This window comes from Qipengyuania sp. GPGPB31, assembly GCF_038396345.1.
In the GTDB taxonomy this organism is placed as follows: Bacteria; Pseudomonadota; Alphaproteobacteria; order Sphingomonadales; family Sphingomonadaceae; genus Qipengyuania; species Qipengyuania citrea.
Genome location: NZ_CP149572.1, coordinates 2,365,991 through 2,422,066, shown reverse-complemented (window position 1 = coordinate 2,422,066; position 56,076 = coordinate 2,365,991). Strand labels below are relative to the sequence as shown.

Genomic DNA, 56,076 nt, shown 5'->3' with positions numbered 1-56,076 from the left:
GAGTCGATGGTGCGCCTTTGTCGCCGCGCCTTCTTTCGACCGGTGGAATTCACTGAGAGCTGCTACGCGGACACCAAGATCGGCATCGTCGGGGACGACATAGCCATCAATGCCGGGAGTTGGCTCGCGCGCCAACAGGACGCGATGACGATTTCGCGTATCGGAAACCACCATGTGCTGTCCGGCATCGTTCTCGTGCTGGGCAATCACCCTGCACTCAGCCAATGTGCCTCTGATTCCGGCAAGGTCCCGGGCGCCGCCAGCCACGATAACGACGCTTGCGTTCGCATCGCTTCTCCAGATCGCCGGGCTGTCTGTGGCCGAAACACTCGGATCGAACGGGAAATTCTAGGCCCCATGACCGAGCTATTCGCCGCGCGGCGGATGGTTTCTTGTCGCCGGTATCGCGCGAATGAAGTCTGGCATATTGATCCTTGTACGCCGGATTGCGTCGCAGGAATTCCTGCGCGAAGTCCGAAAAATCGAAGTCGCCTGTACCAGTATCGTCGGCAGATGATTGAGCCATAGAGCACCTCCTTTCGGCTCGGATGGCTAGCGCCGCGGGATAACAGCGGACATTCCAAGCATGTGGAGGGGCCCTCCCCAGTACTAGGCATGTGAGTGCCCTATATCGGCGCGACCGCAACGCCGGGCGGGTATCATGATGCCTCGAAAATGGAGACACTTGCCCCTTGCAAGCTGCTTTTGTCTTGGGCACATTCGACCCGCGCGGTTTGAAACTCTGGCGCCGACCGCGTGGATATTTCCGCCAGCCATCATGCACGCCGGTCCGCTCAAGGCCCGGCGGCCCAACCGGTCAAGGGACGTCGATACCTCCTGAACGGCGGCACAGTACTGGATCCCGCACTCGGCTTGCAATGACGAGCCGCCGATTGCGGTTGCCTCCCAGTCCATTGCATGAACCAGCTTTCTGCCGACACCCGGCGAGACGATCATCAACTATCGAGCTCCGCGCTGCGAACCCCGGCACCGCAAGCTCGGGTAAGCTCGCCCTGCCCGCTCGACGCCCTGTACCGCCGAGAGAGCGCATGCCTGCTTGCCTATTTTTCGCGCTGCGTCGGTCGTGAGCGAGCCCGCGATCTGGTTCAGGACGTTTTCGTGCGCGCTGCGACCAGCCCGCAACTGACAGATCTCCGGAACCCGGCAGGATTTCTATTCCGGATCGCTCGCAACCTGCTGGTCGATGAAGCCCGCAGACAGAAATGCCGCATCAGGACGGTGCCACTGGTCGAAAACACCGATGCGCCGTGCTGCGCCGAGCAGGAGGACAGAATTGAGGTGGAAGAGACGACCGGGCGCTTCGAGACCGCGTTGGCGCAGTTGCCCGAGAAAACGGCGGGCATCTTCAGGATGAACCGCTTCGAGAAAAAATCCTACCGTCAGATCCACCAAGAGTTGGGCATCGCGCTGCCGACAGTCGATTATCACATGATGAAAGCGCTCGCGCATCTTCGCACGGTTTTCGCTGATCGGGCCTGAATGCGCGCGACAGATTTACCGCACAAAGATCAGGCTTTGCAAATTTAATTTCATTTGAAACTAAGGTGCTCGTGAATGCCTGCGTCATTCCCTGTGGCGACATAATCGCAACAGATCAGGGAGATGACAATGCAATCGACAATCCGGACAATTACGGCGCTCTTGGCAGGAACCGCCCTGGCAGGCTTTTCTTCGCCGCTTCTCGCCCAATCCGCAGGGCCGCCCCAGAGTGAAGTCGATGAAGTGCAGGACGATCATTCGGATGTCGCCAGCGGGGACAACGCGATCGTCGTTACAGGAACGCGGATCCGGGGCGCGCGGATCATTGGCGATACAATTTCGCTCGACCGCGAGGCGATCGTCGAAGCGGGCCAGATCGATCTGGGCGAAGCGATCCGGACACTTCCGCAGAACTTTTCCGGCGGGCAAAATCCAGGTATTGGATCAGGCGCAGGGTTCGCCAACAGCAACGTAAATTCGGCCTCAAGCGCAAATCTGCGCGGTCTCGGACCAGATGCGACGCTGACACTCCTCAACGGCCACCGGCTACCCTATGATTCCGCTTTTGCAGGGGTCGACATTTCATCCATCCCGCTCGCGGCGGTCGACCGGATTGAAATCGTTCCGGACGGAGCCTCGGCCCTCTACGGTTCAGATGCGGTCGCGGGCGTGGTCAATGTAATCCTTCGCCGCGATTTTGAAGGCATCACGACATCCGCGCAGATCGGCGCAAGCACGGATGGCGGCAATTTCCGCCAGCAGGCCGATATAGTGGCGGGCACGCGCTGGAGCGGGGGCGGGTTCTTCGTCGCTTACGATTTTGCAAACAATTCGGCGATCGAGGCTGGCCAGCGCTCCTATGCCAGCTCGCTTGATCCGGAGACCACGCTCTTCCCCTCGCAGCAACGCCATGCCGTTACGCTTTCGGCACATCACGAACTCGCGCCCGGCCTCGAGGCCAGTATCGACGCGCTTTATTCAAGCCGAAGCTCAACGCTCGTGGCCGCATCATCGGCATTTCGATCGGAAGCCGATCCGGAGGTGGAATCCTATACGCTCGCCCCGTCACTGAAATTCGACGTCGCAGGAGACTGGCAGGCAACAGTGCTGGGAGTGTTCGGCCGCGACCGGACGCACTACCGGACCGCCTTCGCGCTGCAGGACGGGTCGTCGAGCGTGACCGAGGGGTGTTTTTGCAATGAGGTTTTCTCACTCGAAGCGGGTCTGGAGGGTCCGCTGTTCACGCTTCCCGGAGGCGAGGCGCGTCTGGCTGTCGGCGCGGGTCTGCGAAACAACACGCTCGATTTCAGCCGCAGCGAAGCGGGAAATTTACTGATCGCTTTCGACAAGACGCAGCGCGCGCGTTTCGCCTATGGCGAACTCTTCCTGCCGGTCGTTTCGCCGCGTAATGCAATCGATGGAGTCGCCGAGCTGACCCTTTCGGCGGCGGCGCGTCACGAAGATTATCCAGGCCTCGATCAACAGACGACGCCGCGCTTTGGTTTGAGCTACGCACCGGTCGAAGGGCTGGCGTTGCGCGGCAGCTGGGCGCGCTCGTTCAAGGCTCCGACCCTCTTTCAGCGTTTCATACCCTATCAGACCATTCTGCTGCCAGCGGCCGTATTCGGCGCCGGAGCGGGGTCCGACACGGTGTTTTTCACAAGCGGCGGCAATCCGGACGTGACATCAGAACGCGCGCGCAGCTGGACCGCCGGTGTGGAGCTGCAGCCGGTCGCCATTCCCGAACTGACGATTTCGGCCACTTGGTACGACATTCGCTATCAAGACCGGGTGGTGCGACCGATTGCGGGCTCGATTGCGGCTGCTTTCCGCGACCCGGGGTTTGCAAACCTGATCGATTTCTCTCCCGATCCGACAACTTTATCCGAGCTCATTGCTGGATCGCTATTCGGTCTCGAAAACTTCTCGGGCTCCCCCTACGATCCCGCCAATGTTGCCGCCTTTGTCGACAACCGGAACAGAAACGTTGCGGTTTGGGCCATCGAAGGCGTGGATGCGAGGATCGCCTGGAACCAGAACCTGGGCGACGAACAGTCACTTTCCTTCGATCTCTCGGGCAGCTTCCTCGATAGCCAGCAACAGGTCACGCCCGATCTGCCCGAGGTTCAGCTAGCCGGAATGGTTTTCAATCCACCACGCTACCGTGCGCGGGGCACGGCGCGCTATCAGTCTGGCGGGTTCGCGGCCAATATCGCCGCCAACTATATCGGCGCGCTGCGCGACCGCCGCTTCGAGGAAGAGCGCCGCCTTTCGCCCAGCGCCACGGTCGATCTCGGCCTGAGCTATAAAATTGTTCGCGGAGAGGGCCGCGAACCAGGCCTCGAAATCTCGCTCACGATCCAGAACCTGTTCGACGACGAACCCGAAACGCTCGGCCAGACCGGGCCGACGGACACACCCTATGATTCAACCAATTATTCGCCGAGCGGGCGGTTCGTCACCTTCGGCATCCGGAGGCACTGGTGACAATCATACTGCTTGTCGCCGCTCTTTCGCAGACGATCGTGCCGACGACATATATCGATCCTGGCGACCAGGACCCGTGTGCTTTGTTCGATGAAACGCCGAGCAGCGCGCAAGCGCAAAGATCGGCATTCACGCTCGACGACCAGGTCCGGATTGCGGACATTGGCAGGGCAGCTCCGACCGGCGCGCCTTCGGCGTTCGAAATCTCACCCGATGGCGAACGGATCGCTTTTGTTGTGAAGCGCGCAAACCCGCAAGCCAATGCGTATTGCCTGAGGCTCGTGGTGACCGCGATGGATGGAAGCGAGACTGAAACCGAAATCGACAGAGGCGGTGAGTTTATCCGGGATGACTTTCCGCTCCGCGATTTTCCGGCGATCATGGGTGGCTGGGACAGGCCCAATGCGCCCCGCTGGTCTCCGGATGGGACGCGCATCGGCTATCTCAAGCGCATCGATGGTTCGACGCAGGTATGGATTGCCGATCCAGCAGGCGGAAATCCAACGCATCGGGCAACGGCCATGCCCGACGATGTCGACCGCTTTGCCTGGACGGCTGACGGCAATGGCCTCATCGTGCAAACACGTCCGGGCATTCGCCAGCAGGCGGAAGCAATTGCGCAAGAGGCTCCGCGAGGCTTTCTGTTTGACGATCGCTTCTCTCCGCAATTTGCCGACCGGCCGATTCCGACTGGTGAGATTGTCCCGGAATATGCCTTCGTGGCCCTCGGCGATGGCAGCGTCCGTCCGGCGACAGCCAGCGAGGCCGAGCTTCTCGTTGCGCACCGGCCTGCCACGCTGCCTGCGCAAGCACGCGAATATGCCGCAGGGCCGGACGGATATGCAGCGTGGCTTGAGCCCAAACATCCCGACCGGCTGATAAGTCGGTCGCGCATCGCAGTGATGCGGCCCGGCGGCAGCCGGATCTCCTGCGATGCGGAGGCGTGCGAAGGTATCCGCCATCTGTGGTGGGCAGCCGAAGGCCGGACATTGCTTGCCCTTCAGGGAACGGGCTGGGCGAACAGCCAGATGGCGATCCTGCGCTGGGATATGGGGGAGGGCCAGCCCCATTCGCTGCTGACAACCGATGACGTTCTGATCGGGTGCGGCCCTTTTGCAAACGAACTGATCTGCGCGCGCGAAGGGGCTGCGAGGCCCCGGCGCATTGTCGCAATCGATATCCGAACGGGCGCCGAGCGGGTGGTCTACGATCCCAACCCAGACCTGGCGAACGCAGTTTTCGGAACCGTGCAGCGGCTCCGGTTTCGCAATGCATATGGTTCGGAAAGCTTCGCTGATCTTGTTCTGCCGCCCGATCACAGACCGGGGCAGCAACACCCATTGGTGGTCGTGCAATACACCAGCGACGGGTTCCTGCGCGGCGGGACCGGCGACGAAGTGCCGATCCACCCGCTGGCGAACCGCGGCTTTGCTGTGCTCAGTTTTGATCGCCCGACCTTCTCGGCTGCAGCGCTCACCGCAACGAGTGAGGAGGAGCTTGTCCGCGCCAACCGCGCCGACTGGATCGACCGCCGCAGAGTGCAGTCGTCGCTGGAGATCGCGCTCGAGCTCGCCATTGAGACAGGCGCGGTCGATGCCGGGAGGATGGGCATCAGCGGATTCAGCGACGGCGGATCAACAGTGCAGTGGGCACTTATCAACTCAGACTTGTTCCAAGTCGCCTCGATGGGATCATGCTGCGAAGATATGTATTCCTATCCGACGGCAGCCGGACCCCGGTTTACAGATTTCGTTCGCGCCATGGGCTACCGCCATTTCGAACCCGGTACCGAAGAATTCTGGAAACCCATGTCGCTCATCCTCAATGTCGACACGGTAGATGTGCCGATCCTCATCCAGACTGGCGACAGCGAATATGAAGGCGGCCTCGATGTGATAGAAACCTATTCTCATCGAGGGCGGGCAATCGAGCTTTACGTGCTGGAAAACGAAACGCATGTGAAATGGCAGCCCGCCCACCGGCAGGCGATCTACGAGCGATCGACCGAATGGTTCGAATTCTGGCTAATGGATCGTATCAACTGCGATCCGGCACGAGCGCAGCAATACCGGCGGTGGAGCGAGATGGAAGGCGCCCCCTCTCCCGAAGAGCTTCAATGTTTCGACGGGCGATCCTTATTGCCATGACCGGACCCAGGTTTCGGCCTCGGCCAGATCGAGAAGCCGATAAATGGTCGACCCATCGAGCGATGTGTCGAGTTCAAATGCGGCCTCAACTCTCGCGCGGTCGAGCAATCCATTCCGTGCGATCAGGCCATCGAGCAACAATTCGCGAATGGCGCTTCGATGGTGGTGGAACGCGAGGCGGATGAAGCTGTCTGGTCCTGATTTGGAGGTGCGTGCCAACAGGCTCTGCGGAAGGTCAGCGGCAAAAGCATCACGCGCGAGCGCACGGTTGCGACCGCCTTTGGCCCACAGCCATGTGGGGATGCTCAGGCACAATTCGAGCAAAGGCTGGCTCATCAGCGGTGAGAAGCGTTCAGGCCCGACGCCAAGCCCGTGAACATGGTGCTGGGCGCGCATGATCAGGGCAAGATGATCGCGTTTCCCCCCATGGCGCCCGACACCGATATCGAGCCAGGGAGTTACGGGGTCCAACGCCTCGTCCGATGCAAGATGATCGGCAAGCAGGCGCCGATCAAAAGACCATTCGCGGCGTGGGCGGCGTACCAAACGCTTTAGCGTCGCCTTGACCATAGTAGGCAAATCGCAGCCGGTAACCCGGCACATGTCCAGAAGGGTTGCGACCGCACCGCGCCCGGGTCCCTCAACACGTAATCGATCGACGACCGGCGCCGCTGAATGAAGAAAGCAGAACAGATTGTCGCCGGCATTGCCGTCGAAGACGATCTGCGCTCCGAGGTCACCTGCGGCATCGGCGAGCAGCGCATCGATGGTCGACAGAAACGATCTCCGGCTCGGACGCGGAAGACTGGCCGAGGCGCTGATTTGGGGATCGAAACGCACAGGATCATAAATCCGCTCAGCGTACTCTGCACCCAGGTGCTTAGCCAGAAGACGGGCATAGTCCCGCTCGTCGCCGCTTCTGTCTGCGGTCGCGAGCGTGACGCAGGAGAACGGCTTTTGCGCCCTCGCAAGCGCGGCGCAGACGAGGGAAGAGTCGACGCCGCCCGACACCGCCACTGTCGTGGGTCCAAGCTCGTCGGCCCATGCGCCCATGACACGGATCGCCACTTTGCGAAGGTGCGATCTCGCTTCATCATAGGAGAGCGATAGTCTGCCCGGCAGGAACTGCTGCGCCCGCCAGACTGGGAATTCTTCGGGATCGCAAGCAGCCGGATAGGTCAAGGCACCGGGCCGAAGCTCGTCGACACCGACGAGACAGGTTTGTCTCGCGCGCAATTCGGAACACATCAAAAAGCGAGCCAGAGAATCCCAAGACATACTCATCCTCTTGCCACAGACCTGCTCGAAGAGTTTCGGATCAGAGGTGAGCACCACATGGGTTGTTGTCACCAGGCGGTAGATCGGAACCAGTCCGGAAGGATCCGGCATCACGGCCAAATCGCTACGGTCCTGATCGGGAAGAATTGCGATATAGGCACCCCAGAAGTTCGCGGCGAGGTTGGCGGCGAGGCATTTCGCAGAGCGAGCACCCACCTCTGGCAACTGAGAAACGCGATGCGCGGTGTCCCGGGAGAAGAGCGTGCCGATCACACATCCGGCAGAGCCAAGGTCCGCGACATGCGTGTCTTGCGCTGTCCAGAGCCGCGGGAGATCGCCGCACAGATCCTGCAGGCTCGGCGTGATCTGCAGCCGAGCAGACGCCGCTGATTTCTGGCGCGGCAATGCGAGTGCAAAGCCCAGTATGGTCATACAACCAGTATTGGCGTGTAGCGCAGCACTTCCTCGGCAGTGTCGTTGAGCACGGCCTCGCCGTGCTGGACCCAGCAATGGGCGCCGAATGGATCGCTTCTGACGCCTATAACGATATGGGCGTGGATGCCGCGCCGGGCCAGCCGCAGAGCTAGCGCAATCGAGCGCGGCAAGCAGCGATCTGCTGCACTGCGCAGGAGCCGGGCGTGTTCAAAGGCGCGAAGCTCAATAGCCCGCTCGGTGTCACTTGTATCACTGGTCACCAGCGGACCTTTCAGGCGTTTCAGCTCCAGCAGGACTTCGCGGAAAGAACGCGCTGCAATTCGGCGCTCGATCCGGCGCTGGGTCCAGATTGCCGCTGAAACGCGGGCCAGCCGGAAGGGGCCCTCATGGATCTCGGGCGAAACAATACGCGGTCTGGTCCATTCGGGTGGGCGCGGGAAAGCGGTTGGTTGATACCAGTCTTGGCCCTTAACCTGGGCGCGAAAAGCCTCCTCGCGAGGCGCTGGCAGCTGAAAGTAGCGATCCTCGGCAATATCGAGAAAAACGAAGCTGCCGCTGCATTCGGCCCAGGCGATATCGCTGCTGCTGAACTCGGTCACGGCAGTAGGATTGCAGCGAAGGGGCGCGGTCCTGCTAGAACGCGCGCCCCCGCGAGGCTCAGTCTTCGGCGAGGCCGGTCGCATAGGACAGTCGGCCGCTGCTCACATCGATATCAAACAGGGCGTTGCCCTTGGTCTCCACCGAGGCCTTTCCGAGGTCAATGACCTCATTCTCATTATGTTCGAAATCCTTCATCACTTACTCCTCTTTCTGGATTCACGACTCATTGTGTCGCAACCCCAAGACTGAAGCTGAGCAAGGAAAACGGCCAACTTATAATGTCATTATAAATCAGCCCGCAAATTGCGGATGTGACCGGGCGATGAAAACGCCCGTTGGCAGGCGCATCGATACCTTTAGCGTGCAGCCTGGACATACGCATCGACACCCGGTCGCGAATAACAGTGGCTCGCGGGTCTTTGATAAATCGTCAAGGTTGGAAGAAAATAGTCAGCAATACTTACTTTTCGGGACTCAAAGCAGTCGGTCGTCTTCCGCCTGATGCAGTACTTTTTGCCCGGCGCCGCGCTTTGGCGAATTCGCCAATGTAGATAATGAAGGCGAGTGGGCATTCCGATTCACAATATGGCCAGCTAGTTGTCGGTAGTCTCGAAGAGATAACGATTCGCGTCATGCTCCGCCTTTCGCACCGATGTCGCGAATCGCCAGTGCCCTCGCAGGATCGGCGGTGGGACGGGTTGGTACGCGTCTGGCGAATATCTAGCCGTCCGAGACGACCTGTTCTCCAGCGTAAAAACGGTGGTCACCCGGTGGTCACCTGCCGTAAAAATCGCTAGTTAGCTTCAAGAACAGTTCTTTTAAACCGTTGAATTGACTACGAAAAATGGAGCGGGCGAGGCGATTCGAACGCCCGACCCCAACCTTGGCAAGGTTGTGCTCTACCCCTGAGCTACGCCCGCTCACTGGCGCTACCGGAACTGGGTGGTCCCGGTGGGGAGGCGGCCAACTAGCAGCGGCCTTTGAGTCTCGCAAGCCGAAAATTGCAGATTTTTTGCGACCCTTGCGAGCGTGCCGGCGCTCCTTCACATTGCCGCGCGAATGCCCACATGGGGCATACCGGAATTTTCAGATGAAAGGTGGACTTACGTGGCGAGCATGGGGCTGAGCATTGACGAACAGAAAGCGGTCGAGCGCTTCAAGACCGACGTCGTCGAACCGTCGATGTCGAAGCTCGTCATCCTCGATTTCCACGCCGAGTGGTGCGGCCCCTGCAAGGCGCTGGCACCGATGCTCGAAAAGGTCGCGGCCGAATATGCCGACAAGGGCGTGGTGCTGAAGAAGGTCGATGTCGACGCGGAAAAGTTCATCGCCGCGCAGTTCCAGGTGCAGTCGATCCCGACGGTCTATGCAATGTTCCAGGGCCAGCCGGTGGCCGATCTTACCAATGCGCGCAGCGAATCGCAGCTCAAGCAGACGCTCGACCAGATCCTCGCCCAGCTGCCGCTCGATGGCGGCGGCGACAATGGCGCGGCAGGCGGCCAACAGCAGCAGCAGCAGGACGTCTCGCAATTCGTCACCATGGCCGAACAGGTCCTGGCCGAGGGCGACGCCGAACGCGCGGCAGGTGTTTTCGGACAGGTGGTGCAGATGGCGCCCGACAATGCCGCGGCGCATGCCGGGCTGGTCCGCGCGCTCGTGCAGGCAGGCCATGTCGAACAGGCGCGGGCGGCGCTGAGCGCGGCCGAAGCCAATCCGGCGGTGGCTGCCGATCCGCAGATCGAACAGGCGAAAACCGCGCTCGAGCTGGCTGGCAACAAGGTCGATGACGGGCAACTCGCCGCGCTCAGGCAGCAGGCCGAAGGCGGCGATATGCAGGCGCGCTACGATTACGCCGAGGCGGCCTTCGCTGCGGGCGATCGCGATGCCGCAGCCGACGAACTGCTGGCGATGGTCGAAACCGACCGCGAATGGAACGAGGGCGCAGCGCGCGCCAAATTGCTGCAGATCTTCGAAGCTGTCGGTCTCGAGGATCCGTGGGTGGTAGCGACCCGGCGGCGCCTCTCGCGCCTGTTGTTCGGATAGGGCGGCCGTTGAGCCAGCGTCTTTCCATCTTCCCGCTTGCGGGGGCGATCCTCTTCCCGGGGTTGCAACTGCCCCTGCATGTGTTCGAGCCGCGCTACCGCGAGCTGATCGGCAGTGCCTTGGCCAAGGACCGGCTGATCGGGATCATCCAGCCCCAGAAGCCGAGCGATCGCGCACCGCTCTATACGGTCGGCTGCGTCGGCCGGATCGGCGATGTCGAGGCTTTGGAAGACGGACGCTACAACATCGTGCTCGACGGCAGAATCGCGGTTTCGCGTGCTCCGCGAACTCGAGGTGGCGACCGCCTTCAGGCAGGTCGAAGCCGAAATGATCGAGGATCCGTCCGGACAGACGCTGTCGACGGTCGAACGCGCCGGCTTCGAATTCGAAGCCCGGCGGTTCGCCGACATGCAGGGCTATTCGGTCGACTGGGATTCGGTCGATCAGCTCGATGACGAAACGCTGATCAACGGCGTTGCGCAGATCGCGCCCTTCGATTCTGGCTTCCAAGCAGGCGCTGCTCGAAGCGCCCGACCTGCGCAAGCGTTGCGACCTGATGATCCAGCTGATGCAGTTCTTTGCCTTGCGCGACGACGGCGACGAGATCGTCACGCTGCAATAACGCGCGGCGCGGGCCAGGCCGCCCTAGCCGAAGAAGCTGCCGCGCAGCCCATCGATGACATATTGCGCCGCCAGCGCGGCCAGCAGCACGCCGAGAACGCGCGTGATCGCGGCTTCGACCTTGTCGCCGAACAGCCGCATGATCGGCCCTGCGGCGATCAGCGCGGCCATGGTGATCAGGATGACCGCGACCAACGCTCCGAGCACGATGAGGTTCTGCTCGATCCCCTGCGCCTCGTTCATCAGCAGCATGATCGCTGCGATCGCCCCGGGCCCGGCCAGCATGGGAATGGCCATGGGAAAGACCGACACGTCTTCGACCTCGGGCGTCGCGGCCACCTTCTCGGCCCGTTCCTCGCGCCGCTGGGTGCGCTTTTCGAAGACCATCTCGAAGGCGATCCAGAACAGCATCAGGCCGCCCGCGATGCGGAAGCTGTCGAGTTCGATATGCAGCGCCCCGAGCAAGTCCTCGCCGAACAGCGCGAAGACCAGCAGGATGACCAGCGCGATCCCCGATGCGCGGATCGCCATGTTGCGGCGCTGGGCCGCCGAGGCACCCTTGGTCAATCCGGCATAGATCGGCGCGCAGCCCGGCGGGTCGATGACGACGAACAGGGTGATGAATGCGGACAGGAACAGGGCGGTCATGCTACTCCTCCACCGGCGCCGCGACGCTGCCCGCCATGGCATCGACCATGCGGCCATCGCGGTGCAGCATCAGTTTCCAGTGACGCGACAGATCGGGTGCGACCACGAAGGTCAGGAACAGGCTGCTATCGCCGCTGACCTGGTCGAAATAGGTGCCGCCATCGACCGGTCGCGACTGCGTGGCCTGTTCGCGCAGCTCCGCCGCCAGACCGCGTGCCGGGCATTCGGCGACATCGGTGCCGACGAATTCCGGCGCCGCGCGAGGGGTATCTTGCGCGATGCGCTGATGCAGCGTCCAGCGGTAGTCGCCATCCGGGCGGCGTTGCCATACCGTGGTGAACTCGCCCTGCGCGCCATCCGGATGCTGCCAGGCCCCGCGGGTGACCGCCAGCGACCCGTCGCAGCTCGACCAGATGTGATGCGGCTGCCATTGCAGCGCCGCTGCGGGATCGGCGCGGCCTTGCAGCCAGTCGCGTGCTGCCACCGGCTCGGGCACGAACAGCACCGCGTCGCCGGCGGAGAAATCACGGAAGGCGGACCATTGCCCGTCTTCCTGCGCCGCGCGGGCAAGTTCCAGTTCGGCGGCCACCACCTTGGAAGGATTGGCAGCCGGCGTCAGCAGCCGCGCATAGCGATCGCGTGAACCGGGCCCGGCGGTGCAGGCGGTAAGCGCCAGCGCCAGCAGGGCGATGGCGAGCCTCACAGCGCGCCTTCGGGCAGGTCGAGCGCTTCGTTGCGATAGGCGGCGACCAGCGTGTTGCGCAGCAGCACCGCGATAGTCATCGGCCCGACCCCGCCGGGCACCGGGGTAATCGCGGCGGCAACGCCCTGCGCGCCCGCATAGTCGACATCGCCGACCAGTCGGCCCTTGTCCGTGCCGGGTTCTGCCGGCAGGCGGTTGATCCCGACATCGATCACCGTCGCTTGCGGCTTGAGCCATTCCGCCTTGACCATTTCGGCGCGGCCCACTGCGGCCACGACGATGTCGGCGCGCCTGACCACTGCGGGCAGGTCCTTGGTGCGGCTATGCGCGATGGTCACCGTGGCATTGGCGTCGAGCAGCAGCTGCGCCATCGGCTTGCCGACGATGTTCGACCGGCCGATCACCACCGCCTCGAGCCCCGAGAGATCGCCCAGCCGGTCGGTCAGCAGCATCATGCAGCCGAGCGGCGTGCAGGGGACGAAACCGCTCTGGCCGACCGCCAGTCGCCCGGCGTTGGTGACGTGGAAGCCATCGACGTCCTTGTCGGGACTGATGGCGGCGATCACCGCCTGTTCGTCGAGGTGGCCGGGCAATGGCAGCTGGACGAGGATGCCGTCGACCGCCGGATCGGCGTTGAGGCGTTCGACCAGCGCGAGCAGTTCGGCTTCGCCGGCATCCGCCGGCAGGCGATGCTCGAAGCTCTCCATGTTCGCAGCCACGGTCGCCTTGTGCTTGCTGCGCACGTAGACCTGGCTGGCCGGGTCCTCGCCCACCAGCACCACCGCGAGCCCCGCCTTGCGCCCCGCCGCCTGTTCGAACTGTGCCGCCTGCCGGCCGACGCGCTCGCGCAGCTTGGCGGCGAACGCCTTCCCGTCGATGACCTGCGCGGCCATCAGCCGTAGATCACATTGCCGAGGACGATCAGGACGATGTTGAGCAGGATGATCAGCACCAGCGGCGAGAAATCGATCGCGCCCGTATTGGGCAGCAGGTTGCGGATCGGCCCCAGCACCGGTTCGAGCAGGCGGTTGATCGCCATATAGAAGCCCGCGAGGAAATCGTTCGACCGGTTGACCACGTTGAAGGCGAACAACAGGCCGATGATGAACTGGATGATGATGAGCATCACCAGCACGTTGGTGAGCATGGAGATGATCTGGTAGATCGTGCTGAGCGCCTGCATGTGGTGGTGCGTTCCCTTGAAGCTGTCCTGTTGCGCGTCCTACAAGCGCGCCGCGCCGCGCGCCACCCCCGACCGACCGATTACCGCCCCTTGGCGACCAGCGTACCCGCGCCGCGCGCGGTGAAGAACTCGAGCAGCATCGCATGCGGGACGCGCCCGTCGAGCACCACCGCCGCCTCGCAGCCCGATTCCACTGCCTGGACGCAGGTTTCGAGCTTGGGGATCATCCCGCCCGAGATCGTCCCGTCGTCGCGCAGCCGGCGGATGTCGGCGGGCGTGAGGTCGGTCAGCAGGCCGCCCTGCTTGTCGAGCACGCCCGCGACATCGGTCAGCAGCAGCAGCCGCGCCGCGCCCAGCGCCGCCGCCAGCGCGCCCGCCATGGTGTCGGCGTTGATGTTGTAGGTATGCCCGTCCTCGCCCACGCCGATCGGCGCGACCACGGGGATCATGCCCGCGCCGGTCGCGGTTTCGATGATCGTGGTGTCGACCTTCGAGGGTTCGCCGACGAAGCCCAGGTCGAGCACCTTCTCGATATTGCTGTCGGGGTCCTTGTGCGTGCGCTGCAGCTTGGTCGCGGTGACGAGCCCGCCATCCTTGCCCGAGATGCCGATCGCCTTGCCCCCGGCGCGGGCGATCGAGCCGACGATCGCCTTGTTGATCGCGCCCGACAGCACCATTTCGGCGACCTCGGCGGTCTGCTTGTCGGTCACGCGCAGGCCGTCGACGAAGGTGGTCTCGACGCCGAGCTTCTCCAGCATCGCGCCGATCTGCGGACCGCCGCCATGGACCACCACCGGGTTGATCCCCACTGCGCGCAGCAGCACCACGTCTTCGGCGAATTCGCGCGCCGCGCGCTCGTCGCCCATGGCATTGCCGCCGTACTTCACGACGAAGCTGCGCCCGGCATAGCGCTGGAAGTAGGGCAGCGCCTCGATCAGCGTTTCGGCCTTGGCGTGGATATCGGGTCTGGTGGTCATCGGCGGCGAAATAGCGATGCTGCGCGCCCGAGGCAAAGGTTTGTGCGTCCGCGCCCGCAGCACCGCCTGCATGAACGCCGGCTAAACCTGCGATAAACCGCCGATGAACCGGCTCGTTTCGCCAATCAGTGCGCACGGATGGGCGCATTTGCGGGGGCCGGCGGCGGGGCTGCGGCGTATCCCCAGTCCCGATAACGAGAATGGGATACGCATCATGACCAAGTTCACTGCCCTTACCGCCGCCCTTATCGCCGCCACCGGCGCCACCGCCGCCAGCGCGCAGGTCACCGGTCCCGTGACCGGCCCTGTGACTGGCCCCGTCACCGGCTCCGTCACTGGCACGGGCGATACGGCTGCCGAAGCGCGCGTCGATACCGGCCCCATAACCGATCCGGTGATCGATGACACCACCACCGCCGCCGACCGCACGCTGATGACCGCCGAGGAACGCGCACAGGCGGTCGAAGACCGGCTCGACGACCCTGTCGCGGTCGATGGCGACCTTGAGACCGATACCGATGCCGAACTGGACGCGCCGGGCGCGGATGCAGAGGTCGAAGCCGACACCGACACCGAGCTCGACACCGAGCTCGACACGCAGCCCGACCTGTAAACCACAGGCCGACCGGCCGCGCGGGGCATCCCTCCCTGCCCCGCGCGGCCGCCCCGGGGGCGGCAGGCGATCCTGCCGCCCCCTTGCGTTTCCGCACCGCGGCCCGGCACGCCCTGGCGTGTTGGACTCTTGTAGGATTCCCCCTCGGCCAGTCTGATGACATGGACCGCATGGACCACGGTCCAAACGCAAAAACCGCGCGTAGCCGTAGATGGTCCCGTTCGGGCTGGTTGGAGCGAAGGAGAGGGGCGACAGGCATGGCCCCGCGATAGCCGCTGCGCCCCCGCGTAGGAAAGCGCGCGCAGCAGGCGGCCATGCGGCTGCGCTTCCCTTTCGCCGCGTGCGGGCTAGGGTCGCGCAATGACCCGTACACAGATCCTGTCCGCCCTGATTGCCGCCGCCCCGCTCGCGGGATGCGCCATGCCCGCACCGCAAAGCGCATCGCCATCCGCCGCCACCCCGCAAGAGGCGTTCTGGCAGGCGCTGTCGAGCCATTGCGGCAAGGCCTATGCGGGCGGCCTCGCCAGCACGGACGCGCGCGATGCGGACTGGGCGGGCAAGCGCATGGTGGCGCATTGGGCCGCATGCGACGAAGCCCGCGTGGCGATCGCCTTCCATGTCGCAGACCCGGAGGCCCCCGCCGGTTGGAACCGCAGCCGGACCTGGATCGTGACGCGCAGCGGCGAAGGGGCCGCGACGCGCTTCACGCTCAAGCACGACCACCGCCATGACGATGGCGAGGCCGATGCCGTGACCTTCTATGGCGGCACCAGTACCGACGCGGGCAACGCGGGGGCGCAGGACTTCCCGGTCGACGGCGAAAGCGTGGCGCTGTTCACGCGCGAGGGGCTGGACGCCTCGCTGACCAATGTCTGGCGGGTGGAGGTCGATCCGGCAGCGCAGGCAGATGCGCGCTTCGTCTACCAGCTCACGCGGCGCAATGATCCGACGCGGCTGTTCCGCGTGGAATTCGACGCGAGCACGCCGATCGCCGCGCCGCCCGCCGCCTGGGGCTGGTAGCGCGCAGACCCCTTCGCCCCGCGCAGCGATGCCCCGCCCCGCTCCGGCGGGCGGGCGGGACCGCCGCCCGTTATTCGGCCGGGACTTCCGCGTCCTCTTCGGGGACATTGGTCATCGGCGTGTCGGGCGTGTCGACCTCGACCGCATCGGGCTGCTGCTCGGCCACGATCAGCTCGCCGCCGCCCTCGTCGGTGGCATCGACTTCATAGGCGGTGTCTTCGGACTCGGCGCAGGCGGCAAGCGCCAGCGCGGCGGCCAGCGGAAGGGCGAAATTTGCAAGACGGGTGGTCATCGGCAGGTCTCCTGTAAGCGGAAGGTTGCTCGGCCGCGATGCTTGCACTCCCGCCGCCGCGAAGCAAGGGCCCTGCGCGGCGGCGCATGCACGCGGCCTGCACGATTGCACCCGCGGGCCGCGGGGCTATCCTTGCGCGTCATGGGTCGGATGACGCGCTTCAAACCGAAACGGCGACGGCGCGCAGCCAGGCGCACGGTCCGGCCCGCGCGCTTCAAGCCGCGGCAGCCGACATGGCGCGAGGCATGGGTCTCGATGCGCCCGCTGCTGCTGCTGATCGCGCTGGCGACGCTGGCCTATGTCTTCGCGCTGCCCGGCGTCCTTCCCGCCCCCGGCTGGCTGTCGAGCAAGCCGCAGGTGATCGAGGGGCGCTTCACCCGCTGTGGGCGCGGCCGCGGTTATTACTGCGTGGTGGATGGCGACACGTTCAAGCTGGGCGAGCGCAGCGTGCGCGTGGTCGGGATCGACACGGCGGAGAAGGATGCCGGATGCCCGGCGGAGGCGGTGCAGGCAGAGGCCTCGACCCGCGCGCTGCAAGGCTGGCTCAACCGCGGCCCGTTCCGCATGACGCACCGGCTGGACGAACCCACCGACCGCTACGGCCGCAGTTTGCGCACCGTCTACCGCCTGCGCCCCGACGGCAGCGAGGACCGGCTGGCGGATTTCATGCGCCGCGAGGGTGGTGCGCGGGGTTATTGGGGTGGGGGTAGAGGGGAGTGGTGTTGAGCGTCAGATGACTTGAAAACACGGCGTGAGCCCCTCAGCTCACCGCAATCGATCTCACTGCGCGATGACAGCCTATGCGGTGAAATTCTGGAGAGCTGGAATTTTCCCGTCAGCTTTCTCAGCCGGAGAAGCGTTTAAGTGTCCTGGTTTACCGGAATAATTTTGATAACGGTATGCAGGTGAAGGCGTCTCATTTCCTATGACCAACACCACTCGCCTCTGCGAGTCAGTCATTTTTACTGGATTAGACATGGTCAGTCTCCCGCGGGTTCAAAGCTGCATCGTAATGATGCTTCCTTGCAATCCATTTAAAGCCTTCGTGCTTCGTCACGGTCGCTATATCGGTGGCGCCCCCTACAATATCAGCATTTGGTAGGAAAGCGAAATATCGCTTCGTGAGATCAACTAGGAATTCAGCAAGGTTGATTGCATCCTGAATGGGCATAGCTGGATGAACCAGAGGTGTAGCGAGCCGAGCCTGTAGCTGTTCGAGAATTCCAGGAACAGCATCTGGCGGCATGCCCAATTCGCTTAGCGCATCACCCAACGCCGGATCGAAGCCCAACAAGAGCCTATTTATGGCTTGGGGCTGTCCTCCAAAGGACACGTGACCGTCCTGATCTTGATTGGCGATCAGTTCGAGCGGCAGCCACTCCCCACTCTGTAAGGAAACCTTCCAGATTTCTGCATTATCACAGTTCGAGCCATACCCGCCGACCCAAAACTCGAAACCATGATTGCCAACCGGCGGGTCAATTGCTTCATATCTCCCTTGAAAAAACGCAAGCGCCTTCTCGGCAACCTCACCAATTGTGTAGTCGTCGGGATCGATAAGAAGCGGGTCGCCATTCGTGCACAGCTTGCGGCGCAGGTCTTTCGCAAGGTTGCTGATGGAGGCAGGACCCAAATGCCCCATCCCACAGGTCATCGCGACTATTGGCTTTCCCTTATAAAGGTTAAAAACCTTATTCCCGTGCGCCCAAACATTGAGCACCACTGGCTCGCCATCCTGTGACGCCCCATCAAAGACGATGCGCTATCCGCAGCGAATATTAAGCAATCATGTACTTTGACAGATACACAAACGGTCATCGTTTACCTCTTCGGCAAACGTGAATCAGAGTGTACGACCCCTGTCAACTATTCGGCGGCTTGCACTCCTTCCTCATCACCGAACAGTCCCGGGCCGTCGTCCTGCGCGGCGCCTTCCTCGTTCGCGGCCTTGGCCTTGTTGCGGCTGTCGAAGCTCGACCAGACGGTGTTCCAGTCGCCGGTGGTGGCGCCCTTGGAATATTCGGTGGCGCGCTGTTCGAAGAAGTTGGCGTGCTCCACGCCGTTGAGCAGCGGGGCGAGCCAGGGCAGCGGGTGATCGTCGATCATGTAGATCGGCTGGAGGCCCAGCTGGCCCAGCCGCCAGTCGGCGATATAGCGGATGTACTTCTTGATTTCCTTGGGCGTCATGCCCGCGACCGGGCCCATTTCGAAGGCGAGGTCGATGAAATTGTCTTCCAGCCGCACCGACTTCTGGCAGATGTCGATGATGTCTTCCTTGACCGCCTTGGTCAGGCAATCACGCTCGCGCACGAATTCGTGGAACATGCGGATGATGCCTTCGCAGTGCAGCGATTCGTCGCGCACCGACCAGCTGACGATCTGGCCCATGCCCTTCATCTTGTTGAAGCGCGGGAAGTTCATCAGCATGGCGAAGCTGGCGAACAGCTGCATGCCCTCGGTGAAGCCGCCGAACATCGCCAGCGTGCGCGCGATATCCTCGTCATTGTCGACGCCGAACTGCTGCATGTAATTGTGCTTGTCGGCCATTTCCTCATATTCGAGGAAGGCGGAATATTCGCTTTCGGGCATGCCGATCGTGTCGAGCAGGTGCGAATAGGCGGCGATGTGCACCGTCTCCATGTTGGAGAAGGCGGTCAGCATCATCTTGACCTCAGTCGGCTTGAACACGCGCGCGTATTTGTCGTGGTAGCAATCCTGCACCTCGACATCGGCCTGGGTGAAGAAGCGGAAGATCTGCGTGAGCAAATTGCGCTCGTGCTCGGACAGCTTCTGCGCCCAGTCGCGGCAGTCCTCGCCGAGCGGCACTTCCTCGGGCATCCAGTGGATCTGCTGCTGGCGTTTCCAGAAGTCGTAGGCCCAGGGGTACTCGAAGGGCTTGTAGGTCTTGCGGGCTTCGAGCAACGACATCTGGTGGTTCTCCGGTTTTCAGCGTGAACGTCCCATATAGTGAATCAGACCCGGGATTCGAAGGCAAGCGGGAATGATTCGGCGGGGATAAAACGGTTTCTGCGGGGTTTGTGCGGCCCGCCGCGTCGCGCTTGCGGCGAATGGCGGAACGCCGGGGCCTGGCCCGCCGTTGGTTGGGTGAAGGAGACACACCATGGGTGAATACGCCCCCGACGACCAACGCGACGTCCACAGCAATGCCACTGCCGAATGGCGCGAGGCCGAAGCGCCGCAGGACGGCTCGGCCAAGCCCGCGGCCAAGCCGCAAGCGGATGCCGAGCAGGGCGAAGCGCGGATGGGCTATGGCAATGCGCGCGATGCCGATGGCGCGATGGAACAGGACACGGCGCGCAGCGACAGCGCGGACGCGTCCGATACCGCCACCGCCGCGGATGGCGATGATGCGCGGCCCGACATGCGCGCGCGCGCCGATGCGGCCCGGCCGCTGGGCGGCGCCTGACCGCAGGCACATACATTCGGGGATTTGCGACATCGTTCGGTTTCCCCTTTTGCGGGCGATGTCCGCAAGCCCCAGGCGCCCCGCCTCTCCCCCAGAGGCGGGGCGCCATTGTTTGTGTGGGCCAGCATTTCCAAGCCTCGCGGCTCTGCCGTGCATGAGCTTCGACGAAGCGTGGACCGATCGCTCAGGCCGCCCGTTGGTATGGTGTAAGCAAACGAAAACAAAGGGAAATTTATGTTCGAGAAGATTCGCATCAAGGAACACATGGAAGTCGCCGATTGCAAGGGACAGCATGTCGGGACCGTCGATGAAGTCGAAGGCGACGCGATCAAGTTGACCAAGTCGGACAGCGCCGATTCGATGCACCACTTCCTCGCGCTTGGCGACGTCGAGAAGATCGACGACAACCGCATCTACCTCAAGGAAACCGCACGGATCCCCGAAGGCCTGGGCAACAAGGCAGTCGCCTGACCCGCCCGCCTCCGACGACTCTTGCAAGGGTCGCAGAAAACCCCGCCCCGGATGTCCGGCGGCGGGGTTTCTCTTGTCCTGTGTGCAGGTGAAGCCGCAGGGGGCGATCCCCGCGGCTTGCCGGCATCACGGGCCTACTGGCAGGCGAGGCATTCCTCGTAATCGGTCTGCTCGGCGCCCGCGGCCAGTTCGAACTTCGCGGCATCGGCGGTGTTGTCCGCCTCTACGCCGCCCGCGAAACCGGCGCGTTGCACGCTCTTCGAGCGGAGGTAGTAGAGCGACTTGATGCCCTTTTCCCACGCCTGGAAGTGCAGCATCATCAGGTCCCACTTGTCGACATCGGCCGGGATGAACAGGTTCAGCGACTGCGCCTGGTCGATAAAGGGGGCCCGGTCGCCGGCGAATTCGAGCAGCCAGCGCTGGTCGATTTCGAAGCTGGTCTTGAAGGTCGCCTTTTCTTCGGTCGTCAGGAAGTCGAGGTGCTGGACGCTGCCGCCCCGCTCGAGGATCGAATTCCAGACATTGGTCGAGTTCTTGCTCTTCTTGTCGAGAATCTTCTCGAGATAGGGGTTCTTGACGATGAACGAGCCCGACAGCGTCTTGTGCGTGTAGATATTGGCCGGGATCGGTTCGATGCAGGCGCTGGTCCCGCCGCAGATGATGCTGATCGACGCGGTCGGCGCGATCGCCATCTTGCAGCTGAAGCGTTCCATCGCGCCGGTTTCGGCAGCGTCGGGGCACGGCCCGCGTTCCTGCGCCAGCACCAGCGAGGCTTCTTCCGCCTTGGCGCTGATATGCTTGAACATCTTGAGGTTCCACACCTTGGCCATCGGGCTTTCGAAGCCGATGCTCTTGGCCTGGAGGAAGGAGTGGAAGCCCATCACGCCGAGGCCAACGCTGCGTTCGCGCATGGCCGAATATTTCGCGCGCGCCATCTGGTCGGGCGCCCGGTCGATATAGTCCTGCAGGACGTTGTCGAGGAAGCGCATGATGTCCTCGATGAACTGCTTGTCGCCGTTCCATTCGTCCCATTTCTCGAGATTGAGCGAGGACAGGCAGCACACTGCAGTGCGATCGTTGCCGAGATGGTCGATGCCGGTGGGCAGTGTGATTTCGGCGCACAGGTTCGAGGTCGAGACCTTGAGCCCCAGTTCGCGGTGATGCTTGGGCATCATGCGGTTCACCGTGTCGGAGAACACGATGTAGGGTTCGCCCGTGGCGAGCCGGGTTTCGACCAGCTTCTGGAACAGGCTGCGCGCGTCAATGGTCTTGCGCACCGATCCGTCACGCGGGGACACGAGGTCGAATTCCTCGCCCGCGCGCACCGCTTCCATGAAGGCATCGGTGACCAGCACGCCGTGGTGCAGGTTCAGCGCCTTGCGGTTGAAATCGCCGCTCGGCTTGCGGATCTCGAGGAACTCCTCGATCTCGGGGTGCGAAACGTCGATGTAGCAGGCCGCCGAACCGCGGCGCAGCGAACCTTGCGAAATGGCGAGCGTGAGCGAATCCATCACCCGCACGAAGGGGATGATGCCGCTGGTCTTGCCATTGAGGCCGACCGGTTCGCCGATCCCGCGGACATTGCCCCAATAGGTGCCGATGCCGCCGCCCTTCGAGGCGAGCCAGACGTTCTCGTTCCAGGTGTTGACGATGCCGTCGAGGCTGTCCGACACGCTGTTGAGATAGCAGGAAATCGGCAGGCCGCGCGTGGTGCCGCCGTTCGACAACACGGGCGTGGCGGGCATGAACCACAGGTTCGAGATATAATCGTAAAGCCGCTGCGCATGTTCGGCATCGTCGGCGAAGTAATCGGCCACACGCGCGAACAGGTCCTGATAGCCTTCGCCCGGGAGCAGATAACGATCGGTCAGCGTTTCCTTGCCGAATTCGGTCAGCAGCGCATCGCGGCTCTCGTCGGTCGTCACGTCGAACCGGCGATCGAGCACCTTCTTGCTGTCATGTTCGGCCGCTTCCGAAGTCGCGCTGGCGACCGCGCCGGCCAGCGCCTGGCCAGCGGCATCCTGCACCAGATCTTCGCTGCCCTTGTCCGTCCTGTCCATGGCGACCGCTTTCTCATCCGTGGTGGGTTCGGTGGCGGTGTCGTCCTGTGTTTCGATATCCAGTGTCATCGCCGTGTCGTCCCCGCTTTTGAAATCCATCGTCAGCCCCGCCATTGTGGTGCGCCACCGGCCTGCCGATGCAGCCCGGATGTTCCGCTTGTGTTCGAGTCGGCAAGACATGCGTCCCACCTAGCAAAATTGCGTCGGTCGAGGGCGGAAACTTATCCCGTATTTCCCCACAACCCCGGCCTGGGCGGCACCCACCCGATATGGGGAGCTTTGCCGCCGAAAGCTAGGTCTTGTGGGTTAACCCCGCAGACCAACCACTAGATACTGAATCAGTGAGTCCCTGCGCGCAAGGGGGCTCGCGGCGAATTGGCGCGCTGCGGGCCCGCCCGGACAGGGTGCGTTAGACAAGTGCAACGCTGCGACGCGTGGACCAAGCTGGACTTGCCGCGGACGCAAGGGGCAAAATGAATCCGGGAAAAAAATTTTGCGGGCAAAAATCATCGTTCCGGCTTGAGAATCATTCGAATCCGGACGCGCAATTTTGGAATCGGGCAGCTCCTCCCATGCCGCGGCCGAACGCGTCGTGGCAGGCACGCGAAGGACCTGCAGCGGCAGCCGAATCGGGCGCGCGGGGAGAGACCCCCACGCCCGAACCGGAGTTCCGGTCCGCTGGCGCTATTCCGCAGCCGAACGGGCGTGGGTGGCCACCGCATCGGCGATGTCGTCGACGAGTTCGACCGGGAGGTCGTGGCCCCATCCGGGAATCGTTCTGATCCGGGCACCGGGGATGGTGGCGGCCGTGTCGCGCCCGCCTTCGCACGGAACCAGCGGATCGTCTTCGCCATGCAGCACCAGCGTGGGCACTGCGATCTGCTTGAGCATTTCGCGCCGGTCGCCATCGGCGACGATCGCCGAGAGATGCCGCGTTGGCCCTTCGGGATAGAAGCTGCGCTGAACGCTGGCGCGGGTGCGCTCGCGCAAGTGGTCTTCGGCAGCGGGATAGCCCGGCGAACCGATCGTGCGCGCCAGCATCATCCCGTGGTCGACCAATGCGTCCTCGTCGCTGCTGGCGGGCCGCGTGATCAGCGCCTTCATCGCCTCGGGCTTGGCGGCGGGCAGCTTGGGATTGCCCGTGGTCGAGAAGATCGAGGTGAGCGAGAGGCATTTGTCCGCATGGCGCGCGGCGAAATGCTGCGCGATCATCCCGCCCATGCTGGCACCGACGATATGCGCCTTGTCGATCCCCAGCGCGTCGAGCAGCCCGGCACCATCATCCGCCATGTCGGCCAGCGTGTAGGGTACTTTGGGCTTCAGGCCGATCTTCGACAGCAACGTCATCTTGACGATGCCGGGCGCTTTGACCCCGTCGAATTTCTGGCTCAGCCCGACATCGCGATTGTCGTAGCGGATGACGCGAAATCCGCGTTCGACCAAGGCATCGACCAGTTCTTCGGGCCACAGTGTCAATTGCGCGCCGAAGCCCATGATCAAAAGCATCGGCGGATTGGCCGCATCGCCCCGCTCTTCGTAGTGAATTTCGATCCCGTTCGCCGTCGCTTTAGGCAATGCCGTCTCCCCGTCCGATGGTTGCAGGGCCGACCTCACCGCATTGACCCACGCTTGTCCAGCGCAATCGGGCGGCGCGGCTAGCCGCGCGAAGGCACCGGCAATGGCGTGTGCATACAATCGGAAACCGCCGGAAAGTGGCATTCCTCCCCGCAGGCCGGGAAAGCGCGCGAGGCCGCCGGTGCAGCAGACCGTGCAGGCCTCGCGCTCGATCGGGTGCCGCGCGGGCGGCGTGAGGATGGAGGGCCAGCGGGATGAGTGAGAGGACGATGGAGCGACGCGGAGAGGATCGCAGCCGCACGCTGGACGACCTGCGCATCACCATCGGCGGTCACGGGCTGCGCTGCGCCATGCGCAATCTGTCCCCCTCTGGCTGCATGGTCGAATGCCAGGATATCGTGGCCGAAGTGGGCACCCCGGTCGAAGTCGTGCTGCTGCCCGGCCAGGTCGCGGCGGGGGAAGTCGCCTGGCAGCTGGGCGAGAGCATCGGGATCTTCTTCCTCGAACCCGTCAGCCCGCGCGTCGTGCGCCACTATGCCATGGACGACTGGATGCTGCGCAGCGACTGGTCGATGGCGACCTGGCGATCGGCGTCCGACTGACGCGGCGCGGCGCCAGTCACCCGATCACCCAGCGGCTTTCCAAACGATGAGCGGATGCGCCGAGCGCGGCGCAGCGCGCGTGCTAGGGGATGAGCACGGTGTCGCGGGCCACCGGATCGGTCACGGGGTAATCGGTGATGAAATGCAGCCCGCGGCTTTCCTTCCGGCTGAGCGCGCTCTGCACGATCAGATTGGCGCATTCGAGCAGGTTGCGCAGTTCGATCAGGTCGGTGGTGACGCGGAAGTGGCCGTAATAATCCTCGACCTCCTCGCGCAGCAGGCGGATGCGGTGCGCCGCGCGCTCCAGCCGCTTGGTGGTCCGCACGATGCCGACGTAATTCCACATGAAGCGGCGGATCTCGGTCCAGTTCTGCTTGATCACCACCTCCTCGTCCGAATCGGTCACCCGGCTTTCGTCCCAGGCAAGGATTGCGGGCGGATCATCGAGCGTGTCCCAGCATTCGAGGATGTCCTTTGCCGCCGCCTCGCCGAAGACAAAGCATTCGAGAAGGCTGTTCGACGCGAGGCGGTTGGCGCCGTGCAGGCCGCTTTCGGTGCATTCGCCCGCCGCCCACAGGCCCGGCAGGTCGGTCTTCGCATCGAGCCCGATCTTGATGCCGCCGCAGGTGTAGTGCTGCGCCGGGACGACCGGGATCGGGCCCTTGGTCATGTCGATGCCCAGCCCGAGCAGTTTCTCGTGGATCGTCGGAAAGTGCTGGCGCACGAATTCGGGCGGCTGGTGGCTGATGTCGAGGTGGACGTAATCGAGCCCGAAGCGCTTGATCTGGTCGTCATTGGCGCGTGCGACGATGTCGCGCGGCGCCAGTTCCATCCGCTCGGGATCGTATTTTTCCATATACCGCTCGCCGGTATCGGGATTGACCAGCCGACCGCCCTCGCCGCGCACCGCCTCGGTGATGAGGAAATTCTTGACCTCGAGATTGTAGAGGCAGGTCGGGTGGAACTGCATCATTTCCATGTTCGACACCCGTGCCCCCGCCCGCCAGGCCATCGCGATCCCGTCGCCCGTGGCACCGCGCGGCGCGGTGGAAAAGAGATAGACGCGCCCTGCGCCGCCCGCTGCCATGACGGTGGCGCGCGCGACATGCGCGACGACCTTGCCGCTGCCTTCGTCCAGCGCATAGGCGCCCCAGACCCGGCCCGATCCCGAATAGGCGGCCTGGTTGCGGCCGGTGATCAGATCGACGCAGCTTTGCCCCGGCAACAGCGTGATATTGGGGTTTTCCTCCGCCGCCTTGAGCAGCGCGGCCTGCACCGCCCAGCCGGTCGCGTCATTCACATGGACGATCCGGCGATGCGAATGCCCGCCCTCACGGGTGAGGTGCAGGTCATCCTCTTCGCGGTTGAACGGGACCCCCAGTTCGCACAGGCGGTCGATCGAGGCGGGGGCGCGCTCGATCACGAATTCCACCGTTTCGCGGTCGTTGAGCCCCGCGCCGGCAACCATCGTGTCGCGAATGTGGTTGTCGAACGTATCGCCCGCATCGAGCACCGCGGCGATGCCGCCCTGCGCCCATGCGGTGGAGCCACTGTCGAGCCTGCCCTTGGCAAGGACCAGGACCTTCTTGGTTTCGGCCAGCGCGAGCGCGGCGGTGAGACCGGCGGCGCCCGAACCGATCACGAGGACGTCGTGCGGGGTGTCTGTCATGCGCGCGTCATGCCGATCCAATCACTACGCGGCAAGCAAGGAACGATTCGGCGCAGCAAGCTTATTGTCGGCCGATCTTCGGCCTAGTGGGCGCGGCAACAGGGGACATACATAACGGGACTGGAGGGTCGCGACATCATGACTATGGGACGTATCGGCTGTGCCCTGGGCCGGCACAGCATCGACCGCGAGAAGATCACGCGCGTCAGCGGGCAGCAGGTCGGGCGCTGCCGCAATTGCAAGGCACCGATGGAAGAAGTCGAACCGCATTCGTGGGCGGTACAGAAGGTCCGCGATGCGGGCCTGGGCCCACGCGCGTTCATGTAATCGGTGCGATCACCCCGCGCCGGTCAGCTGGACGAAGACATCTTCCAGGTCGGCTTCGCGGGTGGTGACATCCTCGATCGCATAGCCGTGCGACTGGACGAGCGCGAGCACCTGTCCCGCGCTCGTCCGGTCGCGATCATAGGTAATCTCCAGCCGCCGCGGTTCGATCACTTCGGCCTTGGTGAAGGCGGGCTCCATGATCGGGCCGCCCAGATCCTTGTCGACTGTGATCGAGACGATCTTTTCGCGCGCCATGTCGACCAGTTCGCGAGTCGGCTTGTCGGCGATCAGCTCGCCGTGATTGATGATCGCGATACGGTCGCACAGCTGCTCGGCTTCCTCGAGATAATGCGTGGTCAGCACCACGGTCACGCCCTCGCGGTTGAGTTCGGTCACCAGCTCCCACAGCTGGCGGCGCAGTTCGACATCGACCCCGGCGGTCGGCTCGTCGAGCACCAGGATCGGCGGTGAATGGACCATCGCCTTGGCAATCAGCAGGCGCCGTTTCATCCCGCCCGACAGCGTGCGCGCATAGGCATCGCGCTTGTCCCACAGATGGACCGCCTTGAGCAGTTCCTCGCTGCGCCGCTCGGCCTTGGGGATGCCGTAGAACCCGGCCTGGTTCTCCAGCACTTCGAACGGGGTGAAGAACGGATCGAAGACGATTTCCTGCGGCACGATGCCGATCGAACGCTTGGCATTGCGCGGATTGTCGTCGGTATCGAATCCCCAGATCTCGGCATTGCCGCCCGTCTTGCGCACCAGCCCCGCAAGGATGTTGATCAGCGTCGACTTGCCCGCGCCATTGGGGCCGAGCAGGCCGAAGATCCCGCCCTGCGGCACGTCGAAGCTCACCCCCTTGAGCGCCAGCTTTGGCGGTTCGCCTGGGCCGGGCGAGGCGTATTCCTTGACCAGATTGTCGATACGGATGGCTGGGGGTGTCTGCATGGTGGGTGACCTAGGGGTGCGGCCATGGCGCGACAAGCGGCGAATGCTTGCACCAAGGCAAAGCACATATTATCGGCCTGTCGCATGAGCCTGCCTCCACCCGAAGTCTCCAAGGTCACCACGCGGCGCGTGTGGTGCGATGGCGCGACCGATATCCGCACCGGCAAGAACTATCGTTCCGCCGCGCTGGGGCACCCCAAGATCTATCTCGAAATCGACGAGCACGGCTATGTCGACTGCGGCTATTGCGATCGCCGTTTCGTGCTCGAAGGCGGCCCGGCCGACGGGGTCGACCAGTCGCAGCTGATGGACATTTCCGAAGGCGCCGACCCGGGCCACCGGTAGCTGCCATTCCGGCCGCAGCCGGAATCCGCCGCGGCGGGCGCGGCGGCGCAGGCGATCGCGGCTTTCGCTGGGACGGCGCAGCCCCTACATAGCAGGGCATGACGCCAGCAAACGATCCGCACGCCCTGCTCTACACCCAGCTCGATCCCGAGGAAGCCAAGGCGCTGACCACGCGGCTGCTCGCGCCCTGCGACGATGGCGAGCTCTATCTGCAATTCATGGCGAGCGAGAGTTTCGCCTTCGATGACGGGCGCTTGAAAACCGCCGATTACAGCCGCGATTCGGGGTTCGGCCTGCGCGGCGTATCGGGCGAGACCACCGGCTTTGCGCATGCCAATGAAATCAGCGCCAGGGCAATCGCGCGCGCGGGCGAAACGCTGCGCCTGCTCGATCCCGCCACGGCCGCCAAAGCCGCCCCGCCCGAGCGCACCAACCGGCATCTCTACACCGATGCCAGCCCGCTCGATCTCGTGCCCTTTGCCGAGAAGGTCGCGCTGCTGGAGAAGATCGACGCCGTGGCCCGCGCCAAGGACCCGCGCGTGGCGCAGGTCAGCGCCAGCCTGTCGGGCAGTTGGAGCGCGATCGACATCATCCGTGCCGATGGCTTCACCGCGCGCGACATCCGCCCGCTGGTGCGGCTGAACGTCAGCATCGTAGCCCAAGCCAACGGCCGCCGCGAAACCGGCAGCTTCGGCTTCGGCGGCCGCTATCTCTACGACGATCTGTTCGACGAGGGACGCTGGATGCGCGCGGTCGACGAAGCGGTCCGTCAGGCCATGGTGAACCTCGAAAGTGTCGAGGCCCCGGCGGGCGAGACGAGCGTCCTGCTCGGCCCCGGCTGGCCCGGCATCTTGCTGCACGAAGCGGTCGGGCACGGGCTCGAGGGCGATTTCAACCGCAAGGGCACCAGCGCCTTTGCGGGCCGCATCGGCGAACGCGTGGCGGCCCCCGGCGTCACCGTGATCGACGATGGCAGCATGGCCGATCGCCGCGGGTCGCTGAGCATCGACGACGAAGGCACGCCGACCCGCGAAACCGTGCTGATCGAGGACGGCATTCTCAAGGGCTACATGCAGGACCGTCTCAATGCGCGGCTGATGGGGGTCGAGGCGACCGGCAACGGTCGCCGCCAGTCCTACCAGCACGCGCCGATGCCGCGCATGACCAACACCTTCATGCGGGGCGGCAGCGACGATCCGGCGGACCTGCTAAGCCGGATGAACGACGGCATCTATGCCACCAGCTTCGGCGGGGGGCAGGTCGATATCGTCAGCGGCAAGTTCGTGTTTGCCTGCACCGAGGCCTACAAGGTCGAGAAGGGCAAGGTCGTGGCACCGATCAAGGGCGCGACGCTGATCGGCGACGGCCCGACCGTGCTGACCAAGGTGCGCGGCATCGGCAACGACATGGCGCTCGACGAGGGCGTGGGCATGTGCGGCAAGGGTGGGCAGAGCGTGCCCGCGGGAGTCGGCCAGCCGACCCTACTGGTCGACGGGATCACGGTGGGCGGAACCGCATGACTCAGCGCAGGTTCAGCCTGCGCGATACACTGTCCCCTTTCCTGAGGAGACCTGTCATGCTCAAGCCACTGATTTTCGCCGCTGTCGCTGCCGGCCTGATGGCCGTTCCCGCCCAGGCGGACGAAGCCGAACCCACTCGCGGCGAAGCGAAGCTCGCCAAGCTGCTCGACGGCCGCATTGCCGGCGAACCGCAGAACTGCATCAGCACCACCGGCAGCCGCAGCCTCAAGCAGATCGACGGCACCGCGCTGACCTATCGCTCGGGCGATACGGTCTGGGTCAACTACACGCGCAACCCGCAAAGCATCGACGACAGCGACATCATGGTGATCAAGCGGTTCAGCGGATCGCGGCTGTGCCGCAGCGACCAGGTCCATCTGGTCGACCGAACAGTGGGCTTTCTGTCCGATGTGCTGATGCTGGACGATTTCGTGCCCTATACAATGCCCGACACAGAAGGCTGAGCCGCAACCGGCCCCGCTGCGCGCCGGCCGCTGAATTGGGGGCTGGCCATGGCAATGCGGGCAACGCATAGTTGGGCAGAGGAGAGGACACAGCCATGCCCAGCCACCAGGAACCGGTCAATTCGCCCTTCGGATATCGCTCGACTGCCGGGGAAGTCATCGACGGGATAGACCTGTCGGGCCGCTGCGTCGTCGTAACCGGCGGCTATTCGGGGATCGGCACCGAAACCGTCCGCGCGATTGCCGCGGCCGGTGCGCAGGTCATCGTCGGCGCGCGGCGGACCGGCCAGGCGCATGACGTGCTCGACGCGCTGGACAGCGATATCGCGATCCTTCCGCTCGACTTGGCCGATCCGGCTTCGATCGATGCCTTCGCCGAAGCGGTCGCGGGCCGCACCGACACGATCGACATCCTGATCAACAATGCCGCAATCATGGCCAGCCCGCTTGGTCGCGACGCGCGCGGCTATGAAATGCAGTTCGCCACCAATCACCTGGGCCATTTCCAGCTGACCGCACGGCTGTGGCCGCTGCTGCTGACCGGCGGCGGGGCCCGCGTCGTGGCGTTGTCCTCGATCGGGCACCGGCTCCACGGGCTCGATCTCGACGATCCCAATTTCGAGCGCCGCGACTACGACAAGTGGCTTGCTTACGGACAGGCCAAGTCGGCCAATGCCCTGTTCGCGCTGCAACTCGACAAGCTCGGCGAAAGCCGGGGCGTGCGCGCCTTCGCGGTGCACCCGGGCGGTATCGCTACGCCGCTCCAGCGGCACCTGACGATGGAAGAACAGCGCGCGATGGGCTGGTACGACGAGGACGGCAACGTCCACGAGGCCTTCAAATCGACCGAGGAAGGCGCCGCGACCACCGTGTGGTGCGCGGTTTCGCCGCTGCTCGAAGGCAAGGGCGGCGTCTATTGCGAGGATTGCGAGGTGGCGGTTGCCGCCGATCCCGAGAAACCGCGCGCGGGCGGCTATTACCCGCATATCCGCGACGAGAACCTCGCCGGGAAGCTGTGGACCAAGTCCGAAGAGATGACCGGCGTCAGCTTCCCCGCGTAGCGCGGTAGAAGAGGCACAGGTCGGCCACCGGGCACCGCTCGCATTTGGGCGCGCGGGCCGTGCAGATGCGCTTGCCCAACTGGATCAGCCAGAAGTGCCCGTCGCGCAGCGCCCATCCCGGCGAGCGTTCCTCGAGCTGCGCCGCTGTCTTGTCCGCCGCCCGTGCCTGAGCGAGGCCGATGCGGTTGCACACGCGGTGGACATGGGTGTCGACTGCGATCACGTCCCGCCCGAAGGTAAAGCTCAGCACGATGTCCGCACATTTGCGCCCGATCCCCGGCAGCGCCATCAGCCCCTCGCGCGTGTCGGGCACCGCACCGCCATGCTCGGCCAGCAGCGCAGTGCAGAAGGCGCGGATATTGCGGGTCTTCATATTGTAGAGCCCGCAGGGCTTGATCGCGCGGGCGATCGTTTCATCGTCCAGCGCGAGCATCGCTTGCGGGGTCCTGGCAAGCGCGAAGAGCGCGCGCGTGGCGGCGGCGGTGTTGCGATCGCGCGACTGGGCCGACAGCATGCAGGAGACACACGACCGGAACGCGTCGGGCTGCCCCTTGGGGCCTTTCGCGCCGGGGGTGCGCCCCGGCATGGCACGGCTGAGACGGCGATAGACTTGCGCCACCTCGTCCGGGGCCAGCACTTCCTTCACCGCATCTCGCGCCGGGTGACCGCGCGCGCGGCAAACACGCCGATGACGGCGAAGGCCGGCAGGATGATCCCCGGCGCGGGCAGGCCGAACCCGAACAGCGTGCCCGCCGCGCGGGTCAGCGCGGTCAGTCCGAGCATGGTCGCCACCCCGACGACCAGCATCCCGAACGCATTGGCGAGCAGGCCGTTGGCATGCCCGCCCAGTGCGGCCGCGTCGTTCATCGCCGCCAGCAGGAACAACGCCACCAGCGGAAGCAGTGCGCCATTGAACGCCTGCGCCGCGAGGATCGCGGGGGCCGGGCGGATGTCGGCTAGCCCCAAACCGAGCCCCACGAGCAAGATGCCCGCCCATACCGCGCGGAAGCGCCAGCCGTCCGCCTGCCACTGCTGATCACCGCGTGCGCCGAACAGGCCGCGCGCGGTCAGCGCCGCGGCCAGCGGCGCCGTCACCGCAGAGGATACGCCCGCGGCAAGCAAGCCGATGCCCACGCCGGTCCGCGCCCACGGGCCCAGCCGGTCGGCCAGCACGTCGCCCAGCGCCGGGAAAGAGAATTCGCCAACGAGCGCCGTGCCCACGACCAGCACGGCAGCGGTGATGAGTACCCCGATCGCCACTGCGACTGCCAGGCCGAAGCGCATGTCGCCCAGCCCCTGGCCGCGCGCGAGCGCCGCGCCCAGGAACAGGTTGTAGGGGACGACAGTCGTCCCGACGAGCGCGAGCACTGCCAGCAGCGCAGCGGGGTCGTCGGCGAAACCCGGTTCCGGCACCAGGCCGCCGACCAAGGGTCCGATGGCCGGGGCCAGCGACACTGCGACGAGCAGGAAACCCGCCCCCATCAGAGCTACGAATGCGGCCATCAGGCGCGCCACGAATTGCGGCGAACCCGCCAGCAGCAGCGCGCCTGCAGCGAGCGCGAGGCCCAGCGTCACCGCGCCGCGCGGCGCGTCGAGCGCCAGCATCGCCCCCGCTGCCCCGCCGAGGATATTCCCGGCTTCATAGGCCGCGCAGCCGAGCAGGATCGCGCCGCCGACCAGCGTCACCGTCGCCAGCCGCGCGAAACCGGTCGGGTAGCGGCGCTGCAACACCGTCGCCAGATCGTCGCCTGTGGTCACCGCGAGCCGTCCGGCGAATTCCTGCAGCGTGAAGGTAGCAATGCCTGAGAACAGGATGGCCCACAGCAGCGCCGGACCAAGCGAGGCGCCCGTACTGGCCGCGACGGTCACCGTGCCGGGACCGATGAACGCAGCCGCGATCGCGGACCACAGGAGGATCGAGCCGAGACGTTTCATGCGCAGCGCTTGTGGCGCAAGCGGGCGCGCGCTGCAATCAGGCGCGGTGCCGCCCTGTTTCGCACAGCGCCTGCGCCGGGCATTCGGGGCAGGCGGGCGCCGCCGGGCGGCACCAGGTCTGGCCGAGCTTCTTCATCAGCAGGTGATGCTCATCATATTCCGCCCCCGACCAATCGGCCGGCATCGCCGGCATGATCGCGGCGAAAGCCCGCGCCGTGCTCGCCTTGGGCGGCACCAGCCCCATGCGCTGGAGAATGCGCGTGTGGTGTCCGTCGAGCACGATCGCGCGGCGGTCGAGCGTGCTGGCATTCATCACCCCGGCGGCGATCTTGCGGCCCACGCCGGGCAGCTGTTCGAGCCAGTCCATCGCCGCTTCGGTGCCCATGTCGGCCAAATGCGCCAGATCGACGCCGCCGCGAAGGTCGATGAGCGCGGCCAGGCTCGCCTGCAATCGCTCCGCAGCGACATTGGGATAGGTCTGCGTCGCCAGCTCGGCCTGCACATCGGCCAGCGGCGCGGTGGCCACCGCCTCCCAGCAGCCCCAGCGGCGAAGCAAGCGATCGGTTGCGGCGTTCGAGATTTCGGACTTGGTCCGCGCCCCGATCACGCCCTGCACCAGCACCCATTCGGGCAGGCGCCATTCGGCCGCCGCGCGCTCGATATGGCCGAACCGCTGGACCAGCAGCGCCTGCAGGCGGCGGATGGTTGCCGTGCGCGGATCGGGGCCGAGCGGCAGTTCCATCGCTCAGCGGCTCACCGTTTCAGCGTCATGGCGATGCCGGACAGGATCAACGCGCCGGCCACGAGCAATTCGAGCGTGACCAGTTCGCCGAGCAGCGCCGCCCCGCCCATGGCGGCGACCAGCGGTGTCGCCAGTTGGACGGTCGCCAGCGTTGCGAGCCCGAGCGAGGGCGACACGCGGTTCCACACGACATAGCCGAGACCCGAGGTGAGCGCGCCCGAGAGGACGGCCAGCAGCGCCCCGGTGGCGCTGGGCATGCTGCCGGCAAAGGCAAGCAACGGTAACGCCAGCACTGCGCCGATGGCGAAGCTGCGCGCGGTATGGACACCCGCACCCACGGCAACCGCGCGGCCGATCATCGTATAGGCGCCCCAGGCCATGCCCGAGATTGCCATGAATACGGTCGGCAGCACCCGGCCACTTTCGACCTGCGGGACCAGCAGCACGGCGAGCCCCCCGAGCGACAGCAGCAGCCCAGCCCAGCCCAGCAGCCGCATCGGTTCGCCGCGCAGCATGCCCGCCAGTACGACGGTCGCCTGCACCACGGTGAACAGGATCAGCGCGCCGGTGGCGGTCGGCAGATCGACATAGGCGAAGGAGAACATCGCCACGTAAACGAACAGGCTGATTCCGCCCGACAGGCTCCAGCGGCCGGTGCCGCGCAGCAATAGCGGCGCCAGCACGATCGCGCCGGCGCCCAGCCGCACGAGTGAGAAGGTTGCGGCGTCGATCCCGCCGGCGGCGAGCGCATAGCGTGCAATTACCGAATTGCCCGCAAAGGCGAGGATCGCGATGCCGGCCAGCAGCACGATCGCGCCGGGCCCGAAACGTCGCGGCTGCGCAGGCCGGGGCCCGGCCTGCAGGGAGGCTATTCCCACTCGATCGTACCGGGGGGCTTCGACGTGTAGTCGTAGACCACGCGGTTGATGCCCTGCACTTCGTTGATGATACGCGTGGCCACCCGGCTGAGGAAGGCGCTGTCGAAGGGATAGACATCGGCCGTCATGCCATCGGTGCTGGTCACCGCGCGCAGGCCGCAGACGCTGTCATAGGTGCGGCTATCGCCCATCACGCCAACGGTCTTGACCGGCAGCAGCACCGCGAAGGCCTGCCAGATCGCATCGTAGAGCCCGGCGTTGCGGATTTCCTCGAGATAGATCGCATCGGCCTTGCGCAGGATGTCGCAGCGCTCCTTGGTGACTTCGCCGGGAATGCGGATCGCAAGGCCCGGGCCGGGGAAGGGATGCCGCCCGACGAAAATCTCGGGCAGGCCCAATTCGCGGCCCAGTTCGCGCACCTCGTCCTTGAACAGTTCGCGCAAGGGTTCGACCAGCTTCATGTTCATGCGTTCGGGCAGGCCGCCGACATTGTGGTGGCTCTTGATCGTGACCGAGGGCCCGCCGGTGAAACTGACGCTTTCGATGACATCGGGATAAAGCGTGCCCTGCGCGAGGAAATCGGCCCCGCCGATCTTCTTCGCTTCCGCCTCGAACAGGTCGATGAACGCGCCGCCGATGAACTTGCGCTTCTTTTCCGGATCGGTCTGGCCCGCCAGACCGCCGAGGAACCGCTCCTCCGCATTCACATGCACAAGCGGGATATTGTAATGGTCGCGGAACAGCGTCACGACCTGTTCGGCCTCGTTCATCCGCATCAGCCCGTGATCGACGAAGACGCAGGTCAGCTGGTCGCCGATGGCTTCGTGGATGAGGACCGCGGCCACTGCCGAATCGACCCCGCCCGACAGGCCGCAGATCACCTTGCCGTCGCCGACCTGTTCGCGGATTTCCGCGATCTTGGTTTTGCGGAACTCGGCCATGGTCCAGTCGCCGGCGAGCCCGCAGACATGGCGCACGAAATTGGCCAGCAGCTTGCCGCCATCGGGCGTATGCGCCACTTCGGGGTGGAACTGGGTGCCGTAATACTTGCGCTTTTCATCGGCGATCACGGCGAAGGGCGCGCCATCGCTGGTGGCGACGATCCGGAAGCCGGGCGCGAACTGGGTGACCTTGTCGCCATGGCTCATCCACACCTGGTGGCGTTCGCCGTTCTGCCACATGCCATCGAACAATGCGCATTGTTCGGTCACGGTCAGATAGGCGCGGCCGAATTCACCGCCCTCGCCGGTCTCGTGCCCGGGACGGACCTCGCCGCCAAGCTGCTGGGTCATGACCTGCTGGCCATAGCAGATGCCGAGGATCGGCAGGCCGCTGTCGAACAGCACCTGCGGGGCGCGGGGGCTGCCTTCGTCGCATACGCTGGCGGGCGAGCCCGACAGGATGATGCCCTTGGGCTTGAGCCGCTCGAACGCCTCTTCCGCCTGGGTGAAGGGCGCGATTTCGGAATAGACCCCTGCCTCGCGCACGCGGCGCGCGATGAGCTGGGTGACCTGGCTGCCGAAATCGACGATCAGGATGGAATCGGGGAGGTGTTCTGCCTGCATGGCGTTCCCGTTAAGGCCAGCGTGCGCCGCCTGTCCAGCATTCGCCTGCGGAGCATCGCAGACGGCCACCGGCCGATGCACAGGTGCATCGCTTTCAACACTATCCTGCGTATTTTGCACTTGCGAAGAGAAATGGTGCGGCGCACAACGACACACGAGAACAAACCACAGGATGTTTGAAGAGCGACAATACCTTCAACAGGAGACGCTCGTGAAAAGTATCAACCTTCTCGCCGCCGGCCTCGCTGCTACCGCCCTGCTGGGTGCCCCCGCACAGGCGCTGTCGAAGCGCACCGAAGTCAGCATCGCGGTCGATTTCAATGACCTCGACCTGCGCGACCCCTCGCAGCTCGCCGAACTGCGCGACCGCGTCGATGCCGCAGCGCAAGCCGCCTGCACGCACCCCGAAGCGCTGTCCGTGAACGCTTTCTCCTACGATCGTCGCTGCAAGGCCTCGCTGGTTGCTTCGGCACAGCAGATGATCCGCCAGAAGACCACCGCCACGCTCGCCAGCGCACGCTGAGCCAGCCGCTGGATGAAGACCCGGTGTCGCCCGCCCGGCGGCACCGGGTTTCTCATGCCCGGAAGGCAGCGCGCATCGCACTCAGGGGCCGAGCTCGTATATTTTTGCAATGAGACAGTTGGCGAATTGCGTTGCGCAATTCGCAACATGTTTCAACGTTTTCTCACTTTCGTTCGCAGCCGCGCACGATTATTACCAGCCTCACAGCCGGACGGTGACCCCTGACACTCCCGTCCCGGACGAGTTACAGTTGCAGCGGTCCCCCAAGCAACCGCTGCTTCTGGCCTTCCTCGCCACCCGCGGCCGGCCTTCCAGGCCCCCCGCACCGGCGAGGCGATATGGCAGCGAGTAGAGACGCGGCCGCCGACATTCCTCTCCCTCCCCCAAGAAGTCGGTGCCGCGTCTCGAAACGCTGCGCCCCGCCGCAGCAAAGGGACCGGGCGCCGCTTAGCCGGGCGCACCGCGCCGTGCGGCTTCCTCGCGCAGATCGGTCTTGAGCAGTTTGCCGATATGGCTGCGGGGCATTTCGTCGATCGCATGCAGCTGCGCCAGCCGCTGGGTCTTGCCCAGCCGCGCATTGACCGCTTCGCGAATCGCCTCGCAGCCGCGCGCCTGCGGCGTCAGCGTGACGAAGCCGACCGGCGTTTCGCCCCAGCGTTCGCTCGGCATGCCGATCACCGCGGCTTCCACCACGTCGGGTTCCTTCGCCAGTTCGTCCTCGAGATCGACGGGGAAAATATTGAACCCGCCCGAAATGATCATGTCCTTCGCGCGGCCGACCAGTTCGACGAAACCGTCGGCATCGACGCGGCCGATATCGCCCATCCGCTGCCAGGTCTCGCCGGTTTCCGGGTCGGTCCAATAGCCTTCGCGCGTCTTGTCGGGCTGGTTCTTGTAGCCGGCCATCATGGTCTGGCTGCGCCCGATCAGATTGCCCGCTTCGCCCGCCGCCACCGGCCTGTCGTCATCGTCGAGCACGCGGAGCTCGCTGCCCGGCGCCGGGCGTCCGACCGTATGCAGCTTGTCGGGAAACTTGTGCGCTTCGAGCAGGCAGACCACACCGCCTTCGGTCATCGAATAGATCTCGATCAGCGCGCCGGGCATCCGCGCCAGAACCTCGCGCTTGAGGTCCGCCGGGAACGGCGCCGAGGTGCAGTATTTCAACTGCAGCGCGGACAGGTCGAATTCGTCGAAGCGCGGTTCCTGCATCAGCCGGCGGTATTGCACCGGCACCAGCATGGTGACGGTGGTGCGGTCGTCCTGCGCCCATTCGAGCCAGCGCAGCACGTCGAACTTGCGCATGACGCGCACCGTCCCGCCTGCCAGCAGCGCGGGCAGGAAGGCCACCATCGTGGTGTTCGAATAGAGCGGCGTCGAGGCCAGCGTCCGTGCGGGCAGGCCGTTCTCGCGCCAGCTGGCCGCGGTCGCCGCGAACTGGCGCCAGCGCATCTGGTGCGAATGGACGATGCCCTTGGGCGTACCCGTCGTGCCCGAGGAATAGATGATGTTGAACGGATCGCCGGGCTGCGGATCGCAAGCGGGAGCCTGCGTACCGGCGGGGGCCATCCACGCGTCGAGTTCTTCGTCGAGCACGATGCGGCGCATCCCGGGGAAACTGTCTTCGCCCAGTTCGGCCAGCTTGGCCCGGTCGATGAAGATATGCGCCGCGCCCGAATCGCGCGCCATCCCGGCAAGCTGCGCGGCGCTTGCGCTGGTGGTCAGCGGCGCGGCCACGCCGCCGGCGCGCACCGCCGCCAGGAACACCACCGCATAGGGAATCGAGGAATAGCCGAGGATCGCGACCGATTGCCCGCGTTCCAGCCCGTCGGCCACCAGCCGTGCTGCCAGCCGTTCGACCCGGTCCCCCAGTGCGGCCCAGCTCAGCTCGCCGGTATCGTCGCGCAAGGCGATCTGGTCGCCCAGCGCCGCTGCATTGCTGCCGATGATTTGCGCAAAGCTGCCGAAAGGCGCGGCCAGCGCGCCATCTTGTGTCTCTCCCATGCGCGGCACCCTATCGCCGCGCGCGCGGCTGTCTAGCCGCCCGTGAGGCTGCCGAGCGAAAAGGCGAGGATGACGCCCAGCGCCGTGGCGATGCCCGCCCAGTGCCGATCCTCGCGGAAGGCCTGCGGGAAGACCTCGGTCGCGAGGCTGGCGACCACCGCGCCGGCGGCGAAGCAGCGAATGACCGCAAGGGCATCCTCGCCCACGCCTGCAAGCGCCAGATTGCCGACAATCGCGGCCAGCGACAGCAGGATCGCGGTTCCCAACCACAGCAGCATGACCTTGCCCCGGCCATGCCTGCCCGACACCATCGCGCGCGCACCGCTGGCGGCTTCGGGCAGGTTGGACAGCAGGATGGAGCCCGCCAGCGCGGCAACTTCGGCCCCGCCCACGCCGATCAGCGCGACACCGAGCGCGAGGTTCTCGGGGATCCCGTCGAGCGTGATCGCCGCCAGCAGGCCCCCGCCATCGTCGGGGCCCCATCTCTCGTCGATCAGATAGTCGGCGAAGGCGAATACGACGGCCCCGGCGACAACCCCGAGCATGGCATGGAACACGCTTGCCGTCTCGATCGAGGGTTCGATCAGTTCGGTGGTGACCGACAACAGCAGCGCACCGCCGGCCAGCGCGACCATAAAGCCTTCGAGCCGTTCGGGCAGCTTGCCGTAGATGCCCCAGGCGGCGCCGGCGACCAGCGCGCCCGACACCACCAGCACCACGGCCAGCAGCATCAGCATTCGATCACATTGACCGCCAGCCCGCCCTGGCTGGTTTCCTTGTACTTGCTCGACATGTCGAGCCCGGTCTGGCGCATCGTCTCGATCACCTGGTCGAGGCTGACGCGCGCATCGGTTTCGGGCCGGTGCAGCGCCAGCCGCGCGGCGTTGACCGCCTTGACCGCACCGATGGCATTGCGCTCGATGCACGGGACCTGGACCAGCCCGCCGACGGGATCGCAGGTCAGTCCGAGATTGTGCTCCATGCCGATTTCCGCCGCACTGGCGACCTGCGCCGGCGATGCGCCCCACAGCGCGGCGAGCCCGCCCGCCGCCATCGAGCACGCCACGCCGACTTCGCCCTGGCAGCCCATTTCGGCGCCCGAAATGCTGGCGCGCTGCTTGTAGAGCAGGCCGATCGCGCCCGCGGTCAGCAGGAAGGTCCGGCGGCTTTCGCCGCAGGCATCGTCTTCCGCGGTGACGCAGTAGAAGCGGATCACCGCGGGGATGATCCCCGCGGCGCCATTGGTCGGCGCGGTGACGACGCGCCCGCCCGCGGCGTTTTCCTCGTTCACTGCCATGGCGTAGCAATTGAGCCAGTCGAACAATTGCTCGCGCTCGTTCGATTGCGGATTGGCCGACAGCTTGTCCCACAGATCGGGTGCCCGCCGCGCCACCTTGAGACCGCCGGGAAGGATGCCCCGCTGGTGCAGGCCGCGATCGACGCACTGGTCCATCGCGGCAGCGATCCGGTCGAGCCCTTCGAGAGTCCGCTCGCGCGGGCGGAAGGCATCCTCATTGGCGAGGATCAGCTCGGCGATCGAAAGATCAGTCCGCGCGCATTCGGCCAGCAGCTCTTCGGCCGAGCCGAAATCGTGCGGCACCCGTGTGCCCGTGTTGATCCGGTCGTCCTTCGGCTTGCGGCGGAGCTGCGCTTCGGAAGCGACGAAGCCGCCACCGGTCGAATAATAGGTCCGCCGCGACAGTGGCGCGCCGTCGGCATCGAACGCCTCCAGCTGCATGCCGTTAGGATGCAAGTCCGGAATGACATGCCCCGCGAGATCGATATCCGTAGCGGGATCGAACGCGATGTCCTGCCTGCCGCCCAGCATCAACCGGCCGTGCGTGCGCACGCGTTCCAGCGCGGCAGCGGCCTCGTCGGGGCAGGTCGTGTCGGGCGCGAAGCCGATCAGCCCCAGAATGCTGGCATCGACGGTGCCGTGCCCCACTCCGGTAAGCGCCAGCGATCCCTGCAGTTCGACCGCAATCCGGGCAGTGCGCTCCAGCTTGCCGGCCTTGGCCAGCGCCCGCACGAAAGTGCGCGCGATGCGCATCGGCCCGACCGTGTGCGAGGAGGACGGGCCGATCCCGATCCGGAAGATGTCGAGCACCGAAAGCATGGCCGCGAGATGCGCTTTCCCCGCCGGTAAATCAACCGGTTGCAGACGAAACCGGGTGCGCGGCAAACTGTGGGTAAAATCGCTGCCGAAACTTTGGCAATCCGCCCGCTACCGCCTATATGATCACTATGGATGAAACCCCTGAAATGACGGGCGCCGAAGCGCCGAAAAAACCCGGCTACGGCGCAGATTCGATCAAGGTGCTCAAGGGCCTCGACGCGGTCCGCAAGCGGCCCGGCATGTATATCGGCGATACCGACGATGGATCGGGCCTGCACCACATGGTGTTCGAGGTGTCGGACAACGCCATCGACGAGGCGCTGGCGGGGCATTGCGACCTCGTCCTGATCGAACTCAATGCCGATGGCTCGGTCTCGGTCGAAGACAATGGCCGCGGCATCCCGGTCGACATGCACAAGGGCGAAGGCGTGTCCGCGGCCGAGGTTATCATGACCCAGCTTCACGCGGGCGGTAAGTTCGAGAACACCAGCGACGACAATGCCTACAAGGTGTCGGGCGGCCTGCACGGTGTCGGCGTATCGGTGGTCAACGCGCTGTCCGAATGGCTCGAACTGACGATCTGGCGCGACGGCAAGGAACACTGGATGCGCTTCGAGCATGGCGATGCGGTCGCAAGCCTGCGTGTCGTCGGCGATGCGCCGAAGGTCGAACAGAACCCCGACGAGAACGGGTTCAAGAAGGGCACGCGTGTCACCTTCAAGGCGTCGGAAGACACTTTCAAGAACGTGATCGAGTTCGATTTCGACAAGCTCGAGCACCGTTATCGCGAACTGGCCTTCCTCAATTCGGGCGTGCGGATCCTGCTGCGCGACAAGCGCCACGAGGAAATGCTCGAGCACGACCTCTATTACGAGGGCGGGATCGCGGCCTTCGTTAAATATCTCGACCGCAACAAGCAGCCGCTGGTCGCCGAACCGATCGCGGTGAGCGCGGAAAAGGACGGCATCGGCATCGACGTCTCGCTCGAGTGGAACGACAGCTATTACGAGAACGTCCTCACCTTCACCAACAACATCCCGCAGCGCGACGGCGGCACGCACCTCGCCGCGTTCCGCACCGCGCTGACGCGCACGCTGAACAATTACGCCAGCGCCAGCGGGATGCTGAAGAAGGAGAAGGTCTCGCTGTCGGGCGAAGACATGCGCGAAGGCCTGACCGCGATCGTTTCGGTCAAGCTGCCCGACCCCAAGTTCTCCTCGCAGACCAAGGACAAGCTGGTCAGTTCCGAAGTGCGTTCGCCGCTGGAAAGCCTGATGGGCGAGAAGATGAGCGAATGGCTGGAGGAAAACCCCGCCGAAGCCAAAGCGATCATCCAGAAGGTCATCGACGCCGCCGCCGCCCGCGAAGCCGCGCGCCGCGCGCGTGAAATGAGCCGCAAGGGCGCGATGAGCATCGCCTCGCTGCCGGGCAAGCTGGCCGACTGCCAGGACCGCAACCCCGCGAATTGCGAACTCTTCCTGGTCGAGGGCGATTCGGCAGGGGGCAGCGCCAAGCAGGGCCGCGACCGCAAGACACAGGCGATCCTGCCGCTCAAGGGCAAGATCCTCAACGTCGAGCGTGCGCGCTTCGACCGGATCATTTCCTCGAAGGAAGTGGGCACGCTGATCCAGGCGATGGGCACCGGGCTGCGCGACGAATTCGATCTCGAGAAGCTGCGCTATCACAAGATCGTGATCATGACCGACGCCGATGTCGACGGCGCGCATATCCGCACCCTGCTGCTCACCTTCTTCCACCGGCAGATGCCCGAGATCGTCAAGGCCGGGCACCTCTTCATCGCACAGCCGCCGCTGTACAAGGTCTCGCGCGGGAAGAGCGAAGTCTATCTCAAGGACCAGCCGGCCTTCGATCGCTACCTGATCGCGCAGGGCCTCGATGCGCGCGTGCTCGAAACGCAAGGCGGCGGCGCGGTGCGCGGCGGCGGCGAGCTTGAAGCGCTGGTCGCGCATGGCTTGCGCATCCGCAACCTGCTGGCTTTCGTCCCGCGCAAGTACAACACCGACCTGATCGAGGCGATGGCGCTGGCCGGCGCGCTCGATCCGTCGGGCGATCGCGGCGCCGCGCTCGACCGTGCAGCCGCGCATCTGCAGATGGGCGATCCCGAAGCGCGCTGGCGCGCCGAAACCGGGGACGACGGCAAGGTCCGCCTGTTCCGCGTGTGGCGCGGCGTGACCGATGTCCACGAAATCGATCCGGCCTTCCTCGACAGCGCCGAAGCCCGCAAGCTCAACCGCGTCGCGCAGGAATTCGCCGATGTCTACACCGCCCCCATGCGGCTCGTCCGCAGCGGTGCGGCGGAGCCGGAAGAGGCGGACAGCGACAGCGACAGCGACAGCGAAGAGGCCGCACCGATCTTTGACAATGACGCGATTACCCTGCCGACGCAGCTGCTCGACGCAGTGTTGGCCGCGGGGCGCAAGGGTCAGAAGATCCAGCGCTACAAGGGTCTTGGCGAAATGAACGCCGAGCAATTGTGGGAGACCACGCTCGATCCGGACAATCGCGCGCTGTTGCAGGTCAAGGTCGAGGATGCCGACGTGACCGACGAGATCTTCACCCGCCTGATGGGCGACGTGGTCGAACCGCGCCGTGAATTCATCCAGGACAATGCCCTGAACGTCGCCAATCTGGACGTCTGATCCAGATGGGCGGGGGGCGTCCGACCGGATCGCTCGAGCAGGGGGGTTCCTGCTCTTCCTCGCGCTCGTGTCGGCCGCGCTGATCGCGATCGTGCTGCCCTTTGCCCGTTCACTGCTGTGGGCGGCGCTGGCAGCGATCATGTTCCAGCCGCTCTACCGCTGGTTCCTTGCAAAGCGGCCCGACAAGGATAGCCAGGCTGCGCTGGCGAGCCTGGTGGTGATCCTGTTCGCCGTCGTCCTGCCCGCGCTGTGGATCGGCAGCGCGGTGGTCGACGAAGCGGCGGGGCTGTTCGTCGCCTTGCGCGATGGCGATATCGATGTGGCGCTCTATTTCGAAGAGGTGTTCGACGCGCTCCCGGCCAATATGCAGGCCTCGCTGGCGCGCGCCGGACTGGGCGACCTAGGCGCTGTCCAGGCACGCGCGACCGCCTTTGTCCAGGCCAGCCTCGGCATCATCGCGGCGCAGGCCCTCGCAATCGGGGGCAGCGTTTTCGGTTTCGCGATCGGTTTCGCGATCGCGCTCTATGTTGGCTTCTTCCTGCTGCGAGACGGGCGGGCGATCGGCGAGACGATCCTCGCCGCGCTGCCGATGGAACGCGGCGTCGCCGACCGGCTCGCAGAACGCTTTCTCGTCATCGTGCGCGCGACGATCAAGGGATCGGTCGTCGTCGGGCTTGTCCAGGGCGCCCTCGGCGCGCTGACATTCTGGATCGTGGGGATCCCATCGGTCCTGCTGCTCGGCGTGGTTATGGCAATCGCCTCGCTGCTTCCCGCGCTCGGCCCGGCGATCGTATGGGTGCCCGCCGCGATCTACCTGCTGGCGACCGGCGCGATCTGGCAGGGCGTGGTGGTTATCGTCTCGGGGGTCGCGCTGATCGGCATGATCGACAACATCCTGCGCCCGATCCTCGTCGGACGCGACACCGGCATTCCCGACTGGTTGATCCTTGTCACCACGCTGGGCGGTATCGCGCTGATCGGCCTGTCGGGGATCGTGGTCGGGCCGCTGGTCTGCGGGCTGTTCCTCGCCGCCTGGGGGATCTTCGCCGAACAGCGCGCAGCCCGCGGCTAGCGCCGGCGCAGCAGGTCAGGCCGCGCGAATATCCTGCGTGCCGCGCGCGCCGCCATCGCGGCTGTCGAGCCCGTCGAAAATCGCGCCGACGATCAGGCCCAGTTTCTCCTCGCTCAGCCGGTCGTCGACCACCGCGATGAGATAGGGCTGCAGATAGCAGCTCACCATCTGGTTGATGATCGACATGGCAGTGTCGACCTCGAGCCCTTTGAGATAGCCTTCGGCCTGCGCTTCGGCGATCAGTTCGCACAGATAGTGGTCGGCCAGGTCGATATAGCTGCGGGCATAGTCGAAATAGCGTTCGCCCATCTCGACATAGAGGTTGAACGTCGCCGGGTCGTCGCGGAAATTGCGGTGCAGCAGCCGATAGCGGCGGGCGAAGAATTCATACATCTTGCGCGGCGGCGGCAGGTCGGACGCCATCACCTCGTCCATCACTGCCAGCTTGGGGGCGAACCATTCGGCGGTCACCGCTTCGAGCAGGTCGCTTTCCTCGGGGAACACCGCGTCGATCCGCGCCCGCGCCACGCTCAGCTCGGCCGCCAGCCGCGTGCGCGAAACCTCTTCGCCCTTGCGTTCCATCAGCGCCATCGCTTCGCGCGCGAAGCGGCGACGCAATTCGTCGATTTCGTTCTCGCTCATGCCGGCGCGTTCCCTACTCCGCTCATCCCGCAAATTAGGCATGGACGTGCCGGGGTTAAACCCCCCATGCGGCTAGCCGGCGGATTTCTTCGGCGGGAGCGGGAAGAAGGCCGACGTCCGCGCCTTGTAGGCCGCATAGCCCGGCCGCGATTTCTTCATCCCGCCTTCGAGCAGCGGGGCGCCCGACCAGCGGGTAAGCGTGAAGGTCAGGAACAGCGGCCCGATAACGGTCGCTGCGGCCACCCACCAGCCCGCCGAAGCGGCCGCGATCCAGATACCCCACCAGACGCAGGCATCGCCGAAATAATTGGGGTGGCGGGTGTAGCGCCACAGCCCGCGGTCCATCACCTTGCCTGCATTGGCCGGATCCGCCTTGAACCGCGCAAGCTGCCAATCGCCGACCCATTCGAAGAGGATGCCCACCAGCCACAGCGCGGCGCCGACCAGTGCCAGCCCGCTGAGCGGCGTGAGCGAGCCGGCTTCGAGAATGCCGTATTGCGCGGGGCTGGAGACGATGAACAGCAGCACCGACTGGCCGAGGAAGACCTTGGTCAGCGCCGCCACCGCGAACCGGCCCTGTTCGCGGTCCTTCGCCAGCATGCGCCGATAGCGCTTGTCCTCTCCCTCGCGGCGCCAGCGGATCAGCAGGTGGAGCGCGAGCCGGGCGCCCCAGATCACCGCCATCGCCATCAGCAGCGTGGCCAGTGCGCCGGGTTCGTAGAGCCGCAGCCAGCTGACCAGCGCCAACAGGGCCATCCCGCCGCCCCAGAAGGCATCGACGAAACTGACATCGCCGATCTGCACCGCGACCACCCACAGGATCAGGGCCAGACCAAGCAGGATCACGAAATTCGCGAGCAGCGATTCAACTATCACGCGTCTTCTCCTTCAGCGTAAGGGCGTGGTTTTCCAGCGCGGCGAACCGGTCGCAATCGGGGCGCTTCTCGCGGTAGAAGGCCGCCAGCCGGGCGAGGTCTGCCGCATAGTCGCCGGTCGGCACGATCGCTTCGCCGATGCCGCCGCGCATGGTGGCATTGTCGACCCAAGCGGGCACGATCGGCACGCCCGCTGCCATGGCGATATGGTAGAAACCGGTTTTCCATTCGCCCCTGAAGGTCCGCGATCCCTCGGGCGCGATGACCAGCGCCAGATCGTCTGACCGCGCGAATGCCGCTGCCACCTGTTCGACGTAATTGCCGCTTTTCGAGCGTTCGACCGGGACCCCGCCCATATCGAGCATGAACCGGGTCATCGGCCATTTGAACAGGCTCGACTTGCCGATGAAATTGGGCCGTATGCCCAGCTCGTGCGTCGCGCCGAGGAAGAAGATGAAATCCCAGTTCGACGTGTGCGGCGCGCCGAGAATGATGAATTTGTCGCAGTCCGGGCGACGGCCTTCGAGCGTCCAGCCCTTCCAGCGATACAGGGCGAGCAGAATGCGCCGCACCAGACGGCTCAGCAGCGAGGGCCGGCGGTTCGGATCGGTCGGCATGGTCTCTCCCCGCTTCCGCCTAGCACAAGCCCGGCGGATTGCGAGACTACATCCGGAACACGCCGAATTGCGGTCGTTCGGGGATCGGCGCCTCGAGCGTGGCGCCAAGGGCCAGCCCCAGTACGTCGCGCGTCTGCACGGGGTCGATCACCCCGTCGTCCCACAACCGCGCGGTGGCGTAATAGGGGTTGCCCTCGTCCTCGTATTTCTGGCGGATCGGCGCCTTGAAGGCTTCGGCCTCCTCATCGCTCCAGCTGTCGGCATCGCGGTGGACCGTCGCCAGTACCGAGGCGGCCTGTTCGCCCCCCATCACGCTGATCCGCGCGTTGGGCCAGGTGAACAGGAAACGCGGGCTGTAGGCGCGGCCGCACATGCCGTAATTGCCCGCCCCGAAGCTGCCGCCGATAACCACGGTGATCTTGGGCACGCTGGCGGTGGCGACTGCGGTGACCAGCTTGGCGCCATGCTTGGCAATGCCTTCGGCCTCGTACTTGCCGCCCACCATGAAGCCGCTGATGTTCTGCAGGAACAGCAAGGGGATCCGGCGCTGGCACGCCAGTTCGATGAAATGCGCACCCTTCTGCGCGCTTTCGGAAAACAGCACGCCATTGTTGGCGAGGATCGCGACCGGCATGCCCCAGATATGGGCAAAGCCGCACACCAGCGTGCTGCCGTAATGCTGCTTGAATTCGTGGAACTCGCTGCCGTCGACCAGCCGGGCGATGACCTCGTGCACGTCGTAGGGCGCGCGGACATCGTCGGGGATCAGCGCATAGAGGTCCTCGGCATCGAATTGCGGGGCGCGGGCATCGCGCCGTTCCACGCTTTGCGCGGCGGCCGGGTTCTCGCCCAGATGGCTGACGATGTCGCGCACGATGGTCAGCGCATGCTCGTCGTTCTCGGCCAGATGGTCGACCACGCCCGACTTGCGCGCATGCAGATCGCCGCCGCCCAGGTCTTCCGCGCTGATCTCCTCGCCCGTCGCGGCCTTTACCAGCGGCGGACCGGCAAGGAAGATCGTGCCCTGTTCGCGCACGATCACCGTTTCGTCGGACATGGCCGGGACGTAGGCCCCGCCCGCGGTGCAGCTTCCCATCACGCAGGCGATCTGCGGGATGCCAAGCGCGGACATGTTCGCCTGGTTGAAGAAGATGCGCCCGAAATGGTCGCGGTCGGGGAAGACCTCCGCCTGGTGCGGCAGGTTCGCCCCGCCGCTGTCGACGAGGTAGATGCACGGCAGGCGGTTTTCCTGCGCGATTTCCTGCGCGCGCAAGTGCTTCTTGACCGTCATCGGGTAATAGGTGCCGCCCTTCACCGTGGCATCGTTGCACACGATCATCACCTGCCGGCCCGCAACGCGGCCGATCCCGCAGATCAGCCCCGCGCCGTTGATTTCGTCCTTGCCGTACATCCCGTTGGCCGCAAGCTGGCAGATCTCGAGGAAGGGCGAGCCGGGATCGAGCAGCCGCTCGACCCGTTCGCGCGGGAGCAACTTGCCCCGCCCGACATGCCGCTCGCGGCTGCCTTCCGACCCGCCGAGCGCGGCTGCGGCGACGGCGGAGCGCAATTCGGCGGCGAGCGACCTGTTGTGCGCGAACCGCGCCTTGGCGTCGGGCGCTTCGCGGTCGAGCGTCGAGGTAAGGACGGGTGCGGTCATGAGAGGTAGCCTCTGTCTCCTAGCGCCTTGATACAGGCGGCATTTGAGACCCTGTTGGACGGTATTGGAAGATGTTCGCTGGTGAAGGCAGAGCACGGGATAGCAGGGGTCTGAACGACAACACCACACCATTCACATTCTTCGACGAAGACTTCGTCAGCGCTTTCGAGGGTAAGTGACTCGGGTTCAAGATCGCTACGACCGGGAAGGAACCAGATCGCTCTAACTAGATAACCGAGCGAAAGGAGGAGCACTCCTAGCCCGATCCCGAGGTTGGCAGTTCCGATACTCAACCAAAATCCGACTGGCGTGTCAGCTTGCGCAACGAAGAAGGAAGCCAAAACGCCAACCGCGACTAACCCCCAGCCAATAGCGGTGGCTGTCGAGCCATCTGGTCTTTCAGTCATAGCGTTGGCCCCCCTATTGTTTTCACCCCGCCGCCCCGATCAGTTCGCGGCCGATCAGCATGCGGCAGAATCTCGTTGGTGCCGGCGCCGATGTCGAGCAGCTTGGCATCGCGCATGTAGCGTTCGACCGGCCAGTCGAGCGTATAGCCCGCCCCGCCCAGCGCCTGGACGCTTTCGGCGGCCACGCGGAAGGCGCTCTCGCTCGAATAGAGGATCACGCCGGCGGCATCGAAGCGCGTCGTCTGGTCGGCATCGCAGGCCTTGGCGACCGCATAGGTATAGGCCCGGGCGGTTTGCAGCGCGACATACATGTCGGCCACCTTGGCCTGCATCAGCTGGAAGCTGCCGATCGGTTTGCCGAACTGCTTGCGCTCGCGCAGGTAGGGAATGACCGTGTCGAGACAGGCCTGCATGATGCCCAGCTGGATGCCCGACAGGACCACGCGTTCGTAATCCAGCCCGCTCATCAGCACGCCGACGCCGCCGTTCAGCGGCCCCATCACGCGGTCTTCGGGCACGAAGCAATCGTCGAACACCAGTTCGGCGGTGGGCGACCCGCGCATGCCGACCTTCTCGATCTTCTGGCCGATGGAGAACCCCGCATCATCCTTCTCGATCAGAAAGGCGGTGATCCCGCGGCTGCCCGCGCTGCCATCGGTCTTGGCATAGACCACCAGCGTATCGGCATGGGGCGCATTGGTGATCCAGAACTTGGTACCGTTGAGGCGGTAGCCGCCATCGACCGCTTCGGCCTTGAGCTTCATCGACACCACGTCCGATCCGGCGGAGGCTTCGGACATGGCCAGGCTGCCGACATGCTCGCCCGAGATCAGCGGGGGGAGATACTTGGCCTTCTGCTCGGCATTGCCCCAGCGGCGGATCTGGTTGATGCACAGGTTCGAATGCGCGCCGTAGCTGAGGCCGAGCGAGGCCGAGGCCCGGCTGACTTCCTCGACCGCGATGACGTGTTCGAGATAGCCGAGACCCAGCCCGCCATCGGCTTCATCCACAGTCAGGCCGTGCAGGCCGAGCTCGCCCATCTGGCGCCACAGTTCCTCGCGCGGGAAATAGTCCTCGCGGTCGATCTTCTCGGCCTGGGGGGCGATCTGTTCGTCGGCGAAGCGGGCCACGGTGTCGCGGATCATTTCCGCGCTTTCGCCAAGCTGGAAATCGAAATCGGGGGTCGCGCGCATGCTCTCTCCTTGGGGCTGGCGAAGATTCTCTTTAGTTGCGCGGGCCGATAGCCGAGCGCGCCAGATGGGGCAAACGCAATAGGTCTGCCTGATGTGATCCAGCGCGGAATTGCTTTACCTGAGAGACGCTTGCTTCTAGTCGGCAAGCTTCGGCCATGTTTCGCAAACCGAGCATACTTTGGCCCGAGGGCACACCGCCTTCGGATGCCTATTGCGACGAGGACAAGCGCCTCGCGGTGCTGGCTGCGCACGGTACGCAGGGAATGGTCGACGATCCCGAATTGCAGGAGCTGGTCGACCTCGTAGCCAAGCTGTGCGACGTGCCGATGGCGATGGTGACCGTGGTCGAGGAAGGCCGCCAGCTGTTCCTTACGCGTACCGGGATCGACGCGCGCGAAACCCCGCGCCCCACCAGCTTCTGCGCGCATGCCATGCTCGGCGCCGAGCCGTTGGTCGTGCCCGACGCGCGCGAGGATGCGCGTTTCACCGACAACCCGCTGGTCACCGACGAACCGCATATCCGATTCTACGCCGGCCACCCGCTGATTTCGGTCGAGGGGGCACCGCTTGGCGCGCTCTGCGTGATTGATACCAAACCGCGACCCGAAGGGCTAAGCGACATCCAGCGCGAGTCGCTTTCGGTGCTTGCCAAATCGGCGATGCGGCGCATTTCGCAGCGCCGGCTGGGCGAGACCGCGCAGGAAGCGGTGCACATGCGCGAGAGCTATCTCCAGCGCATGATCGACAGCGTGCCGGGGATCGCCTGGTCGGCCGATGGCGCGGGCAATTTCGACTATGTCAGCGCGCAGTGGAGCGAGCTGACCGCCACCGCCCAGCCGCGCCGGCTGGCCGACTGGCAGAATGCGGTGCACCCGGAAGACTGGGCGCAGGCCTCGGGCGCGTTCCAGGCCTCGCTCGAGAGCGGCAAGCCGTTCGAATACGAATGGCGGCTCAAGCTGTCCGACGGCAATTACCGCTGGATGCTGGCGCGCGCGGTGCAGACCCCCACCACCGAAGGGCAGAACCGCTGGTTCGGGACGGTCATCGACGTCGACCGGCAGCACCGCCTGTCCGAAGCACGCGACCTGCTGGCGAACGAACTGTCGCACCGGATCAAGAACATCTTCGCGGTGGTGTCGGGGCTGATTGCAATCCGCGCCCGGGGCAAGCCCGAGATCGCCGAATTCGCTGCCGAGCTTAACGATACGATCCGCTCACTGAGCGCTGCGCACAATTACGTCCGCCCCGGACACGGGCAGCGCGCAAGCACGCTATCGGGTCTGCTGGCCGACCTGCTCGCCCCCTATGGCACGCCGGACCAGGAGCGTTTCAGCGTGACCGGGCCGGGCATCAGGATCGGCGCGCGCGCGGCCACGCCGCTGGCGCTGATCTTCCACGAACTGGCCACCAACTCGGCCAAATACGGCGCATTGTCGGCCCCCGACGGGTTCGTCACGGTGACGGTCGAGGCCGATTGCGAGGGCGACGACACGGTCTGCGTCACTTGGGACGAGAACACTCGCGGCGGCGCCGTTCCCACGCCGGGATCGCCCGAAGGCTTCGGTTCGCGGTTGCTGCGCATGGCCGTCGAAGGCCAGCTGAGCGGCACGTTCGAGCGCACCTATTCGGATGACGGGCTCGACATCCGGATCGTTTTCCCGCGCACATCGATCCAGACCTGACCCGGGCTGCGCCTTGCGTGTGGGGCGCGGCTGTGCTTTGCCAGACCTCATGCTGAGCGATGCGAAATTCCTGCCGCGGCGACTGGCGCTGGCCGGCCTTGTCCTGTCCGCGCTCGCCGCCTGCAGCCCGACCGAACAGCAAAGCGAAACGCTCACCGCGACGCAGCAGGCCATCGCCACTCCCACCGGCGAACCCGCGCCCGAGGTGTTCGCCGCGACCGCCTGGCGGGTGCTGGCGGCCGATGGCGCGCGCTACACCACCTATCTCGACCAGGACGGCACCTACCGCGACCTGCGCAACGGCGATCCGTGGCAGACCGGCAGCTGGCGGTATTCCGAGGAAGAAGGCAGCGGCAAGCGGCTGTGCCTGCGGCCCGATGACGAAAACGGTGTCGAACGCTGCTGGGAACCGGACCGGATGCGCAATGGCGTGATGCGCGCCGAAAACGATGCGGGCACGGTGATCGAACTGGAAAGCGTCACCTACGCCCTGCCGGTCGAGACCGCCGACGAAGCCACGTGAGCGGGGACCCGCCAGCGCTGGTCGAATTCAGCAACGTGCGCAAGAGCTATGGCCCGACGCTGGCAGTAGCCGGCGTGTCGCTGGCGGTCGGCGATGGCGAATTCGTCGCGCTGGTCGGCGCCTCGGGCTCGGGCAAGTCGACGCTGCTCAAGACCGTCAACCGCCTGATCGATCCGACCGCCGGCGCAGTGCGGTTCGCGGGCGACAATGTCGAAGGCCTGCCCTTGGCGGCGCTGCGCCGCCAGATCGGTTACGTGTTTCAGTCGGTCGGGCTGTTCCCGCACATGACGGTGGGCGAAAACATCGCCATCGGCCCGCGGCTGGTCGGCGAACGGCTGGCGGGCGAACGGATTGCCCGCCTGCTCGAACTGGTCGATCTCGAACCCGAAATGGCGGACCGGCTACCCGACGAATTGTCGGGCGGGCAGCGCCAGCGGGTCGGTGTGGCGCGCGCACTGGCCAATGAACCGCGCTTGCTGCTAATGGACGAACCCTTCGGCGCACTCGATCCGATCACGCGCGACGCGCTCGGCGACCGGGTCCGCGCCCTGCATGGCGAATTCGGCCTGACCACGGTGATGGTCACTCACGACATGGCCGAAGCTCTGCTGCTGGCTGACCGCGTGCTGGTGATGGATGCCGGGAAAGTGGTCGCGGACGAAACCCCGCACGCGCTGCTGTCGGGGGCCGGCGGCGCCATCGCGCAGGGTCTGGTCGCGGTTCCCCGCGCGCAGGCCGACCGGCTGGCGGAGCTGGCCCGGTGAGCGCGATCTGGACCACGCTGCTCGGCCTCGGCGACAAGCTGGCCGCGCATGTGCTGCTGTCCGCTGCGGCGATCGCGCTGGGGATTGCAGTGGCCTTGCCGCTGGCGGTCTGGGCCAGCCGTTCCGAACCGGTCGCGCGCGCCACGCTGGGCTTTGCCAGCCTGGTGCAGACGATCCCCGCGCTGGCGCTGCTCGCGCTGTTCTTCCCCATATTGCTGTCGCTGCGCGCGGTGTTCGGCGAGGGTCTGCCCACGCTGGGTTTCCTGCCCGCACTGCTGGCGCTGGCGCTGTACGCGCTGCTGCCGATCCTGCGCAATGCGGTGACCGCGCAGGTCAATCTCGACCCCGGCGTGATAGAGGCCGCGCACGGCGTCGGGATGACCTTCTGGCAGCGGCTGCGGCTGGTCGAGGCCCCGCTGACCGCGCCTTACATCATGGCCGGCATCCGCACTGCGGCGGTGTGGACCATCGGTGCCGCCACGCTGGCCACCACCATCGGCCAGCCAAGCCTGGGCGATCCGATCTTCGCCGGACTGCAGACGCAGAACTGGGTGCTGGTGCTGGCGGGGTGTATTGCCAGCGCCGGGCTGGCGCTGGTCGCCGATGCGCTGCTGGGCCTGATCGAGAAAGGGCTCGCCACGCGCCGCCGGATGCTGACGTTCGGCGGACTGGCGGCGGTCCTGCTGGGCATTCTCGGCGCGCTTACCGTCCAGTTCGGCGACCGGGGGGGCGACCGCATCGTCATCGGGGCGAAGGGCTTTTCCGAGCAATACATCCTCGCCCGCCTGATCGGGCAACGGCTCCAGGCGGAGGGCTTCTCGGTCGAATACCGTGACGGCCTGGGTTCGGCGGTCGCGCACCAGGCGGTATCGACCGGGGCGATCGACGTGCTGGTCGATTACACCGGCACCATCTGGACCAACCAGATGGAACGCAGCGACAATCCCGACCGCGAAACCATGCTTGCCGAAATTGCCGCGTGGGAAACACGCACCAGCGGCACGCATGTGCTGGGCCGGCTGGGTTTCGAAAACGCCTACGGCCTCGCCATGCCGCGCGCAGCGGCCGAGGCCGGCGGCTTTAGCAGCATCGGCGATCTCGCGGGACGCGCGCAGGGCATGACCATCGGCGGCGATCCCGAATTCTTCGAACGGCCCGAATGGATTGCGGTGCGCGAGGCCTATGGCCTGCGCTTCGCCGCGCGGCGCAATTTCTCGCCCACCTTCATGTACAATGCGCTGACCTCGGGCGAGGCCGACGTGATCGGTGCCTACACCTCCGACGGGCGGATCGCGGCGGATGACCTCGTGATCCTCGACGATCCGGAAGGCGCCTTCCCCAATTACGATGCGATCATCCTGCTCGCCCCCGCAACCGGGGCCGACGACGCACTTGTCGCCGCGCTGGAACCACTGGTCGGTGCGATCGGCGTGGATGCAATGCGCGAAGCCAATTATTCGGTCGACCGGACCGAAGACAAGCTGTCGTTCGAACGGGCCGCGCAGCGCCTGGCCGAACGGATCGGCCTGTAGACTAGCGCGCGCGCTGCCAGACCTGCGTCTGGCAGAAGGGGCCGATGCACCCCTTGACCTCGAGCCGGTCGGGACCGCGGCGGCGCACTATCGAACGATAGGTCTTGCCGTTGTTCGGATCGTAGATCTCGCCGCGCCACGAATCCTCGTCTTCGGTGAACCCGGTGAGGATCGCCATGCCGAGCAGCTTGCGGCTGCGCTTGGCAGCATCGCGATTGTTGACGTCGCGCTGGTCGGCGCCCTGCGGCGGGGTGACGAGGAATTTGGCGATCCGCCCGCAGATACTGCGTCCGCAATCGCTGATCTGCACGATGGCGTCCTTTTCCGCGGTCACCCAGCGGCCTTCGATCGGTTCGGCGGCGGCCAGCGGCGTGACGGCCAGCACAAGCGCGGCAACAGCAAGCAGGTGTTTCATGACGGGGGCGTCCTCCGCTGGCCTTCGGGGAATCCCGCGCCGCGCGGCCAGTCGCGCGCGGACAGCGCCATGCATTTGAACAGGTCGCCCATGGCATCCTCTTGCACGAGGCGGTCATGCGCTTGCTGCACTTCGCGCGCGCGGCCGGGCGCCGCAGCGACCAGTGCCTGCGCGCGCAGGCCGATGCCCATCGCGGTCAGCCAAGCACCCTGCGTGGTCAGCGAGCTCGCCACGCCTTCGCGCCGCGCGATCGTGTCGAGCGTCGCGAAATCGACATGCGCGGTGAGGTCCATTTCGCCCGGTGCGGCGAAGACATCGACCTTTTCATGCGCACGGACGGCCTGCAGCGTCGCCCCGGTGCGCGGGGCGAGATGGCCGTAATCGATCAGCAGCGCCGCGCCGCCCTGGACGTCGATCCGCCGCGCCAGCGCCTCCACCAGCGCCGCGGCGGCGGGGGAGGTTTCGATGACCGTGCCGACCGGCGCACTGCGCTGCGCGTCGGGCACCGCCGCGTCGAGCGGGCTCGGCCCCGAAACGAAAGCCAGATCGCCGTCCTCGATCCCGACCATCCGTTCGCGCCAGCCGGTTTCGGTCCGAACCAATTGCCGCACCGGCAGTGCATCGAGAAACTCGTTGGCAAGCAGCAGGATGGGGCGATCGGTCGGCAGGCTGTCGAGCGAATCGTGGAACTGCGCCCCGGCCAGCGCCGCTCCCTGGACCGCGCGCAGGGCTTCGGATCCCTCGACCAGATGCACCTGCGGGCGCAGTCCCTGGCTGGCCATCGCGCGCAGCGCATCCTTCGCCAGCGTCCCCCGGCCCGGCCCGAGCTCGACATAGAGCGCGTCTTCCGGGCGCCCCGCCCGGGTCCAGATATCCGCCAGCCACAGACCCGCCATTTCGCCGAACATCTGGCTGATCTCGGGCGCGGTGGTGAAATCGCCGGCCGCGCCCAGCGGATCGCGCGTGGTGTAATAGCGGGCGTTGCTTTCGCCCATGTAGCGCGTGACGGGCATCGGCCCGTGCTGGGCGATCAACCGGCGGAAGCTGTCCGCCAGCGGGGTCGAAACGGCTTCGCTCATGCGGGGCGGGTCTTGCCCGCCCCCGCGCTGCCCGTGGCCGGGCGCAGCAGCGCATAGACCAGGACCACGACACCGATCAGGATCATCGGCAGGCTGAGCCACTGTCCGCGCGAAAGGCCGGTTTCGACCACCACATAGGCGAGGTGCGTGTCGGGTTCGCGGAAGAATTCCATCAAAAACCG

The 56,076-nt window shown here is 65.3% G+C and carries 54 protein-coding genes, 1 tRNA gene and 2 pseudogenes (2 of these 57 only partly in view); 23 read left to right on the top strand and 34 right to left on the bottom strand.

The window, feature by feature from the left end; genetic code table 11:
* Positions 1–210 carry the beginning of a DUF2285 domain-containing protein gene (locus tag WKH79_RS12165; RefSeq protein WP_341859029.1) on the bottom strand. Its footprint begins 270 nt before the window's first position, so the window shows 210 of its 480 coding nt (coding positions 1–210); its start codon is at positions 208–210; its stop codon lies off the left edge, out of view.
* Positions 211–217: 7 nt separating this feature from the next.
* Positions 218–526, bottom strand: coding sequence for a DUF6499 domain-containing protein (locus tag WKH79_RS12160; protein ID WP_228135324.1), 309 nt, complete (start codon positions 524–526; stop codon positions 218–220).
* 392 nt (positions 527–918) lie between these two features.
* Here WKH79_RS12160 and WKH79_RS12155 point away from each other — a divergent pair, with 392 nt between their 5' ends.
* The 3 genes from WKH79_RS12155 to WKH79_RS12145 all read left to right on the top strand — a co-directional run bounded on the left by WKH79_RS12155 (position 919) and on the right by WKH79_RS12145 (position 6,134).
* On the top strand, positions 919–1,500 hold the full coding sequence (locus tag WKH79_RS12155; RefSeq protein WP_050601705.1) for a sigma-70 family RNA polymerase sigma factor: 582 nt from the start codon (positions 919–921) through the stop codon (positions 1,498–1,500).
* Positions 1,501–1,629: 129 nt separating this feature from the next.
* Positions 1,630–3,987 carry a TonB-dependent receptor gene (locus tag WKH79_RS12150; protein WP_341859028.1) on the top strand — a complete coding sequence of 786 codons (2,358 nt, stop codon included), beginning with the start codon at positions 1,630–1,632 and terminating at the stop codon, positions 3,985–3,987.
* On the top strand, positions 3,984–6,134 hold the full coding sequence (locus tag WKH79_RS12145; RefSeq protein ID WP_341859027.1) for an Atxe2 family lasso peptide isopeptidase: 2,151 nt from the start codon (positions 3,984–3,986) through the stop codon (positions 6,132–6,134). The genes WKH79_RS12150 and WKH79_RS12145 overlap by 4 nt, the downstream gene beginning before the upstream one ends.
* Here WKH79_RS12145 and WKH79_RS12140 read toward each other — a convergent pair.
* The 4 genes from WKH79_RS12140 to WKH79_RS12125 form a co-directional block, all read right to left on the bottom strand.
* Positions 6,123–7,844, bottom strand: coding sequence for an asparagine synthase-related protein (locus tag WKH79_RS12140; RefSeq protein WP_341859026.1), 1,722 nt, complete (start codon positions 7,842–7,844; stop codon positions 6,123–6,125). The two genes, WKH79_RS12145 and WKH79_RS12140, sit on opposite strands and share 12 nt — an antisense overlap.
* Positions 7,841–8,446, bottom strand: a complete 606-nt coding sequence (locus tag WKH79_RS12135) for a lasso peptide biosynthesis B2 protein (RefSeq protein WP_341859025.1) — start codon at positions 8,444–8,446, stop codon at positions 7,841–7,843. Before WKH79_RS12135 ends, WKH79_RS12140 begins: the two co-directional genes overlap by 4 nt.
* Before the next feature lie 58 nt (positions 8,447–8,504).
* Complete coding sequence (locus WKH79_RS12130) at positions 8,505–8,642, bottom strand: benenodin family lasso peptide (RefSeq protein WP_156488976.1); 138 nt, start codon at positions 8,640–8,642, stop codon at positions 8,505–8,507.
* 650 nt (positions 8,643–9,292) lie between these two features.
* Positions 9,293–9,367 (bottom strand) — tRNA-Gly (locus tag WKH79_RS12125).
* 196 nt (positions 9,368–9,563) lie between these two features.
* Here WKH79_RS12125 and WKH79_RS12120 point away from each other — a divergent pair.
* Both WKH79_RS12120 and WKH79_RS12115 read left to right on the top strand, forming a co-directional pair.
* Entirely contained in the window at positions 9,564–10,490 is a 927-nt protein-coding gene (locus WKH79_RS12120) for a tetratricopeptide repeat protein (protein WP_341859024.1), read from the top strand.
* Positions 10,487–11,112: pseudogene (locus tag WKH79_RS12115) on the top strand (LON peptidase substrate-binding domain-containing protein). The gene WKH79_RS12120 and the pseudogene WKH79_RS12115 overlap by 4 nt, the downstream one beginning before the upstream one ends.
* Before the next feature lie 23 nt (positions 11,113–11,135).
* Here WKH79_RS12115 and WKH79_RS12110 read toward each other — a convergent pair.
* The 5 genes from WKH79_RS12110 to argB all read right to left on the bottom strand — a co-directional run bounded on the left by WKH79_RS12110 (position 11,136) and on the right by argB (position 14,622).
* Positions 11,136–11,759, bottom strand: coding sequence for a MarC family protein (locus WKH79_RS12110; RefSeq protein ID WP_050601698.1), 624 nt, complete (start codon positions 11,757–11,759; stop codon positions 11,136–11,138).
* Position 11,760: 1 nt separating this feature from the next.
* A complete protein-coding gene (locus tag WKH79_RS12105) occupies positions 11,761–12,462 on the bottom strand; it encodes a hypothetical protein (protein ID WP_341859023.1) in 702 nt (233 codons plus the stop codon).
* Positions 12,459–13,355 (bottom strand): bifunctional methylenetetrahydrofolate dehydrogenase/methenyltetrahydrofolate cyclohydrolase FolD, encoded by an 897-nt coding sequence (gene folD, locus WKH79_RS12100; RefSeq protein WP_341859022.1) that lies wholly within the window; start codon positions 13,353–13,355, stop codon positions 12,459–12,461. The genes WKH79_RS12105 and folD overlap by 4 nt, the downstream gene beginning before the upstream one ends.
* Positions 13,355–13,645, bottom strand: coding sequence for a YggT family protein (locus WKH79_RS12095; RefSeq protein ID WP_050601695.1), 291 nt, complete (start codon positions 13,643–13,645; stop codon positions 13,355–13,357). The genes folD and WKH79_RS12095 overlap by 1 nt, the downstream gene beginning before the upstream one ends.
* Positions 13,646–13,725: 80 nt before the next feature.
* Positions 13,726–14,622 (bottom strand): acetylglutamate kinase, encoded by an 897-nt coding sequence (gene argB / locus WKH79_RS12090; protein ID WP_063506338.1) that lies wholly within the window; start codon positions 14,620–14,622, stop codon positions 13,726–13,728.
* 214 nt (positions 14,623–14,836) lie between these two features.
* On the opposite strand from argB, the gene WKH79_RS12085 reads away from it, so the two are divergent.
* Positions 14,837–15,235 (top strand): hypothetical protein, encoded by a 399-nt coding sequence (locus WKH79_RS12085; RefSeq protein ID WP_341859021.1) that lies wholly within the window; start codon positions 14,837–14,839, stop codon positions 15,233–15,235.
* Positions 15,236–15,595: 360 nt separating this feature from the next.
* Positions 15,596–16,255, top strand: a complete 660-nt coding sequence (locus WKH79_RS12080) for a hypothetical protein (RefSeq protein WP_341859020.1) — start codon at positions 15,596–15,598, stop codon at positions 16,253–16,255.
* Between the two features lie 70 nt (positions 16,256–16,325).
* On the opposite strand, the gene WKH79_RS12075 is transcribed toward WKH79_RS12080, so the two are convergent.
* Entirely contained in the window at positions 16,326–16,547 is a 222-nt protein-coding gene (locus WKH79_RS12075; protein ID WP_160766096.1) for a hypothetical protein, read from the bottom strand.
* Between the two features lie 141 nt (positions 16,548–16,688).
* On the opposite strand from WKH79_RS12075, the gene WKH79_RS12070 reads away from it, so the two are divergent.
* Positions 16,689–17,273 (top strand): hypothetical protein, encoded by a 585-nt coding sequence (locus WKH79_RS12070; protein ID WP_341859019.1) that lies wholly within the window; start codon positions 16,689–16,691, stop codon positions 17,271–17,273.
* A 244-nt stretch (positions 17,274–17,517) separates the two neighbouring features.
* On the opposite strand, the gene WKH79_RS12065 is transcribed toward WKH79_RS12070, so the two are convergent.
* Together WKH79_RS12065 and WKH79_RS12060 are read right to left on the bottom strand one after the other, a co-directional pair.
* Positions 17,518–18,270 carry a hypothetical protein gene (locus WKH79_RS12065; RefSeq protein ID WP_341859018.1) on the bottom strand — a complete coding sequence of 251 codons (753 nt, stop codon included), beginning with the start codon at positions 18,268–18,270 and terminating at the stop codon, positions 17,518–17,520.
* A gap of 143 nt (positions 18,271–18,413) precedes the next feature.
* Entirely contained in the window at positions 18,414–19,475 is a 1,062-nt protein-coding gene (locus WKH79_RS12060) for a ribonucleotide-diphosphate reductase subunit beta (protein WP_341859017.1), read from the bottom strand.
* Between the two features lie 193 nt (positions 19,476–19,668).
* Between WKH79_RS12060 and WKH79_RS12055 the strand changes: the two genes are divergently transcribed.
* Both WKH79_RS12055 and WKH79_RS12050 read left to right on the top strand, forming a co-directional pair.
* Positions 19,669–19,974: a hypothetical protein gene (locus tag WKH79_RS12055; RefSeq protein WP_341859016.1), complete on the top strand. Its 306-nt coding sequence runs from the start codon at positions 19,669–19,671 to the stop codon at positions 19,972–19,974.
* A 234-nt stretch (positions 19,975–20,208) separates the two neighbouring features.
* Positions 20,209–20,445 carry a DUF2171 domain-containing protein gene (locus WKH79_RS12050; RefSeq protein ID WP_050601687.1) on the top strand — a complete coding sequence of 79 codons (237 nt, stop codon included), beginning with the start codon at positions 20,209–20,211 and terminating at the stop codon, positions 20,443–20,445.
* A gap of 134 nt (positions 20,446–20,579) precedes the next feature.
* Here the strand turns inward: WKH79_RS12050 and WKH79_RS12045 are convergent, their stop codons facing one another.
* Together WKH79_RS12045 and WKH79_RS12040 are read right to left on the bottom strand one after the other, a co-directional pair.
* Positions 20,580–22,604 (bottom strand): ribonucleoside-diphosphate reductase subunit alpha, encoded by a 2,025-nt coding sequence (locus WKH79_RS12045; protein ID WP_341859015.1) that lies wholly within the window; start codon positions 22,602–22,604, stop codon positions 20,580–20,582.
* A gap of 585 nt (positions 22,605–23,189) precedes the next feature.
* Positions 23,190–24,080, bottom strand: coding sequence for an alpha/beta fold hydrolase (locus WKH79_RS12040; protein ID WP_050601686.1), 891 nt, complete (start codon positions 24,078–24,080; stop codon positions 23,190–23,192).
* A gap of 254 nt (positions 24,081–24,334) precedes the next feature.
* Between WKH79_RS12040 and WKH79_RS12035 the strand changes: the two genes are divergently transcribed.
* Entirely contained in the window at positions 24,335–24,682 is a 348-nt protein-coding gene (locus WKH79_RS12035) for a PilZ domain-containing protein (RefSeq protein WP_341859014.1), read from the top strand.
* 82 nt (positions 24,683–24,764) lie between these two features.
* On the opposite strand, the gene nadB is transcribed toward WKH79_RS12035, so the two are convergent.
* Positions 24,765–26,351, bottom strand: coding sequence for an L-aspartate oxidase (gene nadB, locus WKH79_RS12030; RefSeq protein ID WP_341859013.1), 1,587 nt, complete (start codon positions 26,349–26,351; stop codon positions 24,765–24,767).
* A 138-nt stretch (positions 26,352–26,489) separates the two neighbouring features.
* Here nadB and WKH79_RS12025 point away from each other — a divergent pair, with 138 nt between their 5' ends.
* Positions 26,490–26,678, top strand: coding sequence for a hypothetical protein (locus WKH79_RS12025; RefSeq protein WP_156488705.1), 189 nt, complete (start codon positions 26,490–26,492; stop codon positions 26,676–26,678).
* Positions 26,679–26,687: 9 nt separating this feature from the next.
* Here the strand turns inward: WKH79_RS12025 and WKH79_RS12020 are convergent, their stop codons facing one another.
* Positions 26,688–27,626, bottom strand: coding sequence for an ABC transporter ATP-binding protein (locus WKH79_RS12020; RefSeq protein WP_050601681.1), 939 nt, complete (start codon positions 27,624–27,626; stop codon positions 26,688–26,690).
* 84 nt (positions 27,627–27,710) lie between these two features.
* Between WKH79_RS12020 and WKH79_RS12015 the strand changes: the two genes are divergently transcribed.
* From WKH79_RS12015 to WKH79_RS12000, 4 genes are all read left to right on the top strand, one after another.
* Complete coding sequence (locus WKH79_RS12015; RefSeq protein ID WP_063505437.1) at positions 27,711–27,971, top strand: zinc-finger domain-containing protein; 261 nt, start codon at positions 27,711–27,713, stop codon at positions 27,969–27,971.
* A gap of 98 nt (positions 27,972–28,069) precedes the next feature.
* Positions 28,070–29,491 carry a metalloprotease TldD gene (gene tldD, locus WKH79_RS12010; protein ID WP_341859012.1) on the top strand — a complete coding sequence of 474 codons (1,422 nt, stop codon included), beginning with the start codon at positions 28,070–28,072 and terminating at the stop codon, positions 29,489–29,491.
* A gap of 56 nt (positions 29,492–29,547) precedes the next feature.
* Entirely contained in the window at positions 29,548–29,955 is a 408-nt protein-coding gene (locus WKH79_RS12005; protein ID WP_341859011.1) for a hypothetical protein, read from the top strand.
* 95 nt (positions 29,956–30,050) lie between these two features.
* Entirely contained in the window at positions 30,051–31,016 is a 966-nt protein-coding gene (locus WKH79_RS12000) for an oxidoreductase (RefSeq protein WP_341859010.1), read from the top strand.
* Here the strand turns inward: WKH79_RS12000 and nth are convergent.
* Genes nth through guaA form a run of 5 tightly spaced genes read right to left on the bottom strand, consistent with a single transcriptional unit; the run spans position 31,000 to position 36,136 of the window.
* A complete protein-coding gene (gene nth / locus WKH79_RS11995) occupies positions 31,000–31,662 on the bottom strand; it encodes an endonuclease III (protein WP_341859009.1) in 663 nt (220 codons plus the stop codon). The genes WKH79_RS12000 and nth overlap by 17 nt on opposite strands.
* Complete coding sequence (locus WKH79_RS11990) at positions 31,659–32,951, bottom strand: divalent metal cation transporter (protein ID WP_341859008.1); 1,293 nt, start codon at positions 32,949–32,951, stop codon at positions 31,659–31,661. Before WKH79_RS11990 ends, nth begins: the two co-directional genes overlap by 4 nt.
* A 37-nt stretch (positions 32,952–32,988) precedes the next feature.
* Positions 32,989–33,693 carry an endonuclease III gene (locus WKH79_RS11985; protein WP_341859007.1) on the bottom strand — a complete coding sequence of 235 codons (705 nt, stop codon included), beginning with the start codon at positions 33,691–33,693 and terminating at the stop codon, positions 32,989–32,991.
* A gap of 11 nt (positions 33,694–33,704) precedes the next feature.
* Positions 33,705–34,502: an EamA family transporter gene (locus tag WKH79_RS11980; protein WP_341859006.1), complete on the bottom strand. Its 798-nt coding sequence runs from the start codon at positions 34,500–34,502 to the stop codon at positions 33,705–33,707.
* A gap of 59 nt (positions 34,503–34,561) precedes the next feature.
* Positions 34,562–36,136: a glutamine-hydrolyzing GMP synthase gene (gene guaA, locus WKH79_RS11975; RefSeq protein WP_050601835.1), complete on the bottom strand. Its 1,575-nt coding sequence runs from the start codon at positions 36,134–36,136 to the stop codon at positions 34,562–34,564.
* Between the two features lie 211 nt (positions 36,137–36,347).
* Between guaA and WKH79_RS11970 the strand changes: the two genes are divergently transcribed.
* Positions 36,348–36,659 carry a UrcA family protein gene (locus WKH79_RS11970; protein WP_341859005.1) on the top strand — a complete coding sequence of 104 codons (312 nt, stop codon included), beginning with the start codon at positions 36,348–36,350 and terminating at the stop codon, positions 36,657–36,659.
* A gap of 447 nt (positions 36,660–37,106) precedes the next feature.
* Here the strand turns inward: WKH79_RS11970 and WKH79_RS11965 are convergent, their stop codons facing one another.
* The 3 genes from WKH79_RS11965 to WKH79_RS11955 are packed head-to-tail and all read right to left on the bottom strand — an operon-like array spanning position 37,107 to position 40,776.
* On the bottom strand, positions 37,107–38,660 hold the full coding sequence (locus WKH79_RS11965; protein ID WP_341859004.1) for a class I adenylate-forming enzyme family protein: 1,554 nt from the start codon (positions 38,658–38,660) through the stop codon (positions 37,107–37,109).
* Between the two features lie 32 nt (positions 38,661–38,692).
* Positions 38,693–39,397, bottom strand: a complete 705-nt coding sequence (locus tag WKH79_RS11960) for a zinc transporter (protein ID WP_341859003.1) — start codon at positions 39,395–39,397, stop codon at positions 38,693–38,695.
* The gene (locus tag WKH79_RS11955) at positions 39,391–40,776 is read right to left on the bottom strand and encodes an L-serine ammonia-lyase (protein WP_230832110.1); all 1,386 of its coding nucleotides are present in this window, start codon (positions 40,774–40,776) and stop codon (positions 39,391–39,393) included. The genes WKH79_RS11960 and WKH79_RS11955 overlap by 7 nt, the downstream gene beginning before the upstream one ends.
* Before the next feature lie 146 nt (positions 40,777–40,922).
* Here WKH79_RS11955 and gyrB point away from each other — a divergent pair, with 146 nt between their 5' ends.
* Complete coding sequence (gyrB, locus tag WKH79_RS11950) at positions 40,923–43,436, top strand: DNA topoisomerase (ATP-hydrolyzing) subunit B (protein ID WP_341860125.1); 2,514 nt, start codon at positions 40,923–40,925, stop codon at positions 43,434–43,436.
* Positions 43,423–44,508 (top strand): AI-2E family transporter, encoded by a 1,086-nt coding sequence (locus WKH79_RS11945; RefSeq protein WP_341860124.1) that lies wholly within the window; start codon positions 43,423–43,425, stop codon positions 44,506–44,508. Before gyrB ends, WKH79_RS11945 begins: the two co-directional genes overlap by 14 nt.
* Positions 44,509–44,523: 15 nt before the next feature.
* Here WKH79_RS11945 and WKH79_RS11940 read toward each other — a convergent pair whose 3' ends face one another.
* The 5 genes and pseudogenes from WKH79_RS11940 to WKH79_RS11920 form a co-directional block, all read right to left on the bottom strand.
* Complete coding sequence (locus WKH79_RS11940; protein ID WP_050601668.1) at positions 44,524–45,150, bottom strand: hypothetical protein; 627 nt, start codon at positions 45,148–45,150, stop codon at positions 44,524–44,526.
* Between the two features lie 72 nt (positions 45,151–45,222).
* Positions 45,223–46,026, bottom strand: coding sequence for a DUF1295 domain-containing protein (locus tag WKH79_RS11935; RefSeq protein ID WP_341859002.1), 804 nt, complete (start codon positions 46,024–46,026; stop codon positions 45,223–45,225).
* Positions 46,016–46,642 carry a lysophospholipid acyltransferase family protein gene (locus tag WKH79_RS11930; RefSeq protein WP_063506235.1) on the bottom strand — a complete coding sequence of 209 codons (627 nt, stop codon included), beginning with the start codon at positions 46,640–46,642 and terminating at the stop codon, positions 46,016–46,018. The genes WKH79_RS11935 and WKH79_RS11930 overlap by 11 nt, the downstream gene beginning before the upstream one ends.
* A gap of 46 nt (positions 46,643–46,688) precedes the next feature.
* Positions 46,689–48,299 carry a carboxyl transferase domain-containing protein gene (locus tag WKH79_RS11925; protein WP_341859001.1) on the bottom strand — a complete coding sequence of 537 codons (1,611 nt, stop codon included), beginning with the start codon at positions 48,297–48,299 and terminating at the stop codon, positions 46,689–46,691.
* 429 nt (positions 48,300–48,728) lie between these two features.
* Positions 48,729–49,899 (bottom strand): annotated as a pseudogene (locus tag WKH79_RS11920) (isovaleryl-CoA dehydrogenase).
* Between the two features lie 155 nt (positions 49,900–50,054).
* On the opposite strand from WKH79_RS11920, the gene WKH79_RS11915 reads away from it, so the two are divergent.
* The 4 genes from WKH79_RS11915 to WKH79_RS11900 are packed head-to-tail and all read left to right on the top strand — an operon-like array spanning position 50,055 to position 54,400.
* Positions 50,055–51,581, top strand: coding sequence for an HWE histidine kinase domain-containing protein (locus tag WKH79_RS11915; protein WP_341859000.1), 1,527 nt, complete (start codon positions 50,055–50,057; stop codon positions 51,579–51,581).
* A 49-nt stretch (positions 51,582–51,630) separates the two neighbouring features.
* Positions 51,631–52,104 (top strand): hypothetical protein, encoded by a 474-nt coding sequence (locus WKH79_RS11910; protein WP_341858999.1) that lies wholly within the window; start codon positions 51,631–51,633, stop codon positions 52,102–52,104.
* The gene (locus tag WKH79_RS11905) at positions 52,101–52,868 is read left to right on the top strand and encodes an ATP-binding cassette domain-containing protein (protein ID WP_050601662.1); all 768 of its coding nucleotides are present in this window, start codon (positions 52,101–52,103) and stop codon (positions 52,866–52,868) included. The genes WKH79_RS11910 and WKH79_RS11905 overlap by 4 nt, the downstream gene beginning before the upstream one ends.
* Positions 52,865–54,400 carry an ABC transporter permease/substrate-binding protein gene (locus tag WKH79_RS11900; protein ID WP_341858998.1) on the top strand — a complete coding sequence of 512 codons (1,536 nt, stop codon included), beginning with the start codon at positions 52,865–52,867 and terminating at the stop codon, positions 54,398–54,400. Before WKH79_RS11905 ends, WKH79_RS11900 begins: the two co-directional genes overlap by 4 nt.
* Before the next feature lies 1 nt (position 54,401).
* On the opposite strand, the gene WKH79_RS11895 is transcribed toward WKH79_RS11900, so the two are convergent.
* The 3 genes in view from WKH79_RS11895 to lgt are tightly spaced (each overlapping or abutting the next) and all read right to left on the bottom strand, a layout consistent with a single transcriptional unit that may run on beyond the window.
* The gene (locus WKH79_RS11895; protein ID WP_269420533.1) at positions 54,402–54,815 is read right to left on the bottom strand and encodes a DUF2147 domain-containing protein; all 414 of its coding nucleotides are present in this window, start codon (positions 54,813–54,815) and stop codon (positions 54,402–54,404) included.
* Entirely contained in the window at positions 54,812–55,894 is a 1,083-nt protein-coding gene (locus WKH79_RS11890) for an SAM-dependent methyltransferase (protein ID WP_341858997.1), read from the bottom strand. Before WKH79_RS11890 ends, WKH79_RS11895 begins: the two co-directional genes overlap by 4 nt.
* Positions 55,891–56,076, bottom strand: the 3' end of a protein-coding gene (gene lgt / locus WKH79_RS11885) for a prolipoprotein diacylglyceryl transferase (protein ID WP_341858996.1). The gene runs 690 nt beyond the window's last position; only the last 186 of its 876 coding nucleotides appear in the window; its start codon lies beyond the right edge, outside the window — the gene reads right to left on this strand; its stop codon occupies positions 55,891–55,893. Before lgt ends, WKH79_RS11890 begins: the two co-directional genes overlap by 4 nt.

Excerpts from the sequence above, each read along its gene's own strand:
- WKH79_RS12160 (WP_228135324.1), bottom strand. The coding sequence starts at position 526 with ATGGCTCAATCATCTGCCGACGATACTGGTACAGGCGACTTCGATTTT.
- WKH79_RS12155 (WP_050601705.1), top strand. The coding sequence starts at position 919 with ATGAACCAGCTTTCTGCCGACACCCGGCGAGACGATCATCAACTATCG.
- WKH79_RS12150 (WP_341859028.1), top strand. The coding sequence starts at position 1,630 with ATGCAATCGACAATCCGGACAATTACGGCGCTCTTGGCAGGAACCGCC.
- WKH79_RS12140 (WP_341859026.1), bottom strand. The coding sequence starts at position 7,844 with ATGACCATACTGGGCTTTGCACTCGCATTGCCGCGCCAGAAATCAGCG.
- WKH79_RS12130 (WP_156488976.1), bottom strand. The coding sequence starts at position 8,642 with ATGAAGGATTTCGAACATAATGAGAATGAGGTCATTGACCTCGGAAAG.
- WKH79_RS12120 (WP_341859024.1), top strand. The coding sequence starts at position 9,564 with ATGGGGCTGAGCATTGACGAACAGAAAGCGGTCGAGCGCTTCAAGACC.
- WKH79_RS12110 (WP_050601698.1), bottom strand. The coding sequence starts at position 11,759 with ATGACCGCCCTGTTCCTGTCCGCATTCATCACCCTGTTCGTCGTCATC.
- folD (WP_341859022.1), bottom strand. The coding sequence starts at position 13,355 with ATGGCCGCGCAGGTCATCGACGGGAAGGCGTTCGCCGCCAAGCTGCGC.
- WKH79_RS12095 (WP_050601695.1), bottom strand. The coding sequence starts at position 13,645 with ATGCAGGCGCTCAGCACGATCTACCAGATCATCTCCATGCTCACCAAC.
- argB (WP_063506338.1), bottom strand. The coding sequence starts at position 14,622 with ATGACCACCAGACCCGATATCCACGCCAAGGCCGAAACGCTGATCGAG.
- WKH79_RS12085 (WP_341859021.1), top strand. The coding sequence starts at position 14,837 with ATGACCAAGTTCACTGCCCTTACCGCCGCCCTTATCGCCGCCACCGGC.
- WKH79_RS12080 (WP_341859020.1), top strand. The coding sequence starts at position 15,596 with ATGACCCGTACACAGATCCTGTCCGCCCTGATTGCCGCCGCCCCGCTC.
- WKH79_RS12075 (WP_160766096.1), bottom strand. The coding sequence starts at position 16,547 with ATGACCACCCGTCTTGCAAATTTCGCCCTTCCGCTGGCCGCCGCGCTG.
- WKH79_RS12070 (WP_341859019.1), top strand. The coding sequence starts at position 16,689 with ATGGGTCGGATGACGCGCTTCAAACCGAAACGGCGACGGCGCGCAGCC.
- WKH79_RS12060 (WP_341859017.1), bottom strand. The coding sequence starts at position 19,475 with ATGTCGTTGCTCGAAGCCCGCAAGACCTACAAGCCCTTCGAGTACCCC.
- WKH79_RS12055 (WP_341859016.1), top strand. The coding sequence starts at position 19,669 with ATGGGTGAATACGCCCCCGACGACCAACGCGACGTCCACAGCAATGCC.
- WKH79_RS12050 (WP_050601687.1), top strand. The coding sequence starts at position 20,209 with ATGTTCGAGAAGATTCGCATCAAGGAACACATGGAAGTCGCCGATTGC.
- WKH79_RS12045 (WP_341859015.1), bottom strand. The coding sequence starts at position 22,604 with ATGGATTTCAAAAGCGGGGACGACACGGCGATGACACTGGATATCGAA.
- WKH79_RS12035 (WP_341859014.1), top strand. The coding sequence starts at position 24,335 with ATGAGTGAGAGGACGATGGAGCGACGCGGAGAGGATCGCAGCCGCACG.
- nadB (WP_341859013.1), bottom strand. The coding sequence starts at position 26,351 with ATGACAGACACCCCGCACGACGTCCTCGTGATCGGTTCGGGCGCCGCC.
- WKH79_RS12025 (WP_156488705.1), top strand. The coding sequence starts at position 26,490 with ATGACTATGGGACGTATCGGCTGTGCCCTGGGCCGGCACAGCATCGAC.
- WKH79_RS12020 (WP_050601681.1), bottom strand. The coding sequence starts at position 27,626 with ATGCAGACACCCCCAGCCATCCGTATCGACAATCTGGTCAAGGAATAC.
- WKH79_RS12015 (WP_063505437.1), top strand. The coding sequence starts at position 27,711 with ATGAGCCTGCCTCCACCCGAAGTCTCCAAGGTCACCACGCGGCGCGTG.
- tldD (WP_341859012.1), top strand. The coding sequence starts at position 28,070 with ATGACGCCAGCAAACGATCCGCACGCCCTGCTCTACACCCAGCTCGAT.
- WKH79_RS12005 (WP_341859011.1), top strand. The coding sequence starts at position 29,548 with ATGCTCAAGCCACTGATTTTCGCCGCTGTCGCTGCCGGCCTGATGGCC.
- WKH79_RS12000 (WP_341859010.1), top strand. The coding sequence starts at position 30,051 with ATGCCCAGCCACCAGGAACCGGTCAATTCGCCCTTCGGATATCGCTCG.
- WKH79_RS11990 (WP_341859008.1), bottom strand. The coding sequence starts at position 32,951 with ATGAAACGTCTCGGCTCGATCCTCCTGTGGTCCGCGATCGCGGCTGCG.
- WKH79_RS11985 (WP_341859007.1), bottom strand. The coding sequence starts at position 33,693 with ATGGAACTGCCGCTCGGCCCCGATCCGCGCACGGCAACCATCCGCCGC.
- guaA (WP_050601835.1), bottom strand. The coding sequence starts at position 36,136 with ATGCAGGCAGAACACCTCCCCGATTCCATCCTGATCGTCGATTTCGGC.
- WKH79_RS11965 (WP_341859004.1), bottom strand. The coding sequence starts at position 38,660 with ATGGGAGAGACACAAGATGGCGCGCTGGCCGCGCCTTTCGGCAGCTTT.
- WKH79_RS11960 (WP_341859003.1), bottom strand. The coding sequence starts at position 39,397 with ATGCTGATGCTGCTGGCCGTGGTGCTGGTGGTGTCGGGCGCGCTGGTC.
- WKH79_RS11955 (WP_230832110.1), bottom strand. The coding sequence starts at position 40,776 with ATGCTTTCGGTGCTCGACATCTTCCGGATCGGGATCGGCCCGTCCTCC.
- gyrB (WP_341860125.1), top strand. The coding sequence starts at position 40,923 with ATGACGGGCGCCGAAGCGCCGAAAAAACCCGGCTACGGCGCAGATTCG.
- WKH79_RS11940 (WP_050601668.1), bottom strand. The coding sequence starts at position 45,150 with ATGAGCGAGAACGAAATCGACGAATTGCGTCGCCGCTTCGCGCGCGAA.
- WKH79_RS11930 (WP_063506235.1), bottom strand. The coding sequence starts at position 46,642 with ATGCCGACCGATCCGAACCGCCGGCCCTCGCTGCTGAGCCGTCTGGTG.
- WKH79_RS11925 (WP_341859001.1), bottom strand. The coding sequence starts at position 48,299 with ATGACCGCACCCGTCCTTACCTCGACGCTCGACCGCGAAGCGCCCGAC.
- WKH79_RS11915 (WP_341859000.1), top strand. The coding sequence starts at position 50,055 with ATGTTTCGCAAACCGAGCATACTTTGGCCCGAGGGCACACCGCCTTCG.
- WKH79_RS11910 (WP_341858999.1), top strand. The coding sequence starts at position 51,631 with ATGCTGAGCGATGCGAAATTCCTGCCGCGGCGACTGGCGCTGGCCGGC.
- WKH79_RS11895 (WP_269420533.1), bottom strand. The coding sequence starts at position 54,815 with ATGAAACACCTGCTTGCTGTTGCCGCGCTTGTGCTGGCCGTCACGCCG.
- WKH79_RS11890 (WP_341858997.1), bottom strand. The coding sequence starts at position 55,894 with ATGAGCGAAGCCGTTTCGACCCCGCTGGCGGACAGCTTCCGCCGGTTG.